48 protein-coding genes are annotated in these 49,211 nt (G+C 29.8%); 10 read left to right on the forward strand and 38 right to left on the reverse strand.

The window, feature by feature from the left end; translation table 11 throughout:
* Positions 1 to 136: 136 nt before the first annotated feature.
* The 3 genes from HMPREF3046_RS00005 to HMPREF3046_RS00015 form a co-directional block, all read right to left on the reverse strand.
* Positions 137 to 1,357, reverse strand: a complete 1,221-nt coding sequence (locus tag HMPREF3046_RS00005) for a sugar efflux transporter (RefSeq protein ID WP_070715382.1) — start codon at positions 1,355 to 1,357, stop codon at positions 137 to 139.
* Between the two features lie 46 nt (positions 1,358 to 1,403).
* Complete coding sequence (locus tag HMPREF3046_RS00010) at positions 1,404 to 2,258, reverse strand: LysR family transcriptional regulator (protein WP_070715384.1); 855 nt, start codon at positions 2,256 to 2,258, stop codon at positions 1,404 to 1,406.
* A gap of 92 nt (positions 2,259 to 2,350) precedes the next feature.
* Positions 2,351 to 2,908 carry a ribonuclease FAU-1 family protein gene (locus HMPREF3046_RS00015; RefSeq protein WP_070715386.1) on the reverse strand — a complete coding sequence of 186 codons (558 nt, stop codon included), beginning with the start codon at positions 2,906 to 2,908 and terminating at the stop codon, positions 2,351 to 2,353.
* 214 nt (positions 2,909 to 3,122) lie between these two features.
* On the opposite strand from HMPREF3046_RS00015, the gene HMPREF3046_RS00020 reads away from it, so the two are divergent.
* On the forward strand, positions 3,123 to 4,226 hold the full coding sequence (locus tag HMPREF3046_RS00020) for a 5-methyltetrahydropteroyltriglutamate--homocysteine S-methyltransferase (RefSeq protein WP_070715389.1): 1,104 nt from the start codon (positions 3,123 to 3,125) through the stop codon (positions 4,224 to 4,226).
* A 104-nt stretch (positions 4,227 to 4,330) separates the two neighbouring features.
* Here the strand turns inward: HMPREF3046_RS00020 and HMPREF3046_RS00025 are convergent, their stop codons facing one another.
* The 5 genes from HMPREF3046_RS00025 to HMPREF3046_RS00045 all read right to left on the reverse strand — a co-directional run bounded on the left by HMPREF3046_RS00025 (position 4,331) and on the right by HMPREF3046_RS00045 (position 9,299).
* Positions 4,331 to 4,822: a cupin domain-containing protein gene (locus tag HMPREF3046_RS00025; protein ID WP_070715391.1), complete on the reverse strand. Its 492-nt coding sequence runs from the start codon at positions 4,820 to 4,822 to the stop codon at positions 4,331 to 4,333.
* A complete protein-coding gene (locus HMPREF3046_RS00030) occupies positions 4,822 to 5,538 on the reverse strand; it encodes a YebC/PmpR family DNA-binding transcriptional regulator (RefSeq protein WP_070715392.1) in 717 nt (238 codons plus the stop codon). Before HMPREF3046_RS00030 ends, HMPREF3046_RS00025 begins: the two co-directional genes overlap by 1 nt.
* Before the next feature lie 142 nt (positions 5,539 to 5,680).
* Positions 5,681 to 6,040 (reverse strand): transcriptional regulator, SarA/Rot family, encoded by a 360-nt coding sequence (locus tag HMPREF3046_RS00035; RefSeq protein WP_070436490.1) that lies wholly within the window; start codon positions 6,038 to 6,040, stop codon positions 5,681 to 5,683.
* Between the two features lie 150 nt (positions 6,041 to 6,190).
* Positions 6,191 to 8,329, reverse strand: coding sequence for a helix-turn-helix transcriptional regulator (locus HMPREF3046_RS00040; RefSeq protein ID WP_070715394.1), 2,139 nt, complete (start codon positions 8,327 to 8,329; stop codon positions 6,191 to 6,193).
* A gap of 301 nt (positions 8,330 to 8,630) precedes the next feature.
* Entirely contained in the window at positions 8,631 to 9,299 is a 669-nt protein-coding gene (locus tag HMPREF3046_RS00045) for a Bax inhibitor-1/YccA family protein (RefSeq protein ID WP_070715396.1), read from the reverse strand.
* 445 nt (positions 9,300 to 9,744) lie between these two features.
* On the opposite strand from HMPREF3046_RS00045, the gene HMPREF3046_RS00050 reads away from it, so the two are divergent.
* Entirely contained in the window at positions 9,745 to 10,539 is a 795-nt protein-coding gene (locus tag HMPREF3046_RS00050; RefSeq protein ID WP_070715398.1) for a CHAP domain-containing protein, read from the forward strand.
* Positions 10,540 to 10,608: 69 nt separating this feature from the next.
* On the opposite strand, the gene HMPREF3046_RS00055 is transcribed toward HMPREF3046_RS00050, so the two are convergent.
* The 7 genes from HMPREF3046_RS00055 to HMPREF3046_RS00085 all read right to left on the reverse strand — a co-directional run bounded on the left by HMPREF3046_RS00055 (position 10,609) and on the right by HMPREF3046_RS00085 (position 18,048).
* Positions 10,609 to 11,613, reverse strand: a complete 1,005-nt coding sequence (locus HMPREF3046_RS00055) for an inorganic phosphate transporter (RefSeq protein WP_002455660.1) — start codon at positions 11,611 to 11,613, stop codon at positions 10,609 to 10,611.
* Between the two features lie 14 nt (positions 11,614 to 11,627).
* Positions 11,628 to 12,245: a DUF47 domain-containing protein gene (locus HMPREF3046_RS00060; protein WP_070715401.1), complete on the reverse strand. Its 618-nt coding sequence runs from the start codon at positions 12,243 to 12,245 to the stop codon at positions 11,628 to 11,630.
* A gap of 262 nt (positions 12,246 to 12,507) precedes the next feature.
* The gene (locus HMPREF3046_RS00065) at positions 12,508 to 14,397 is read right to left on the reverse strand and encodes an FtsX-like permease family protein (RefSeq protein WP_070715403.1); all 1,890 of its coding nucleotides are present in this window, start codon (positions 14,395 to 14,397) and stop codon (positions 12,508 to 12,510) included.
* The gene (locus HMPREF3046_RS00070; RefSeq protein ID WP_070715457.1) at positions 14,387 to 15,148 is read right to left on the reverse strand and encodes an ABC transporter ATP-binding protein; all 762 of its coding nucleotides are present in this window, start codon (positions 15,146 to 15,148) and stop codon (positions 14,387 to 14,389) included. The genes HMPREF3046_RS00065 and HMPREF3046_RS00070 overlap by 11 nt, the downstream gene beginning before the upstream one ends.
* A 254-nt stretch (positions 15,149 to 15,402) precedes the next feature.
* On the reverse strand, positions 15,403 to 16,443 hold the full coding sequence (locus tag HMPREF3046_RS00075) for a sensor histidine kinase (protein ID WP_070715406.1): 1,041 nt from the start codon (positions 16,441 to 16,443) through the stop codon (positions 15,403 to 15,405).
* The gene (graR, locus tag HMPREF3046_RS00080) at positions 16,436 to 17,110 is read right to left on the reverse strand and encodes a response regulator transcription factor GraR/ApsR (protein WP_070715408.1); all 675 of its coding nucleotides are present in this window, start codon (positions 17,108 to 17,110) and stop codon (positions 16,436 to 16,438) included. Before graR ends, HMPREF3046_RS00075 begins: the two co-directional genes overlap by 8 nt.
* 14 nt (positions 17,111 to 17,124) lie before the next feature.
* Positions 17,125 to 18,048 (reverse strand): NAD(P)H-binding protein, encoded by a 924-nt coding sequence (locus HMPREF3046_RS00085; RefSeq protein WP_070715410.1) that lies wholly within the window; start codon positions 18,046 to 18,048, stop codon positions 17,125 to 17,127.
* Between the two features lie 93 nt (positions 18,049 to 18,141).
* Here HMPREF3046_RS00085 and HMPREF3046_RS00090 point away from each other — a divergent pair, with 93 nt between their 5' ends.
* The gene (locus HMPREF3046_RS00090) at positions 18,142 to 18,648 is read left to right on the forward strand and encodes a GNAT family N-acetyltransferase (RefSeq protein ID WP_070715414.1); all 507 of its coding nucleotides are present in this window, start codon (positions 18,142 to 18,144) and stop codon (positions 18,646 to 18,648) included.
* A gap of 134 nt (positions 18,649 to 18,782) precedes the next feature.
* On the opposite strand, the gene HMPREF3046_RS00095 is transcribed toward HMPREF3046_RS00090, so the two are convergent.
* From HMPREF3046_RS00095 to HMPREF3046_RS00150, 12 genes are all read right to left on the reverse strand, one after another.
* Positions 18,783 to 19,850, reverse strand: coding sequence for a YkvI family membrane protein (locus tag HMPREF3046_RS00095; RefSeq protein ID WP_002455666.1), 1,068 nt, complete (start codon positions 19,848 to 19,850; stop codon positions 18,783 to 18,785).
* Positions 19,851 to 20,124: 274 nt separating this feature from the next.
* Positions 20,125 to 20,628 (reverse strand): hypothetical protein, encoded by a 504-nt coding sequence (locus HMPREF3046_RS00100; protein WP_070715416.1) that lies wholly within the window; start codon positions 20,626 to 20,628, stop codon positions 20,125 to 20,127.
* A gap of 116 nt (positions 20,629 to 20,744) precedes the next feature.
* Entirely contained in the window at positions 20,745 to 21,125 is a 381-nt protein-coding gene (gene dhaM / locus HMPREF3046_RS00105; RefSeq protein ID WP_070715417.1) for a dihydroxyacetone kinase phosphoryl donor subunit DhaM, read from the reverse strand.
* Positions 21,126 to 21,347: 222 nt separating this feature from the next.
* On the reverse strand, positions 21,348 to 22,139 hold the full coding sequence (locus HMPREF3046_RS00110; protein WP_070715420.1) for an ABC transporter ATP-binding protein: 792 nt from the start codon (positions 22,137 to 22,139) through the stop codon (positions 21,348 to 21,350).
* Between the two features lie 186 nt (positions 22,140 to 22,325).
* A complete protein-coding gene (locus HMPREF3046_RS00115; protein WP_070715423.1) occupies positions 22,326 to 23,159 on the reverse strand; it encodes a YitT family protein in 834 nt (277 codons plus the stop codon).
* Between the two features lie 502 nt (positions 23,160 to 23,661).
* Positions 23,662 to 24,894, reverse strand: coding sequence for a NupC/NupG family nucleoside CNT transporter (locus tag HMPREF3046_RS00120; RefSeq protein WP_070715425.1), 1,233 nt, complete (start codon positions 24,892 to 24,894; stop codon positions 23,662 to 23,664).
* Between the two features lie 282 nt (positions 24,895 to 25,176).
* Complete coding sequence (locus HMPREF3046_RS00125) at positions 25,177 to 27,348, reverse strand: bifunctional glycosyltransferase/CDP-glycerol:glycerophosphate glycerophosphotransferase (protein WP_083316348.1); 2,172 nt, start codon at positions 27,346 to 27,348, stop codon at positions 25,177 to 25,179.
* Positions 27,349 to 27,501: 153 nt separating this feature from the next.
* Positions 27,502 to 29,229 (reverse strand): ABC transporter ATP-binding protein, encoded by a 1,728-nt coding sequence (locus HMPREF3046_RS00130; protein WP_070715431.1) that lies wholly within the window; start codon positions 29,227 to 29,229, stop codon positions 27,502 to 27,504.
* A 298-nt stretch (positions 29,230 to 29,527) separates the two neighbouring features.
* On the reverse strand, positions 29,528 to 29,926 hold the full coding sequence (tagD, locus tag HMPREF3046_RS00135) for a glycerol-3-phosphate cytidylyltransferase (RefSeq protein ID WP_070715433.1): 399 nt from the start codon (positions 29,924 to 29,926) through the stop codon (positions 29,528 to 29,530).
* Between the two features lie 105 nt (positions 29,927 to 30,031).
* Positions 30,032 to 31,096: a glycosyltransferase family 2 protein gene (locus HMPREF3046_RS00140; RefSeq protein WP_070715435.1), complete on the reverse strand. Its 1,065-nt coding sequence runs from the start codon at positions 31,094 to 31,096 to the stop codon at positions 30,032 to 30,034.
* The gene (gene tarB, locus HMPREF3046_RS00145; protein ID WP_070715436.1) at positions 31,093 to 32,187 is read right to left on the reverse strand and encodes a teichoic acid glycerol-phosphate primase TarB; all 1,095 of its coding nucleotides are present in this window, start codon (positions 32,185 to 32,187) and stop codon (positions 31,093 to 31,095) included. Before tarB ends, HMPREF3046_RS00140 begins: the two co-directional genes overlap by 4 nt.
* 223 nt (positions 32,188 to 32,410) lie before the next feature.
* Complete coding sequence (locus HMPREF3046_RS00150) at positions 32,411 to 33,223, reverse strand: ABC transporter permease (protein ID WP_070715438.1); 813 nt, start codon at positions 33,221 to 33,223, stop codon at positions 32,411 to 32,413.
* Positions 33,224 to 33,537: 314 nt separating this feature from the next.
* On the opposite strand from HMPREF3046_RS00150, the gene tagH reads away from it, so the two are divergent.
* On the forward strand, positions 33,538 to 34,332 hold the full coding sequence (gene tagH / locus HMPREF3046_RS00155) for a teichoic acids export ABC transporter ATP-binding subunit TagH (RefSeq protein WP_070715440.1): 795 nt from the start codon (positions 33,538 to 33,540) through the stop codon (positions 34,330 to 34,332).
* 52 nt (positions 34,333 to 34,384) lie between these two features.
* Here the strand turns inward: tagH and tarA are convergent, their stop codons facing one another.
* The gene (tarA, locus tag HMPREF3046_RS00160; protein ID WP_070715442.1) at positions 34,385 to 35,143 is read right to left on the reverse strand and encodes an N-acetylglucosaminyldiphosphoundecaprenol N-acetyl-beta-D-mannosaminyltransferase TarA; all 759 of its coding nucleotides are present in this window, start codon (positions 35,141 to 35,143) and stop codon (positions 34,385 to 34,387) included.
* Between the two features lie 178 nt (positions 35,144 to 35,321).
* On the opposite strand from tarA, the gene HMPREF3046_RS00165 reads away from it, so the two are divergent.
* Positions 35,322 to 36,065: a M50 family metallopeptidase gene (locus HMPREF3046_RS00165; RefSeq protein WP_070715444.1), complete on the forward strand. Its 744-nt coding sequence runs from the start codon at positions 35,322 to 35,324 to the stop codon at positions 36,063 to 36,065.
* Positions 36,066 to 36,106: 41 nt separating this feature from the next.
* On the opposite strand, the gene HMPREF3046_RS00170 is transcribed toward HMPREF3046_RS00165, so the two are convergent.
* The 10 genes from HMPREF3046_RS00170 to HMPREF3046_RS00215 form a co-directional block, all read right to left on the reverse strand.
* On the reverse strand, positions 36,107 to 36,754 hold the full coding sequence (locus HMPREF3046_RS00170; protein WP_070715446.1) for a metal-dependent transcriptional regulator: 648 nt from the start codon (positions 36,752 to 36,754) through the stop codon (positions 36,107 to 36,109).
* Positions 36,755 to 36,943: 189 nt separating this feature from the next.
* Positions 36,944 to 38,983 (reverse strand): cation:proton antiporter, encoded by a 2,040-nt coding sequence (locus tag HMPREF3046_RS00175; RefSeq protein ID WP_070715448.1) that lies wholly within the window; start codon positions 38,981 to 38,983, stop codon positions 36,944 to 36,946.
* A 193-nt stretch (positions 38,984 to 39,176) separates the two neighbouring features.
* The gene (locus HMPREF3046_RS00180; protein WP_070715450.1) at positions 39,177 to 39,677 is read right to left on the reverse strand and encodes a Na+/H+ antiporter subunit G; all 501 of its coding nucleotides are present in this window, start codon (positions 39,675 to 39,677) and stop codon (positions 39,177 to 39,179) included.
* Complete coding sequence (gene mnhF2 / locus HMPREF3046_RS00185) at positions 39,652 to 39,954, reverse strand: Na+/H+ antiporter Mnh2 subunit F (protein WP_002449139.1); 303 nt, start codon at positions 39,952 to 39,954, stop codon at positions 39,652 to 39,654. Before mnhF2 ends, HMPREF3046_RS00180 begins: the two co-directional genes overlap by 26 nt.
* A complete protein-coding gene (mnhE2, locus tag HMPREF3046_RS00190; protein WP_064207206.1) occupies positions 39,951 to 40,433 on the reverse strand; it encodes a Na+/H+ antiporter Mnh2 subunit E in 483 nt (160 codons plus the stop codon). The genes mnhF2 and mnhE2 overlap by 4 nt, the downstream gene beginning before the upstream one ends.
* Positions 40,430 to 41,929: a Na+/H+ antiporter Mnh2 subunit D gene (mnhD2, locus tag HMPREF3046_RS00195; protein WP_064207214.1), complete on the reverse strand. Its 1,500-nt coding sequence runs from the start codon at positions 41,927 to 41,929 to the stop codon at positions 40,430 to 40,432. Before mnhD2 ends, mnhE2 begins: the two co-directional genes overlap by 4 nt.
* Positions 41,919 to 42,266, reverse strand: a complete 348-nt coding sequence (gene mnhC2 / locus HMPREF3046_RS00200) for a Na+/H+ antiporter Mnh2 subunit C (RefSeq protein WP_002448875.1) — start codon at positions 42,264 to 42,266, stop codon at positions 41,919 to 41,921. Before mnhC2 ends, mnhD2 begins: the two co-directional genes overlap by 11 nt.
* A complete protein-coding gene (gene mnhB2, locus HMPREF3046_RS00205) occupies positions 42,263 to 42,688 on the reverse strand; it encodes a Na+/H+ antiporter Mnh2 subunit B (RefSeq protein WP_064207207.1) in 426 nt (141 codons plus the stop codon). Before mnhB2 ends, mnhC2 begins: the two co-directional genes overlap by 4 nt.
* Positions 42,675 to 45,077: a DUF4040 family protein gene (locus HMPREF3046_RS00210; protein WP_070715452.1), complete on the reverse strand. Its 2,403-nt coding sequence runs from the start codon at positions 45,075 to 45,077 to the stop codon at positions 42,675 to 42,677. Before HMPREF3046_RS00210 ends, mnhB2 begins: the two co-directional genes overlap by 14 nt.
* Positions 45,078 to 45,091: 14 nt before the next feature.
* The gene (locus HMPREF3046_RS00215) at positions 45,092 to 45,649 is read right to left on the reverse strand and encodes a tyrosine-type recombinase/integrase (protein WP_070715454.1); all 558 of its coding nucleotides are present in this window, start codon (positions 45,647 to 45,649) and stop codon (positions 45,092 to 45,094) included.
* A gap of 142 nt (positions 45,650 to 45,791) precedes the next feature.
* On the opposite strand from HMPREF3046_RS00215, the gene HMPREF3046_RS00220 reads away from it, so the two are divergent.
* From HMPREF3046_RS00220 to sarA, 5 genes are all read left to right on the forward strand, one after another.
* Positions 45,792 to 45,998, forward strand: a complete 207-nt coding sequence (locus HMPREF3046_RS00220; protein ID WP_064207210.1) for a sigS mRNA-stabilizing protein SroA — start codon at positions 45,792 to 45,794, stop codon at positions 45,996 to 45,998.
* 33 nt (positions 45,999 to 46,031) lie between these two features.
* Complete coding sequence (locus HMPREF3046_RS00225; RefSeq protein ID WP_064207211.1) at positions 46,032 to 46,253, forward strand: DUF2922 domain-containing protein; 222 nt, start codon at positions 46,032 to 46,034, stop codon at positions 46,251 to 46,253.
* 180 nt (positions 46,254 to 46,433) lie between these two features.
* Positions 46,434 to 47,360 (forward strand): DMT family transporter, encoded by a 927-nt coding sequence (locus HMPREF3046_RS00230; protein ID WP_064207212.1) that lies wholly within the window; start codon positions 46,434 to 46,436, stop codon positions 47,358 to 47,360.
* Between the two features lie 270 nt (positions 47,361 to 47,630).
* Positions 47,631 to 48,446, forward strand: coding sequence for an efflux RND transporter periplasmic adaptor subunit (locus HMPREF3046_RS00235; protein WP_256278202.1), 816 nt, complete (start codon positions 47,631 to 47,633; stop codon positions 48,444 to 48,446).
* A gap of 314 nt (positions 48,447 to 48,760) precedes the next feature.
* Positions 48,761 to 49,135, forward strand: a complete 375-nt coding sequence (sarA, locus tag HMPREF3046_RS00240; protein WP_002448898.1) for a global transcriptional regulator SarA — start codon at positions 48,761 to 48,763, stop codon at positions 49,133 to 49,135.
* Positions 49,136 to 49,211: the final 76 nt, after the last annotated feature.

Below are 49,211 nucleotides of genomic sequence, written 5' to 3' on the forward strand. Positions count from 1 at the left end.
TTAAGTTCCCATTTTAAGGGTTCAGTGCCTAAAAAGACCACTTTTTTATTATTTCAATAGAAGAAGTGGTCTTTTTCATTTGTCGAAGGATTTAATGTCCCAGTCTTTTATTTTCATACATAATCATTTCTATTAATTATTGTATATTCATACTTGAGGATGTAAACGTTTGATCTTTAGTGAACCATATTAAAATCATACCAATAAAAATAGATAAGGCAGAAACATAAAAAACGTTTTCTAATCCGACCCAATGACTCATTGCGCCACCTAATAAGTTTCCACATAATTGTCCTATTACCATTGCATTAGCAAATAAAGTCGACGCATAACCAGGAAATTCAGGTAGTATATCTTGGAAATAACTAATACCCAGTCCTAATAAAATCGCTAAATAAAACGCTAAAAATACTTGTCCTATCATCATCATATATATATTTTCAAATATACCAATACTAAAATAAAATAGACCCCCACTTATGGCTCCTAGTATAAGTAAAGTGCGTGTAGATAATTTAGATGCTAAAATCCCCAATATAACCATAAAAGGAACCTCTAAACCGGCACATAGACTCGCTAAAGTACCTACATAACCTTCTCGTTCTTTCAAATATTCTGTAACGAATAATGGCATATTCATTGTATACATCCACTGACCAATATGTAGAAGTATAAAAGCAATAAATGGAATAAATAAAGTTTTATCTTTTAACATATTAGGTGCAGTTATTTCAATACTCGAAGTATCTTTAACTTGTTCGTTTATAGTCAGATTTAAATCCTTATAAAAGAATATTTGTAACAACAGTGTAAATAATAAAATGATAACCGTGCCACCAAATAGCCCTGCATAGCCCATAAATTGAATGAGGTATGCACCAATGAGTGGACCAAATAAAAAGCCAAAAGAGAACATTGATCTTAATACAGTATTAGCAAATTTCGCATTATTTCTTGATGAAGACGCATTAATAGATTCTCTAGCAGATGCATAGAGTTGGGGCATTGCAGGTGCGAATAATCCTTGAAATATCGCATATACTATAATAAATAGCCATATATGATGTATGTAAAAATATATTGAAAAACTAAGTGCTCCCATAAATAGTGCACAAATAATAAGTATTTTTCGATTAAGATGATGTGTATCTGAAAATCTAGCGACAATCGCATTCACAGTAAATTGACTTACTGCAGCCAAAGCCAAAAGCACACCAAATTGATTTGTCGACATTCCTAGTTCTTTTGTTGCGAATAAAACAAAATATGGCACTGTAATCGCAATACCCATTCCTAAGAGCATCATATTAATAAGAAATAATTTATAGTTTTTAATATGCAATAGTGCTGAAAACATATACTATACCTCTATTCTTCTTGTAAATTGCAATATTGATTAACTATTATTTAGTAAAATTAAGCATTAAAGAAACAAAAGCATCAACTTGTGGTAGTTGCAATATACTACTATCATAACTCATATACGTTGAGCGGATTAACGGAAGACCATCAATGTTTACTTTTTCAAATTCAAATAAGTGATGATCAATATTCTTCATCATTATTTCTGGAAGAATGGTTACTCCTACACCACTTACTAGCATTTCTTTACATGTTGCCACTTGATCTACTGTGATGGTAGCATGATAATCTTGTCCAAATTTTTCACTATACCAATGATTAATTTGATTTATATATATTGGATCTGCTTGAAATTCAATAAATGGTAATTTTGAAACATCTTCATGACGTTCTTTTGGATAAATAAAATAATGTTCATCATCAAATAAATGGATATTTTTTAAATTCATTACTTTATTCCCTCTAGTAATTAAAAGGTGATAATCCCTATGATTAGACCTAATTTGCTCTGTTGAACCCACTTGAACCTGTATTTCTACATTAGGAAATTGTGTATTATACAAACTCAATACACGGGGCAATATCGTTTGTCCAATTAAAGATGAACATCCTATGGATATGGTTCCATTTACTTCCCCTATATGTGCTTGTATTTTATCGAAAAACATTTTTTCTCGAGTCAACATATCACGCGCATGTTCGATGATCATTGCACCTTCTGTAGTAGTAATCAATTGTTTTTTAGTACGAATAAAGATTTCTACTCCAAACGCATGTTCAATTGTTTTTAAACGTTGCGTGACTGCTGGTTGTGATATATATAAAATTTCAGCAGCTTTTCTTAACGTTTTCGTTTCATCTAATGTAATTAATAATTGATAATCTTCAATTTTCATAGCTTCCCCCTTATGTTTATCCATGAATACGGCTATGATGGTAAATAAAATTGACACTATTTCATTATTGTTTTAGTACTAAAGAAATATAATTATGTTTTCTTATGTTTATTTAATTTACCTATCATCTTTTTATAACAATGCATAATTTGATGATGTATCTCTGCAAAATTGTCATCAATCTCAATCATCAATTGATGAGCGATAACATAGGCTTCATGGTATTGTTTCTTCGTAATTTGTCCATTTTTCAAAGCTAGTTCTAAATCATGTTCATCTACTAACTCATATTCACCAGTGGATGGTAAAACCAACACATCTAAAAATAAATCTAATGTTCTCGCATTTCCTTTTTGAGTAATATTTTTAATGTTAATATCAAAATAGTATTCTAATGGATTCCCCTTATCATCAAACATTGCAGTAATACTATAGCGTTTTTTTTCCGGCAAAATTTGTAACCATTTATAGTTATTATCTACTACAACTACATTTTGATCGACCACCGTCACCTCTAAAGGCTCACGTACCTTTTTCATCGTGACCAAGCCAATAATACCTTTAAACCTATTATTATTTACCTTAACTTCTATGTAATCACGTTCAATTAGGCGACGCCAGTGACGTTTATCTATGTATTTAATTTTCACAAAGCCACCAACTCCTTGTCATTATTATATTAAACTAAGTAAACCATGTCATCTTATGGCATGCTTTATTACTTTTAACATATAAATTTATTAAATTTTCAATTTCATTTTACTACAACTATTAAAATTTTAGGTAAAATTGACAAAAACACTAAGTTTTGATAGTTTTATTTTATATTATCTGAAAATTCTAAATAAAAGGAGTATTTTATATATGACAGTTAGACCTTTTCGAGCAGATCACGTGGGAAGTTTATTACGTCCTAAACGTCTAAAAGAAGCGAGATTTAAATTTAATAATAACGAATTATCTTTAGATGAATTAACACGTATTGAAGATGAAGAAATCGAACGTATTATTGAAAAACAAATTGAAATTGGTTTACATAGCATTACAGATGGAGAATTTCGTAGAAGTTGGTGGCACTTTGATTTTCTAGAGAATATTAATGGCGTAGAAGGCTATACTCCTGATCATGGATTAGAATTTGAAGGTGTAGAAACACATGCCCATAATGTGAGAATTGTAGACAAAGTATCATTTAATCCAAATCATCCACACTTTGAACACTTTAAGTTTTTATATAAAAAAGTGGCCGGTCGCGCAACTGCTAAAGTATCAATACCTAGTCCAAATCAATTATTCCACCCTAATATTTTAAACGAAACGATTTATCCTAATATAGAAGATTTTGCAAATGATATTGCAAAAGTTTATCATGAGACGCTACAAGCATTTTATGACTTAGGAGCGCGCTATATTCAATTAGATGACGTATACTGGGCTGGTTTAACTGACGGTACTCAAAAAGTGAGAGGTCGTCAACGCTCTAAAGATGAAAAACTAAAAGCACGTGATTTAGCCTATAAAGTGATTAATAAAGCTATCGAAGGACTACCAAATGATTTAATTCTGACTACTCATATTTGTCGTGGTAACTATAAATCAACTTGGGCAATTTCTGGAAGATATGAAGCCATCGCCCCTTACCTATTTAAAGAAAATTTAAATGGTTTCTTCTTAGAGTATGATGATGAACGTTCAGGTGATTTCGAACCGCTTCGTTTCTTTAATGACAATGCTTATGCAGTTCTAGGACTTATCACCTCTAAAACAGGTGAATTGGAAAATAAAGAAACAATTAAAAAAAGAATTAAAGAAGCAGAACAATATATAAATATTGATCATATCTGTATTAGTCCGCAATGTGGTTTTGCTTCTACAGAAGAAGGCAACACTCTAACTGAACAAGAGCAATGGAACAAATTAGCCTATGTTGTAGAATTAGCTAATGAACTTTTTGACACTGCTGAATAGAAAAATGTCAGCAATATTGTCCCCCATCTCTTTTTAAAATAAATCTTTTAAAAAAAGACACTTCATTAATTTATACTTAACTAGATTAATGAAGTGTCTAATTATTAATACTCAATGTTTTTCACTGCATATTTTTGAATCATTCGACGATATTGTGGATATACTTCTGTCAACTCATCTTGTGTGAATAATTCAAAATACTTAAATTCAAATGCAGGTTGACACATACAGCCTACTAAACTATAACCTTCCGAATGAGGTACACTTGAAGCAAAAATGGTTCCTTTGGGAACAACATATTGTAGTACTTCTCCATGGTCTATATTTGGCCCTAACAAGACACTACGATACTGCCCATCTTCAGTTAACATATGTATCTCTAGTGATACACCAGCATGATAATACCATACTTCATCAGCATCTATACGATGAAAATGCGAGATATCACCTGCTTTTAATAAGAAAAGTATACTACTAAAAGATGCCCTGTCATCTTTCTTTATACTCTCCGGTCGAATCGTTTCTTTATAATATCCACCTTCCGGATGAGATTCCAAGTCTAACGATTGTATCCAAAACGAAGCCGTGTGTTTCACTATTTTAAGTCCACATTATGGAAAACATTTTGAACATCTTCTAAATCTTCAAGTGCATCAATAAGTTTTTCAAGTGTTGCTTGATCATCTGCTGAAAGTTCAATGTCAGTCTGAGGTAACATTTCAAACTCTGCAATTTTAAAGTCTTCTACACCTGATTGACGTAATGCATCTTGTACTTGTGCAAATTGATCAGGTTCTGCATACACAATCGTCAAGCCATCTTCTTCAATAACATCTCTTACATCTACATCTTGTTCCATCAATGTTTCTAGGACGTCATCAGCAGATTTTCCTTCGACACCAAACGTTGCAGTATGATCAAACATATAAGCCACTGAACCAGATACACCCATATTACCACCATTTTTGCCAAATGCTGCTCTAACATCCGATGCTGTACGATTCACGTTATTAGTTAAGGCATCTACAATAAGCATGGAGCCACTTGGACCAAATCCTTCATAACGTAGATGGTCATAATTTTCATCTCCAGCGCCTTTAGCTTTATCAATGGCTCTATCTATAATATGATTTGGAACAGAATATGTTTTTGCTCTTTCTAGCACAAGTCTTAATGCTTGATTTGATTCAGGATCTGGCTCGCCTGATTTAGCTGCTACATAAATTTCTTTACCAAATTTTGCATATATTCTACTAGTATTTTTATCTTTTTGGGCTTTTTTTTCTTTAATATTATTCCATTTACGTCCCATATTGTCATCTCGCTTTCTTACTCAATACTACTTATTATATAGTAATAATAATTCATTGTCTAAATTGAAAAAACGTTTCTTCTTTAAAAAAATAAAATACTGACAAAGCATCCCCCTGTCAGTACTCTCCCAATTCATTTAGTTAATTACTTAAAAACCTTTCTACATCATTAAATAAAGCATTAAATTGATCAATATTAGATTTGTTCATATAGATAAAAATTTTACGTTCATCTTCTGTTGATCGAACCTTACTTAATTTCTCTTTTTCTATTAGTCTGCGTATAGAAACAAGTAATTTTGTTCTACTTAATTCTAATTCTTCAATTGCAACTTTTAAGAATGTTTGCATTAAAATTTGATCGTCTGCTGTATATTCATAAGCTAATTTTAATAAAGCTAAATCATTTAAGGTTAGTTTGTATTCTTTGTCTATATATTCAGACAACGCTTTATATTGTTTATAGATTTTCAGCAAGCGATTTAATTCATCGTTACTCAAGCATTTGCACCTCCAATAAAAGCGAACAATTCAACATATATTATCCTTTAATTTTGGAGTTCTGTCTTTTGCATTTGTTTTGAATTTTTTGTTAAATTTACCAACAAACTCAAATATTGTTGTGCAAAACTTTTTTTGAGATAGAATTTATTATTTATATATCTCAATTATATAAAGCCCGTTATAATCAAGTTTAATTTGTAATGCCTCTTTATTAAAGTTATGTTCTCTAATTTTAAAAGAAGGATGTAATAAACGATTTACTTTCTTCAAGAATTTTTTAGACCATTGATAACGATTACGTATGTCTTCAGTAATAATGTGATTAATATTGCCGTTATAATCATCAATCTTTTGAATTTTTATAAGATGATTTTTATTTGTCTTATGTTTAAAATCTACATATATATCAGTTTTTTCATAATTAGCATTTCGTGATTCACTTTCTAGAACACGCCAATCGTATATATATAGTATGAATTTATTTTCTTTTTCAATCACTATATAATGATCTTTAATGTATTTTGGTTCCTGACTAAGCGTCATGATATATGGCATCATTGTCCCTAATATTGTTTTAAAACCTTTTTCATCAAAAAGATGTAAAGCATTAAATTGATGACTATCCTGTCTAAAATTGAAACCAATACCGTCAAAGTGTTGAGCCGATTTAATATTTGTTTCTATAATTAATGGGGCACTACTATTTAAATCATTATATTCACTATTTAAAAACACATGATTTTCAACGTTCAAAAATATTATTCTTTGATTTTCTAAATCAATGTGATTTAAAATTTCACGTATATTTTGATAACGTAAGATATTCTTTACTAATAAACGATTATTATCTTCTATTAAATATGGTTGATTTAGTTTTGAATTATCAATAAACAAAAATTGGAAATTCACTCTTTTAATTTGCGATTCTAAAGTTTTAAATAAAACTGGATTATTTAGCAAGTTGCTAATTTCTAATCCAAAAGAAAACCGATTTGTTTTATGTTGTATTTTTAATATCATACGATAAATGGCTTTTAAATCAATCTCTTCTAAATCAAAAACAATACCTAATTCGTGATGTACATTTACTTCAACTTGGTGTATTTCAAGATAATCTAATACATTTTCATATGTCATTTCAAGGAAGTCAATTAGATTTAAATCCTCAAGTTTAAAACTTATATTTAGATTTTTTCTAATAATAGATTCAAATATTCGCTGAAGTTCTTTAACAGTGAAGTGTTCTTTTATTTCTTTCATATCCACTCTTACATAAATCATTAATGATGGACTCTCGTCAAGATAATCGATATATTTCTCTAAAAATAACAGTTTTATTTCTTCAATCGTATTGATTTGTACTACACACTGATAAGGTTTAATAAACGTATCTAATTTTGAATCGATATATATTTTATGTTCTGTTTTCTTTTGATAATAATATTGTTGTGACAGAATCATATCTCTTATATTTTGTAGACTATCATCAATATGAGTTTCATAATCCATAAAAATCATTTTTTCATATTTATTACACGATCTATATTCATTTGGTGTCATTCCCATATAACTTTTGAACGTTTTAGAATAACTTGATGCATTACTAAACCCTACTTTTTCACTAATTAAACTAATTGTATCGTCTGTTTTCAATAATAATTCAAATGAATTTGCAATCTTCAAAGTGTCTACATAAGTTTTAAAACTAATATTCAACAACTGTGTAAATTGTGATGATAAATTAGATTTAGATGTAAATAGATTAGATGAAACGTCTTTTAATGTTAATTTCTTTTCAATATTTTCGTTAATATAGTCTAATACTTCACTTAACTCCCCATAATAAGCATAATTATATTGATCATTAGCAATATCTATTTCAACACTACCTTGTTTTCCAATAATTTGAACAATGTCAACTATGTATTTGTTATCTTCTGAAACAGATTTATGATTAATATGATTCATTGTTATCTGTAATAATGCTTTTTTTATTGCATTAATAGATTTAACTAAATTAATTGAATATTTATAATCAAAGAAACTAAATCCTTCTTCTTTAAACCAATCACTTGCAATATAAATCATTAATGTTTTTTCATTATTATTAATTGAAAAAATATCTTTATTGTTTATGACGTAGATATCATTATTAATCGTCACTTTTTTGGCAAAATGTTGAATTTCTAATGAATCTTCTATTGGGAACAGCAATATAATACCATCTTGACAACGTGTCATTTGGTATTCATGCTTAGTAAGTACGTGAAAATACCCATTAGACATATACTAACCTCTTTCTAATCTTGGTAGTCCTTCTTTTAATGTGTTTATATAAAAATGTTAATTTATAAGTGTTTAAATGTAAATCTATCACAACATTAATACTAAATCAAAAATAGGTATAAAATTAAATTAAGTTTAATTTTATATTAAATATATTTCATAATTATTAAAAAAGATGCTCCATGATTGCCTTCTTACTTTAATAAAATAAGCAGCTTTAGACTACTCTTTATTTAAAATGTTTTGAAAACAACGTGAGAACATCTTTTCTAAATATTCAACTTATTATAAATATGAATGTCTAGTTTTTAAAGCGATTTGCTAAATTCAATATATCTTTAATGATATTTAATAAATTAAGAAATAAATTAAACCCCATTTCTCTTGGCGTAAATCTACCATGTTTCATGCGATTAAAGTCAAATAATGTGTATAGTAAAAACAAAACTAAACTAACCATTGTAATAACGATATGGAATATTGAATTATGAATAAATAATCCAACTAGACTAGCAATAATAAGGGCAATTAACGTTACAAATAAATATTTACCTAAGCTAGAAGCATCGTGAATAACAAAATAACCCAATATTCCAAATACAATGAACGCTATAATAGCTAACAATATATTTTTATAAAAAACCTCTGCTCCTAAATTTTGCATATACATTGAAAATGTTGCATACGATAATAAACCAATAATAATAGCATAGATATGCGAAATAATAAGACCATATTTACGTGCTCTTTTGATAAATAACGTCGCTAATACAATGACAAATAATGTAATTGATAAAGGACGTCGCCATTCTATAGGCAAATATTGACCTAAATAACAGCCAATCCCAAAAATAAGCCAATAATATGTAAAAAATAGCCAAACTTTACGATATGCATGGTCTTGTTGAGCACTATCTTTTGAACCTGCATTCTGATGTTGCTGATTTACTAAATTTGAAGAACTTGACATCTTATACTCCTCTTTTAAATAGTGTCTTACAATAATTGTACAATATTTGTTGAAAATAAAAAAATAGTATAATTTATTTACTTTTAAATAGGCATCTTATCAAGAAAATATAAAAATTGTTACAAATTTAAATCATTAAAAACAATTCAACTTTTCTCTTACATGATACGTACTTGCTTCAATTTTACTATAAGAAATATTACAAATGTCTTTTTAAAGAAATTTAATTTTATCTAAATAAAACTGTTAAAGACTACTGTATCAAGGCTTCTTATCTATTTACAAAAAATAGTATTACTTTTAATAATATTACAAAATAATAACAACCCACATATTCTTATATTTTTTTGATAGTATATGTATGTGATATAAAAAGGTAATTTATACAAATTTAACAATATTAAATTCTAAAAATAAATTTTAAAATTCAAGGAGGATACGTAGTTTGAAAAAGTTAGCTTTTACGTTGTCTATTGCGTCAGGCGCTGTAGCATTTTTCTCTCATCATGCTGAAGCATCAACACAATATACTGTTCAACCTGGAGATTCCTTATGGAGTATTGCAAATAAATACAATACATCTGTTGATGAGCTTAAACGAAATAATCAATTAAATGGTCATTTAATTTTTCCAGGACAAGTACTAACTGTTAATGGATCATCAACTACAACATCTACTATTACACCAAGTAAGTCTTCTACTACTTATACTGTTCAATCTGGTGATTCACTTTCTCGTATTGCTAATAAATATGGAACTTCAGTTGCTAACTTAATGAATGCAAATAATTTTTCAAATTATTTAATTTATCCTGGTCAAGTATTAAAAATTCCAAGTAGTTCGAGTACTACAAATTCACCATCTACTACCGCTGCTCAAAGCACTGGTTATACTTCACCAACCTTTAACCATCAAAATTTATACACTGCTGGTCAATGTACGTGGTATGTGTTTAATCGTCGCGCTCAAGCTGGATCACCCATTAGTACATATTGGTCTGATGCTAAGTATTGGACTTATAATGCTACTTCGGATGGCTATCTTGTTAATCATACCCCTACTGTTGGAGCAATTATGCAATCAACTGCTGGGTATTATGGCCATGTAGCATATGTGGAGCGGGTGAATCCAGATGGTAGTATTCTAATTTCAGAAATGAATTATACGTATGGACCTTATAACACAAATACCCGTGTGATTCCTGCTTCATTAGTGTCTAGCTATAACTATATTCATTAATCTAATTCAAACCACAAAATAAGCTTGAGGCATACACATGTCTCAAGCTTATTTTGTGGTTAATTTATCTTAAAGAAAAACATTTAAAATCCAAAATATAATTGCTGCTAAAATAGCAGAAATTGGCAATGTAATAATCCATGTAATAATCATACGTTGAGCCGTATTCCACTTTACACCTTTTGCACGATTTGACGCACCTACACCTAAAATTGATGACGATACAACATGTGTAGTAGATAATGGGAAGTGTAATGATGAAGCAACGAAAATCGTTAATGCTGAAGATAAATCAGCAGCTGCCCCATTAGCAGGTCGTATTTTCATTATATTTCCGCCTACTGTTTTAATAATTTTCCAACCACCAATTGCAGTTCCTAGACCCATTGCTGTGGCACAAGCAATTTTAACCCATAATGCTGGTTCCACATTCGTTGGATCTTGTAAATTCGCTACAATCAAGGCAAGAGTAATAATACCCATTGATTTTTGAGCATCATTTGTACCATGTGAAAACGATTGAAGCGCTGCAGTAAACATTTGGAAAAAGCGGAAATTACGATTTGCTCTAGTAAGATTCGCATTTTTAAAAACAATTTTAACAATTGTATACATGATAAAACCAACACAAAATGCGATAATTGGTGAAATAATTAATACAATGATAATCTTAGTAAAACCTTGGTAATGTAATACTGTAAACCCCTGTGCAGCTATTGCAGCTCCAGCAATAGCGCCGATTAAGGCATGCGATGAAGAGCTTGGTATACCATATAACCAAGTAACCAAATTCCAAACAATAGCAGCAATAATAGCCGCTAATACTACTACTAGACCATTTTGTAACTTAAATGGATCTACAATATCTTTAGTAATTGTTCCAGCTACCCCTGTAAAAGTAAGTGCACCTATAAAGTTCATAACTGCAGCTAGAAAAATAGCTGTTCTTGGTGTCAATGCACGTGTAGAAACCGCAGTAGCAATTGCATTTGCTGTATCATGAAAGCCATTGATAAAGTCAAAGACTAGAGAAAATACAACGATAGCTATAGTGATGACTAATACATATTCCATAATTTAAAACTCCCTTAGCTATTTTTCATGATAATTGTTTCAAAGTTGTTAGCAACAGCTTGACATTTATCAGCGATATTTTCTAAGCTTTCGTAAATATCTTTAATTTTAATTAAAGTGATTGGATCTGTTTCACTATTAAATATATGTTTAATTGATTGTCTTAATATACCATCACAATTTGTTTCAAATTCTTTAATATTAATTGAATGAATTCTCATGTGAGATAATTTTTTATCAACAAGTAAACTCACTGCTAATTTCATTTCAGCGACAGCTTTTTGAATATTGTCAACAAATTCAGCCATATATTCATCAGTATATTCAATTGAATACATTTCAAACATTCCAGATGTTTCTTCCATTGCATCAAGTACATCATCGATTGCATTACACAATGATAGAATGTCTTCTCGTTCAATAGGAGTGATAAATGTTTGATTTAAGTCGCTAATGACTTTGTGCATAAGTTCGTCACCATGTGACTCGTACGTTTTAATGTTATCAGAATAAGCTTTTAAATCTAAATGGGTATTAAAATCCATTTTTCCGAATTCTACAGCTGCACGGTCCAGATTAAATACCATTTCTTCTAATTGAACCATAAACTTATCCTTTTTCTTAGTGAACATTATAATGCCTCCATTTTAGCGATTGCTATCAATCACACGTTTATTATTTAATTTTAAGACAATTTAAAAACGAGCTACATTTACAATAGCTTACTTTAAAACATTATTTAGAAAGCTTTTGTAAAATTTATGTAAATATAATGTTATACCAGTTACGATACACTTCTACTTAACACCTAATTTGTCTCTAATTGAAAATATCATAAATTTTTCATCTCTACAATAAATTTACAAATTCTTTACAAACTCGAAATATTCTCTCTTAAATTGAGTGATTGATCGTTCGCTTAGAATGATTGTAAGCAATAAATGCAAACATACTATATACTATTGTATAAATAATCATAACAGTAAAAATAGGTGTTTGATTTGTAAATCCTATAAATTTCATAAATACAAGTGCTGCAAAATATGCATGCAGCAAAGCAATAGCTAAAGGTAGGCCAAAGTTAAAGGCCACTTTCAATTTTAGACCTCTAGCCATGTCTTTTTGAGTAAAACCTAATTTACGCAATATTGAATAATTTTCTAATTCATCTTCAGTTTCATCAATTTGTTTAATATAGATAATACATCCAGTTGCTATAAGAAATGCAATACCTAAAAAAGAACTTATAAATAATAAAATTCCTGTTAAACTTGAAATTTCGCTTGCTATCTGACTTCTAGTTTTTAAATTCTGATTCATGTGATGTATAGTCTTTTCTAATCTAGGTATATCTTTTGTATATTTTAAATCAAAGCCATGTTGAGAAATGATGTTCTTATTTTTAACATGTTGTTTTATAAATTGATAATTCTCGTTATTAAGCACGAGTGTCGGTCCACCTAAATCTATACTCTCTTTGAAATAAACTTTATGAATCACTTTTTGAAGTTGAACTTTAGTATGATGTCGTTTTGTGCCAATCATTGTTATCCCGTGTGGTCGATGTTTAGTTAATTCAGGAATAACATCTTCTGGGATAATTAAATCTGCTTGTCCTTTTTTTAAAGAAATATTTGAAAAGTAATCTTCACTTGTTACAGTCACTGAATAAGGTCTAGCTGCATTTACATCAAATAGATGATCTTTATATAAATGCGTGTACACTACTTGCTTATAATTATAGTTATATGCAATATGCTGTTGCTCTAATTGATATTTTAACTTTTCGGACAAGTTGTCGTTGTTCGTTGTTACGTCATAAGGTGATTCTAATGAAATTTCTTTACTTAAAGATCCTCGACTAATTGCTGCAAAACATAGGACAGATACAGTAATAGCAGAAATAATAGAAATGATTGTTAAAGAGAAAGCATTCTTTCTAATCCTAAACATTAATGAAGAAGTGAAAATAACATCATTTACAGTTACATTTCCACTTTTAAATGATTTAATTATTTTTAATATTAGAGACACTGAACTTCTGAAAAAGAAGTAGGCTCCTATAACAGTTAAAAATAAAATAATAAAAGATAATACGATATCATCTAATAATTCAACAAATCGTGTGGATAAATAATATCCTACCAAAATGAAAGCAATACCTAAAATTCCTAGAATAATTTCTCCAAATGTAATATGTTTACCTGTTTCATCTATATATTCTTCAGGCTCCATTAATTGTGTAACAGAATATTTATTTAAGAAAATGATAGCTTGAAGGATAATTAAAATATATGCAATGATTAAAATAAATAAGGTTTGAATGATAGCGTCTGCACTAAAAGTAAGTGATACCGAGGTATGTATACCTAATAGTTTCAATATAATCATAAGTAGAATTTTAGACCCAACAATCCCTATTATCATGCCTAAAACTGCAGTGATTAAAAAAATAAACAATTGTTCTAACATAAACATGTAAATAATACTTACCTTATTTAACCCCATAATCTGTAATAGTCCTAATTCGTAACGTCGTCTTTTAATAAAAAGAATATTGGTATACATAATAAAGACCACGATGATTATAAATAGAAAATAGCTTCCTATTTTAGAACCCTCTTTAATAATAGATAAAGATTCATGTATATGGAGATGATGAACGTATTTAATCGTAATAAAACTAAAATATAAAACGGTACTAATGACTAATGAAAACATATAAATAGCATAGTGCTTAATATTTCCCAAGAAATTTCTCCAAATAATATAGCTAAAACTCATAAATCTTGCCACCTAATATACTTTGGGCTCTTAATATTTCTTCATAAAATAATTGTTTATTATCTTGTCCTTGATAAATTTCAGTAAATACTAAGCCATCTTTCAACATTACAACACGATTAGAAAAACTTGCTGCAAGTGGATCGTGTGTAACCATAATAATAGTTACATTATAGATTTTATTTATTTTTTCAAAACGTGTGAGTAAATCCCTAGTGTTCTTAGAGTCTAAAGCTCCTGTTGGTTCATCCGCAAAAATAATTTTAGGATATGTAATAAATGCACGCGCTGCAGATGTTCGTTGACGTTGTCCTCCTGAGATTTCAGACGGGTATTTATCACTAATATCATATATATTAAGCGCTTCAGTAATTTGTCTATAACGTTTATTCATTTCTTCTTTATTCAGTTTAAGTACTGATAAAGGTAACATAATATTTTCTTTTACAGTAAGTGTGTGTAATAAATTATATTCTTGAAAAATAAATCCAATATCTTTTTTCCTAATTTCTGATAGTTCCCTATTTGATAACTTTTCCAATTGTTTTCCATTTAGTATTACAGATCCTTGTGATAAATAATCAATTGAACTCAAAACATTAAGTAATGTTGTTTTACCAGATCCAGAAGGTCCCATAATTGAAACAAACGCTCCTGTTTCAATGTTTAAATCAATGCCTCTTAACACTTCTTGTATCGTTTGTTTTGTCCCATATGTTTTAACAATTTGCTTTGCTTGTAATATTGTCAATTTAGAATGTCCCTCACTATCATATATTTTAATTATTGAATGATATAGATGAACCTGAGACGTCATTATAAAGTCTCAGGTTTTACTCAATGTTCTACTTCCTTATTACATTAAAATGATATTTCCATAAGTTTAATTTATGTATTTACTTTAAATATTATATAAGCTTTAGTTCAATCTTTTTTATAGTAACATCCAATATCTCTTTGCGATAAATCGAAAAATTACACTTATATATTATTTTAACAACACCATTATGATAGACTTAATTTCTCTTTTGACATTCTTTCTATGACTTCGTTTTGCATAGGGAACGTTAAAATAAATGTTGTTCCTTCTCCCACCGTCGACTCGACCTCTACTTCAATACCTAATGGATGTTTTACACTTTCTACTAAGTATAAACCAATTCCAGAAGAAGTTGTTTCATTACGATTTGCGGTTGAAGTATAGCCTCTTTCAAAAATACGTGGTAAATCTTTAGCACTAATCCCACGCCCATAATCAGTAATTTCTAAAGCGATATGGTTTTTTTTAGCAAACGACCGGATAACAATATCTTTTCCTTGAGAATATTTCAAAGAATTAGATAAAATCTGTCTAATCATCATGCGACACCATTTTACATCTGTAAACACTTCTGGATTCATGTTGAATTCTAATTCATAGCCAATACCTTTAACTTGACTGATATGACGAGTAAGTTGAATTTCTTCAATCACTAAACGTTTTAAAGGTACTTTTTCAAAATACATGTCTTTATTTTTAGATTCAAGACGTGTTAAATAAAGTTGCTTATCTAATAATTCATTCACTCTTGACCATTCATAAAGTAAGGCTTTCTTACGTTCCATATCTTCAGCTTGATCAATTAATAATTTCATTGCTGTAACAGGTGTTTTAATATCGTGAACAAATTCAGTTAACGATTGTTCAGACGCTTGTATATGAATTTGTTGTTCAGTAGCTCTTTCTTTGTGAAACAATAATTTACGATATAAATAGTCTACCATTTCCTGTTGAAATGGATTCTCAGCTAATTCTTTATGTTTAATTTCTTCGATTTCCTTATTATTATAAAAATGTTGATATAGTTTTACTTCTCTTAAAAAAGTGAAAACAAGAAATATACAAGTTAAACCTATATTTAATAAGACGATGTATGCTACACTTTCAATTGCCATATCATAGTCTATATATGCCATTCCTAAAAACACAAACTGTAAAAATATAATCCAAAATATCCAATTACTTCGTGTTTTAAGAAATAGCCAAAACCATTTCACATTACTCATGTGCCATATATCCTTTACCTACTTTTGTTTCAATTTCTGTTTCCATATCGATTTCAGATAATTTTTTTCGTAATCGATTTACATTGACTGTTAATGTGTTATCACTTACAAACGCTTCATCATCCCATAACGCTGTAATTAATGTATCTCTAGTCACAATTTGATTTTGTTTTTGAATTAACATTTCTAAAATAATCATTTCAGTTTTAGATAAATAAATGATTTTATCGCCTTTTTGAATACTATCTTTTGACAAATCTACTAGTGCATCTTGCCAATTTAATGTACGTCTTTCTTCTGCGCCAAATTGATATACGCGTCGATAAATTGCTTGTAACTTTGCAATTAGTACATTGGTATGAAAAGGTTTTTGCATATAATCATCTGCACCTAATTCCATACTCATCACTTGATCCATAGGATTATCACGTGCCGATAAAAATAAAATAGGCACATTAGATACTTGTCTAATTTGACGACACCAATAGAATCCATCATATTTAGGTAATTGGACATCCATTATAACGATTTCTGGCTGAACATTATGATATGTTTCCATTACGTTACTAAAATCGTTGACACCATAAACAAAAAAATCCCAATTTTCTAATTCTTTCTTTAGTTGTTGAAAAAGCGTCTGATCATCTTCTACTAATAATATTTGCATGTGTTTTCATCCTATCACTTTGTATATTTCATTTTTTCTCCTGATTGCACACGTCCATTGAAATGCCTAATGCGACAATCAATTTCAAATCCTCTCATAATTAAACCTTGTACGGGGGCTTGAAAAAAATAATAGAGTGGCCATAATAATCTAGGAATATAATCATATAGTTGAACAATTACTAAACGCGTTCCTTTAATTTGACGAAATTCCAATTTCCCTTGTTTTTTAGAACGTTTTTTTATCATTGAACCATCTACTAAATTAAATGTAATTAAATCATTATCATTTATTTCTTTCTTCATTACTAATAGAGGCTTAAACTCATTACGAGCATATATGATATATCGATTTTTTATACGTTTCGTGTGTAAAAATGTACCACGTGTATCGTTCAGCCATTTAAAAAAATAAGCGACTAATTGTTCTAAAGACCATTTCCTAGGTAATATCATTCTTAATGCTGTCCGTATATCATTGTATTTAGATGCTTGTAACTCAACATTAATATGAGAGCGCTTGATATAGGTCTCAGTCGTTTCAACAGGAACACCATAGTTTTTTAAACATTGTATTGTCTCACTATCAAAGCGATTACCCCTTACGTACAAAATTTTATTTATTCCTTGTTGTGCTGCTGCCCTTGCAAAATTATCGGCTGCAATGAGATTTAAATCACGTGCAGTTGCTTGAGTAAGCTTGGCAGAATTTTTATTAGGATCTAAATAAAATACTGCAATATTCATACCTGACATTGCTGATTTAACATCTTCATAATTATAAATATCTTTTTTTAACCATGTTATATTACGATTAACCTCTTTTTTTGTATTTGGATATTTAGATAAAGCAAACAAATTTGCATCATTTTCTATCGCACTGCTAATATTCTTACCTATATAACCACTACCACCCGCTAATAATACATTAGGTTTCATTATTCTGTTACTCCTTTTTAAAATTCTAAATATGTATATTTTTTAAATAATTGGTATAATATATGTTATATTACTATCTCAGGAGGAAGCCGAATGGCTCATATTATTCGTGAAATTAGTATAAAAGACACTGAAGCTTTGACAACATTATTAGCTAAAATATATGATGAATCTGACTATACACTTTATAATCCTGGAGAATTTAACCCTAGTGTTTCTTCTATTAGTAACCTTCTAGAGCGTATCATCACTTCTCCGAGAAACACCATATATGTAGCTGAAGAAGATGATCAACTCGTTGGATATATATTCGTCACTACTGAAAAATACGAACGTACACAACATGAAGCAGTTATTACACTTGGCGTTACTAAATTTTATCAAAAAAAAGGTATTGGACTTGCTTTAATTAATGCTGTTGAAGCTTGGGATCTTAACCATAATATTAAACGTCTTCAAGCTTCAGTCGTTCCTGAAAATACACACGCAATCATGCTACTTAAAGGCGCTGGATTTAATATTGAAGGCGAACTTAAAAACAAGTTACTGATCAACAATCAATATTTTAATAAATATATTATGGCTAAATTACTACTTTAATTACAATATGTATTATACGCTACGTTCAAAATGCAAAAAAGCAATTCGTGTTAATTACACGAATTGCTTCAGACTGTCTATGAGTTATTTAACTTTGTAGACAGTTTTTTTATGGATGATTTATTTTATCAATTTTAAGCAATGTGGTCTTTATTATCACTTTTACGTAAATAGTATTTAATAAGCACTGCTACCACAATAAATAATCCAACTACGCCCATAATGTTATATAAGAAGTTGATTAAGTCTGCAAAACCAACGAAACTTAAAATAAAGGCTGCAATCATCATAATGATAATAAATATATGATATTTTTTACTGTATGGCTCAGTGAAACGTGCAGCAAACGAATAAGTCAATCCTAAAATAGTATTATACATTACTGCTAGCATAATCACTGTTAAAACTAATCCAAGCCATGGATGAATTTCATTCGCTAATTTTAAAGTTGGAATTTGTTCATTTTTAATTTGTGGATATTCTGATTGTAGTGCAAAGTTAATAAGTGCAAGTAAAACAGTATACACTACACCGCCAAATAAAGCACCGGCACCAGATACTTGACGTTTAGATGCATCTCCACCAATCGCCACAACCGTACTAAATCCTACAGCAAAAGCTAATCCACCGTACATTAATCCTCTAATAATACCTAAGAATAAACTTGGATGATCTACTGTACTATTAACTTTACTGATAGAGATACTTCCAGCGAATAGATAATATATAGCAATAAGAACTACCATGACAATCAAGAACGGTGTAACAAAACCTAACGCTCTTACGATCTTATTAAAGTCTAATAATAATGTTAAATAAATAATGACTGTCATAATTAACGCGCCAAGCCATGTAGGTATACCAAAGCTTTCTTCGAACGTTGCGCCTGAACCTGCAATCATTGTTACAGCAATCCCAAATAAGAAAAAGACTAGAATATAATCAAAAATTTTACTAAATTTTTCACCAAATAAATATTGTAATGTTGATTCATGGTTTGTTGCTTCAAAAGCCGTTCCAATTTTAGCGACTTGTCGTCCTATAAATCCTAAAATTAATCCTGATATTAACACGCCAATATATGACCATAAACCATAAGGCGTGAAGAATTGCATTACCTCTTGCCCAGTAGAGAATCCTGCGCCTACTACAATTCCCACATAAGCAAAACCTATTTTTATAGATTCTTTATTCAACCCCATGTATTGATTAACCTCCTTATTTTTGACACATTGAAAATTATAACGTACTAATAATAATATGCAACAGTGCATAAACGTTGGGAGACAATACTTATCGCTTCTAAGTACTAGTGTTAATACCCTTACAAACAATTTAAAAATTTTAATATTTTTAATAATTTGTCACAAAAAATTATATTTGAGTTACTAAGTAAAGCATTATTAAAAAAAGAGTTAGATAAACTGAATAACCATGGCTATTCATTATCTAACTCTCTTATTTCACTATATAATTTTATTTTGAACTTCCAAATTTCTTTAATTCATCAAAATTTACTATAACATTATCCATCCGTTTAGCTGAATCTTTTAACACATTTCTTGCTACATGATTATTAGAATCTAATTTTAAAATTTGTTTAGCTACTTTAAACGCTTCAGAATCTGAAATAATTGGATCGGGTATAGCATATAATAATAGCATTTGAAGCAAACTTTTTATTTCTTTACCATTTGTTAACTGAATAGAAGCATCTGCATGATAATATGCCGCTTCTAAAGCACCTTCCACTTCACTCAAAGGATAGACTAATAATAAAAATGCTAAATCATGTAATTCTGCTGTTTCATTATCTTTCATCATATCTAATATACAAGTATAAAACATAATGTTTTCTTGTTCATGAGCACATGATATATATACTTCTTCGAATTCCATAAAATCAATATTGGACATTATATTTTTAATTTCTTCAAATTTGCCGTTCAGAACGTAAAATTTAATATCTTCCTGTAGCATAATGTCCACCTACTTTCATCATCAATATCATGCTACTTATTTTACCATATTCATTTTGGATAATCATTTTATAACCTTTTTTTTTTATAAAAAAAAACATCAAAATTCATCATTACTTATTTAAATGCTGTAGACTTAAATGACGATCTATTCACTTCTTGGATCGCTTCATTAGCAGTTTTACCAACACTTAAAGACATTGCTGCTGTAAAACTTCCTTCTACAATGGGTGCATTTACTTTGTAAATATGATACTTACCTTTATACATATCAATTGCTAAATCGATATTCATTTCTGATGATCCTAAATCATAAAAACATAATGCATCATCATCTAACTGATTAATCAATTGTTCAATCTCATCATATGAAGTTCCAATTTCACCGTTTACTCCACCATAGGCAATCACATTTATGTCATTTGTCATTTTATTTAATAAATCTTTAGTTCCCTTAGCTATATCTTCACTATGACTAATAATAACTATAGTTGTCATCATTTCAACTCCAGTCAATCAATTAAATAACGACATTGATTTTTTATTAAAGTGAACCTTAATCAACGTTTATTTTCATTATAAAATAACTTATCTGAAAGCGCGAATATTTGTGTATTAGACAAAACATTAGTCATTGACTGCCTATATTTTAAAATTGACTGAGATAGGGTATCCAAAATCATAATAATTGTAACTATGTTGCTGAAGTTATAATGAATCTCACTTTTTTTTAAGTAAATTGTAAGTGACTAAAAGTGGTTTCCCCGTTCTAGGATCTTTTCCTAATACTGCATCTATATTAAACACACTTTCTAATATCTCTTTAGATAATACTTGGTCAGTTGGTCCATTATCTATAATTTGTCCTTCTTTCATGATTAATAAATAATCCGAAAATCGAATTGCCTGATTAATATCGTGTAAGACCATAACGATCGTACACCCTAATTCTTTATTCAAATGTTGCACCAATTCTAAAATTTCTAACTGATGTGAAATATCTAAGTACGTTGTAGGTTCATCAAGAAAAATAATATCTGTTTTTTGTGCTAAAGCCATTGCTATCCATACACGTTGTCTTTGTCCTCCACTTAAATCATTAATCGATTGATGACGAAATTGTGTAATGCCTGTTACGTTTAATGACCATTCAATTTCATCTTTATCTTTTTTAGATAATCGTCCAAATCCTTTTTGATGGGGAAAACGTCCATATGAAACGAGTTCTTCAACGGTTATACTGTCAGTCACTATTGGAGTTTGAGGTAAAATTGCAATTTTTTTGGCTACTTCTTTTGTGGGTTGATGTTGAATATTTTGATTATCAAGTAATACTTCTCCCTTTTTCACTTCAATCAGTCTTGAGAGTGCTTTTAATAAAGTAGATTTCCCACAACCGTTTGGTCCAATAATTGATGTGACTTTACCATCAGGTATTTGAACATCTAATTCTTTTATAATTGTCGTATTTCTATATCCTATATCTACTTGAGATGCATTTAAACGATTCATATATAGGCCCTACCTTTGTACAAAAAATAATTTACGACATCTATTGATAATCGTTCTCAATTAATTATTACCAGTATACCATTTATTCACATTTTTGACTATTCTTTTTACTACAGGATGATTATAAAAATAACCCTAAAAATTTGAGATATACATAACAATATCTCAAATTTTTAGGGTCTTTTTTTATTCATCGATTAAAAAACCATTCCCATAAACATCACGCACGTCATGAATAACCAAGAAAGCATTCTTATCTATTTTTTTTATAATTCGTTTGGCACGAGTTACTTGAGTTTTAGCCACAACGACATACAAAACATCTTTTTCTTCTCTACTGTAATAACCATGTCCATTCAATATAGTAAGACCTCTACCAACTTGTTCATCAATGGCCTTAGCTACCTCTTCAGGTTTGCTAGAAATAATTGTCATTGCTTTTTTTGTATTAAGTCCCTCAATAACATAATCCATTACTTTCGTGCCTATATAAAGTGAAATCACAGTTACCAATGCTTTACTTAATGGTAACACTGTTAAAGAAATAGCAACTACGATTAAATCAAAAAATAATAATGCGTATGCTGTACTAACATCTAAATATTTATTAGCTATTCTTGCTAATATTGTTGTTCCAGCTGTAGTGCCACCAGCTAAAACGATTATTCCAATACCTAGTCCAACACATGTGCCGCCAAATATTGCATTGATTATGATATTACCTGTTTCTACGTGCCATGATTCTGTGAGACTTAAAAAAATAGAGATAAGTACTGTAGCAATAATTGTTAATATCGTACTTTTTTTACTTAAAAATTTATACCCAATAATAATCAATATCGCATTAGCAACGAAGTTAGTGAGCGCTGGTGAAATATGAAAAGCGTAATATAATACAATAGCAATACCTGTGACGCCACCTTCACCTAAATTACCTGATATAACAAATGCATTGACCCCTGCTGAAAAGATAAAAGAGCCTAGTATAACTAAAAGTATATTTTTTATATTTTTGTTCAAAAACACCCACTCCTTTTACGACTATAACGATTAAAATGTTAGCACAGTCTCATCATTCTCTACAATATACTTTTTAAAAATAAATGTATTAATAAATTTTAAATATCTTAAAATATAAAGATTTAATTTAAATATGATACATATTCACTTTTAAATCTAATGTGCTAATAAAAAATACGTGGGAATTTTCTGAATTTTTCGTTTACTTATAAATATTAGTTTGCTATACTATGTATAACTTCTTAATTACAAGAAGTTATCTCCTTTGTGTTGTTTATAGTAACAAAACAAATTTTGCTCGAAGTACTGTGACCGTACCTAGTCCTTACCGTTACAAGTACATTAATATTCATTTCCCATAAAAACCAAGTATATAAAGTGTCTCCTCACTTTGCATGCTTGGTTTTTATCATGTAATAAAAATAGGAGTGACATAGAATTCTTTTCGGATTCAATGTTCACTCCTAATGGTTGACTATAAAACGATTTAAATTTTAATACCTTACCATGCAAATAAACCAACAAATGCTGCAGTAAGTAGTGAAACTAAAATACCTGATAATAACATCATTGGTACATATTTTGAAACAAAATCTGATGTTTTCTTATCAACTATACCCTTTAATGTACCAACAATCATCCCAATTGTAGAGAAGTTTGCAAATGAAACTAAGAATGTTGATATCACTGCACGACGATGTGCGCTATATGTGTCAATTACTTTTGTAATTTCACCCATAACTACAAATTCGTTTGTAACAATTTTTTTGGACATCTGTTGTGCTACTATCCATGCCTCACCCCATGGTAAGCCAAGCAATAAAGCAAATGGATACATAAAGACGCCTAAGATTTGGTTTAAACCAAAACTACCTTTCAGACCTATCCAACTGCCTACTAATCCAGTAATCAAATTAATAAAACGATCTAAAAAATCAGCCAACGCTACAAAACTAATAACAAAAGCAATAATAATTAATACTAATTTACCCGCATTTAATACTGAATCTCCTAAAAATGAGAAGAAAGGTTGACGTTCAATTTTTTCATCATTATTAATACTATAGATAATATCTTCTTTTTCTTCAACAGTGACAGGATTTAAAATAGAAGCCACAATAATTGCATTAATAATATTTAAAGGAATCGCCGTTAGCACTAATTCACCAGGAATCATTTGAACATAGGCACCTACAATAGCTCCAGAAATAGAACTCATTGACATCATTGCAACGGTTAATACACGCATTTCATTCATACGTTTAAGTTGTTCGTTAGAGACTGCAAGCGCCTCTGTATTTCCTAAAAACATCATTTCGATACCAAAGAATGATTCAAATTTAGGTTGACGTGTAATTTTCGCAAGTACATAACCAATTCCTCCGATAATTTTAGGAAGAATATTAAAATACATAAGAATATCAAATAGTGGAACAACTAATAAAATTGGAAATAGTGCACTCACTGCCATATCCATTTGTTTACCACTTGTAAAACTACTGAATGCAAAGCCTGTTCCAGTATGAGCTGATTGAATAATCCAAGCAATGGCAGCTGCTAAACCTTCAACAATCGCTCTTCCAATTTGGAAATATACAAAGAACCATGCTAAGAAAACATTTAAAAGAACTAAGATTAATATAGATTTCCATTGAATATGTTTGCGATCTCTAGAAAATAAAACTGCTACTCCTAAAAATACAAGTAATCCAATGATATTTATTAGTAAAAACATAAGACACCTACCTACATTTTAAAATTAATATGTATCGCATTACCCTTAAATAGAACCGTACTATTTTCATAAAATAACAACCAACGTTCTGTAAAAAGTACATTTAACATTATACCATTATAAAATGTTCGTTAAAATAACATATTTAATAAAATAGTTGTCTATTTTTCTTTTTTGTTGTTATTTACCATAAACTCCATTTAAACTTAATACGGTTATATAGAAAAAGAATGGGAAAACGAATTTAAAGTAACGATTTCCCATTCTTTATATCATTTAATTTTATGATTCATTTTCATGAATATCATTATTAATATAGTCTGCTATAAATTTAGAAGATTGACCTTTTTCAATTGAACAAAAATCATTATAGAACGCTTCAATTTTATCTTTATATTTTTCTTTATGTGTATCTAAATGTTTTAATTCTTCAGCAAGTTTAAATTCATCTGTAATAATTTCTCCTGGTAAATCTTCCATATAATTCATATAGAAGCCACGAAGACCTTTATCGTATTTTTCAATATCATAAGCAAAGAAAAATTGAGGACGTTTCAAAATACCATAATCAAACATCACTGACGAATAGTCCGTAATAAGCGCATCAGATATTAAATATAATTCTGAAATATCATTATAATTTGAAACATCAATAGCAAAGTCATCGTATCCAGTTAGATCTAATGCATTTGCAATAAGATAATGCATTCTTAGTAAAATGACATAGTCATCTCCAATTTGCTCTTTTAAATTAGCTAAATTTATTTTCAAATCAAATAAATATTGACCTTTTTTAACGAATTCATCATCTCTCCAAGTTGGCGCATACATAATAACTTTTTTATCTTTCGGTAAATTTAAATCGTTTTTAATTTGTTCTATATACTCAGTATCATTTTGTCTTGTAACTAATACATCATTTCTTGGATAGCCAATTTCCCAAATTCTTTCTTCATCCATCCAAAAAGCAGACTTAAAGATATCCGTAGAATAACGGTTGGGAGATACTAAATAATTCCAACGAGATGCTTCTGTATAAAAATTCTTTTTATAATTTGCTGTTGTTGTTCCCGGCATTCTTACCACTTTCATATCATTTGCTAAACGTTTTAACGGTGTGCCATGCCAAGTTTGAATATACATTTGATTCTCTTTTTTATTTAAATACAATGGTAATCGAGCATTTGAAATCCAGTATTTCGCTTTAGCATAGGCTTCATAATATTCTTTGGATCCTTTTTTCACTTTAGTTGCATTTCCAGGAATAATATTATTATCAGGCTTAGAAAAGACCCAAATATAATTATATTGTGGATAGTGTTGTTGCATATATTCATATATATACTTTGGACTATCACTGTAATTTTTGCCACCAAATGACTCAAATACAATCGTATGTGAATCTACCATATTTTCATTATCTGTAAGTTGATATTTAGCACGTTCTTTCATCTTACTGTTTGTAAGAATACTTTTAAATAAACGTGTTTTTTTACGTAATTCATTCACATATCTTGCATTCTCAATGTCATCCATAGATAAAAACATGATTTCAAGATTATATAACAACTTACCGTCTTTAATGATATTCCATTTTAGTGCTTTTACTACTTTAACTAGAGTGTGCTCTAAAGCAATATATCTTGCTTTAATATCTCTAAGCGAAGGATCAAAACCTTTTTTAATTTCATTTTTCATTCTTTGAACTAAAAATTTCTTAACTTCTTTATTTGTAGTTCTTTGCATAGCATCAAAGAAACTATTTGTATAGTCTTCAAATTTATCAATAAAATCTTGATCACTTAGTGTATTACCATTAAATGGATCATATACTTCACCACGATAATAAAACGGAAAATTAACAATTCTAACAAAATGTTCAGCATATTTTAGATACTCTAATACAAATGAATTATCAGTAAAAATACTTAAATCTTCATTAAATTTAATGTCATGTGCTTTAATAATTGCATTTCTAAATAAAATATTACATGCAGTTTCTTTTCTTAAAATTGAATTAGGATATGAATGATGTGAGCGATACTGCAAACGTATCTTATCTTTGTCTACATATTGAGGACGTTGCATTGTAAATTTATGTATCGGCGCAATTAATGTATCTAAACCATTAATATGATTTAAATAATATTCAATAGCATATGAGGCTAATTGATCATCCGCATCTAAAAACATTACGTATTGACCTTCTGCTGAGTCTAAAGCAATATTTCTAGCATGTGCATGACCAGTATTTGTTTCAAGTTGAATAAACGTCACATCTTTATCATAAGATGCTAATGTTTTATTTAAGATTTGTGTTGAATGATCCGTAGAACCATCATCTACAATAATAATCTCAAAATCTTGATTCCTTTGATTTTTTAAGCTATTAATACAATCTTCAATATATTCTTCACTATTAAAATATGTAATAATTATTGATAGTTTATTCAATATCATTCTCTCCAATTTATTTATGTTTATTCAATTAATTTTTAAGCAATGTGTTTGTATACTAACTATATCTTATCAGCCTAAGATTTTTTCATCTACACTGTAAAATTATATATAATTTTATCATCGTGATATTTGGATGTTCAATATTCATTATTTATTTAAATTTTGTGTAGTCACAAATTGATGATACTTCTCATGATATTTCATTAATTCGTCATGTGTACCTTCACCCGTCACACGTCCTTGATCAATAAAAATAATTTGACCTGCTTTTTTAATCGTAGAGAGACGGTGTGCAATCACTATCGTTGTTCTACCTTTCATCAATACTTCTAAAGCTTCTTGAATTTTTTGTTCACTTTCACTATCAAGATTTGCAGTAGCTTCATCAAGTAACAGTATATCTGGATTTTTCACAAAACTTCTAGCGATATCAATACGTTGTCGTTGTCCCCCAGACAGTTTTAATCCACGTTCGCCCACTAATGTATCGTATCCTTCATCAAATTGCATAATAAAGTCATGACAATTCGCTAGTTTTGCATATTTAATTAGTTCTTCATCAGAGACGGTACGGTTAATACCATATAAGATATTATCTCGAATTGTTCCTGTCATCATAGAGTTTGACTGCATGACATATCCAATTTTGTTACGCCAATTTGTAATTGGAATATCATAAATACTTTCATTGCCATATGTAATATCACCGTTATCGATATCATACATACGTTCAATTAAATTAAAAATAGTACTTTTCCCAGAACCTGAAGGGCCAACAAAAGCACTAATATCGCCTTGAGGTATACGAAATGATACATGATCAAGAATCGTTTTTACATCATATTTAAATTCTACGTTATTAAATTCAAGCGCTCCATTCTCAATGTTGATATTAGCAATGGGTCTTAAGTGTTCCATCGGTTCAACGGGTTCTTGCATAATTTCATAAATACGTTGACTTGCGCCTACAGCTTTTTTGTAATCAGTAACTAGTGTAGATAAGTTCATAAGTGGCATAGATAACTGCATCACATAAAAAATCATAGCTATTAAAGCACCTGCTGTAATAGCACCAGTAGCAATTCTAATTGCTCCAAATCCTAAAATGACGGCTATCATTAATAACATAATCACACTTGAAATAGGTTGAATAATCGCTACTATTTTCGCTTGTCTTAAACCTAATTTATATATTTCATTTAAGTTATAATGTGCATTATTTAATTCTTTTTGTTCAGTATTAGAAATTTTTACTAAACGCATTTCTGTCAATACACGACCTAATAATCCGCTAAAATTGGCAATTTCTGCTTGGGTATGTTTTGAAATTTTTTGCATACGTCTTCCAAGTGGAATCATAATACTCATAAATATTGGAATAGCTATGAAAGTCAGTAAAGTCATTTGCCAGTCCATAATAAACAGCATAATAATAGAACCAATCAATGTGATAATAGCTGGTAGTAATTGTGGTAATTTTTGAGAGATAAAATCGTTAATGACCTTAGTATCATCAGTTAAACGACTCATCAACTGACCACTTTCATTTTTGTCAAAAAACGGCATTTTCAGTTTAATCATATGCTCCCATAATAATGAACGAATGCCATAAATCATTTTTTCTCCAATTTTACTTAAGAGATAAATACCTAAACCGCTAAGTAATGCATTAATGATAAATATACTTGCAAATAGAACGACAATATTCCAATTCATATTATTAGTAGAAAATTTATCTACTAAGCGACCTGTAAACAGTGGAATCAATAATCCGCTAAGACTTCCTAACGAAGAAATGACAACAGCAGTTATGATTAAACCATAGGGCCAAGACAATCGTTTAAATAGAAAAAATAATGGATTGTGTTGTTTCATAAATAAACCTCTTTAATCATCAATTTGTATTTGTAGTTTTGATATTATATTTAGTGTTTATCCTAATTTAAATGTATTTTAACTAGTAATGAGATGGGTTGTTCTTAGTATAGCATTTTATTTAAAATGTTTTATTACATAAAAATAGGAGTGCCCTAGAATTCGTTTTGAATTCACTGTTCACTCCCAAAAGGATGAGTCAAATCAAAAAATTATTGTTATCTACTTGATTTAATCAATGATTGAGAAATAGCTAAACTTCTAAGGCGTCTATATGTGCCTTTAATAAATTATTATTTTATTTTGCATCTTTTCCGTATAGCTCTTGTTTGATTTTAGTTGTTGAAATACCCTCAGTACGTTTTAGATATACAACTTCACATTTGTCTTTTAGGAAGTCAAATTTACCTTCCCAGTCATGCCCCATAACAAAAACATCAACATCATAACGATAAACGTCTGTTTCTTTTTGACCCCATCCATCTTCTGGAATCACTAAATCAACGTAACGAATAGATTCTAACATCATTTTACGTTGTTCAAAATCATAATAAGATTTTTTATTTTTAATTTGGTTAAATTCATCTGTTGATAAAGCTACAATTAAATAATCGCCCATTTCACGAGCTCTTCTTAGTAATTCTATATGACCGTAATGTAATAAATCATATGTACCATATGTAATGACTCTTCTCATATTTTCTTTCTCCTTTACAAATTTTTAACATTAATTAATAATCTTAATTTAGCATAAATATATTTAACATACCATTCATTTTATATTGATATGACCCTTAATCATTTATTTATTCATCATGCGTTTCAATGATTGCTTTCCACTAAATAATAATTTTTTAGGCATGACTTGTGCTTGAAAACGTAAAAAACCAGGTCGCCCAATGCCTACCTCAATAAGTGTATGTCTCCATAACTCATAAGTCTCACGTGTCCAATGAGTCGCACTTTGCTCTACAGCTTGGACTATTCTAAACAACGCTTCTCCAGAATAATTTGTATGTTGCATATCTCTGATATATTGAGTGATTTTTTCTATAATTTGAAGTGTCACTTTACTGTATTTTATTAAATATGCTTGAATGAGATAGCTGACAATTAAGTCATCCATTCGATAACTATAATATGCTTTTTCGTTAACAAGTAATAACATATCCATGACTTCACGTCGAACTTTTCTAGCATCTTCTAAGTAAGATATAAACGTATCTGCACGTTGATCTGTAATAGAACCTTCTCGCTCATTGTATCCATATACTATAAAAGGAACTAGCTGGATATCCCTTGCCATTAAATAAGCACGAGTGACAAATGTATGTTCTTCACAAAATACTACATCTTCATCAAATCTTAATGTATTAAATTTAGCTTTGAATAACTTGCCACCTGGTCCAATAGATTGAAGTATTTCTGGCGCTTCTGCTAATGAAACCATTGCTTCACGATGCATGTCTTCGTGTGTTGGAATGATTTTCCAGTCGCCATTCATTCCTCTACCGATTTGACCAATCACAATATCTAGATAATCATTTTTCTCATAATATTGAATCATTTGATCCATTTTTCCAGGTAAAAATTGATCATCTGCATCTAAGAACATAAAAGCATCGATATCATCTGACATTGCAGAAAGACCCATATTTCTACTTTTTGCTGCTCCTTGATTGTCTTGATGATAAACAATGAGATGTTTAACTTCTTTTTGCAATTCAGTTAACACTTGTTTTGTACGATCTGTTGATCCATCGTTAATACAAATAATTTCTACATCATGTGTTGTATCAATCGATTTAACTGCTTTTCGAATTGTATTTTCAGCATTGTATACTGGAATAATAACCGCTACTTTCATTCTTTCACCAACTTTTCAATAAATTTCAATACGTTTTCTAAGCTTTTTTCACTATTATATTTATGCCAATGTTTAAATAATGGTTTTATTTCTTTTTCATTATATTTAATCTTAGTCACTACTTCATCTATATGTTTCACTTTATAAAATGTTGGAATATCGCGATAAAATTGATTCAATCCACGCACCTCTTCATACTCATTTTCGTCAAACACATAAAATAATGTAGGCTTATTGAGTAAGCTAGCTTCTATTGGTAGGGAGCTATAATCACTAATAATAATATCCGCCATCATCATTAGTTCTGATGTTGTCGCAAAATGCTCACTATTAGGAATTGATGGATGAAGTTGATTAATGAGCGTATAGTTGGGTAATTGCCTTTCAAAATATACTTTATCAATTTGACGATTATCCATTTGATTTTCACGATAAGTAGGCACATATAATGCTAATTTATTAGGGATATTATAATATTTTTTTAATTTCTTTTGCTCCGTCTTAAGGTCTAATTTAAAATATTTGGTTAATCGAGGTAGACCCAATTCAAGCATTTGAGTGCTTTTAGCATCAAAAGCACTTTCAAAACATTTGCTCATTTCTTCTCCACCCACTAAATAATAATCAGTAGCATTATAAACGTTTTTATATTGTTGAACCATTTTTTTATTATGTAAGTCTACTTGATAATCCGTTAAACCAAAATTTTTTAAAGCACCGGAGGCATGCCATGTTTGGATAATTGTCTGTCCATTTTTCTTATGGTACCCCCCGAGCATAAGATAATATGTATCAATCACAATCACTTTTGCTGTACTTATCGCCTTGAGATGTTTCACTATATGACTATTTCCAGCTGGAACAAAAGATACATTTTTAAATTGCTTTAGCTTAGCCCATTCTTTTTCTTTAGCAATAACTGTTAGTTCATAACCTTTCTGGTTTAATTGCTCAATTATTGGCATAACGTCTTCGGGAAATGTCATTAAAATCGCAATATGATTCGATTTTAATCGTTTAAATCTAAAAATTTGGTTTACAATAGTAATAAGTGTCATATAAATATTTTTTATCACTACTCTTCTCATCATATAATCCCCCTACTCGTTAATAAAATAATTTTTAATATTTATAAAGAAAGAGTAGGACAGAAATACAAGATTTTGTCTCTACTCCTTATCATTTTCACATACATCTCTATCAACATCGTCTATATTTATTTATGATATATATGCTAAAGAGCTTGAAATGCAATCTAATACATTTCAGGCTCTCTACTAATAAATGTAAGTATTGATTTATCTAGCACGCATTTTATAAGAAATCTGCAAAATGATCTCGATATCTACGATGTAATATAGACCCTAATACAAAGAATACTAAAATAATAATAATATTATAAAGAAGTAATCTCCAATGTTCAATAAAGTACCATTGATGGAATAAAATTGCTGCACGGTAAGATTCAGCTAAAAAGTATACAGGGTTAAATTTCATAATGTCATTAATTACGCTACTAATTCCAGTATCTTTTGGTATCCATAAAATAGGGGACATATAAAATAAAATTCTTAGTAATGCTTGCATAATCATCTGTGTGTCACGAACTATGATTCCAAGTGTTGACGTAAAAAGTGCTACAGAAGCCACAAAGAAAAATGTTAGTGGCACGTAAATTAATAATTGTACAATATGGATAGAAGGCATAATGCCATTTCCCATACAAATTGCAATAATAAGTGCTAATAAGCCAATATGGCCGTAAAATTTACTTGTTACGATATAAGTTGGAATAATTGATAAAGGGAAATTCATTTTCGCTACTTGGTTAAACTTCGTAGATACTGATTTCGTCCCTTCAAGAATACCTTGGTTAACAAAGAACCACATGCTAATTCCTACTAGTAACCATAAAATAAATGAAACGCCGTGTATCGGTTGATTGCTACGAATCCCCATACCAAAGACAAACCAATATACCATAATTTGAAGTGCTGGGTTAAGTAATTCCCAAGCCATACCTAAGTAATTATTTGTATTTGTTATTTTGATTTGAAATTGTGCAAGTCGTTGCACTAAATAAAAGTTTTTTATATGCTCTTTAAAAACAGTTCCTACTGCCGACATTGAAATAAACCACACTTTCAATTGTAGATTCATAATGGCTTTTAATTTCTTTAACTACTGATTAAAAACATTTTATTATAAAATTTCTAAATCAACGTTTAAAATGCTTCATATGAATCCATTATATATTTACACAACTCATTAGTCGAAAATTTGATTAAGATAGACTTAATACGGAAAAGAAAGTAAAATTAATATATTATTTATAAAAAAGATACAAAATCTCATATACACTTTACACTAGGTTAATAAATTTAACAACTATTGAGTGATGTATTATAATCTATATAATAAATTATAAGAAAGGAAAAATCATGAACGTATCTGTTAACATAAATCATGTGACAAAAGAATATCGAATATATCGCAATAATAAAGAACGTATCAAAGATGCGTTAATTCCTAAAAATAAAAACAAAACCTTCTTTGCTTTAGATGATGTGTCTATTACTGCTTATGAAGGTGATGTGATTGGTTTAGTAGGTATAAATGGTTCGGGAAAATCCACATTAAGCAATATGATTGGTGGCTCATTATCTCCAAGTTCTGGAAATATAGATCGTCATGGTGAAGTCAGTGTCATCGCCATTAATGCCGGTTTAAATGGGAGACTGACGGGCATTGAAAATATTGAGTTCAAGATGCTTTGTATGGGGTTTAAAAAGAAAGAAATTAAAAGACTTATGCCTCAAGTTATTGAATTTAGTGAGCTTGGCGAATTCATTTATCAACCTGTTAAAAACTATTCAAGTGGTATGCGTGCGAAACTCGGTTTCTCTATCAATGTAACTATTAATCCTGACATTTTAGTTATCGATGAAGCTCTATCTGTTGGCGATCAAACATTTACTCAAAAATGTTTAGATAAAATTTATGAGTTTAAAGAAGCAAATAAAACGATTTTCTTTGTAAGTCATAATATCAGACAAGTGCGTGAATTCTGTACTAAAATCGCTTGGATTGAAGGTGGAAAGCTAAAAGAATTTGGTGAATTAGATACAGTGTTACCTAAATATGAGCAATTTTTAAAAGACTTTAAGAAAAAATCTAAAAAAGAACAAAAAGCATTTAGACAACAACTTGATGAAAAACGTTTTGTTGTAAAGTAAAAGAAAAGAGGTAGAGACCTAAGCTATTCACATGCTTAAGTCTCAGCCTCTTTTATTTTTTCTTCTTATTCTGCAATTTCCAAACTTTAAACATAAATTTAGGAATACTCTTTATACGACCAATTCGCTTCCAGTCAATAAGTAATCGGTAGACCCATTCAATATTTAAATTTCTAAAAAGTCGAGGCGCTCTTTTTTTAGTACCACTAAACACTTCTAACGATCCACCTATGCCCATCATTACTGTATGCTTAAAATTACTTTCATTTTTTTGAATCCATTCTTCTTGTTTTGGGAAACCCATTCCAACAAATAAATAGTCAGGATTGAAGCGTTGGATTCTTTTCACTACAGTTTCATCTGATAGATCAATATACCCATGGTGATACTCAAAAGTAACATTAGGATATTTCTGTTGTAAATTGTGTTGTGCTTGCGCAACAATTTCATTTTTTGAACCTAATAAATATACCTTTTGACTTTGCTCGTGTGCAAATTTAATACATTCTTCCATAAGTTCAATGCCTGGTACACGTCGCTTTAATGGTTGTTTTAATCTATTAGAAGCTTTAACTACACCTGTACCATCTGCAATGATATAACTTGCACTATTTATAAGCTTTCGATAGGTTACATGTTCAGAAGCATACACTACGATTTCAGGATTAGCAGTTACAATAAACAAATTATCATTTGTATTGTTTTTCAAAAAAAGTTTAACATTTTCAACCATATCCAACATTGTCACATTATCGAATTGCACGCCTAATATATCTACTTTATCGTTTTTTATCTTTTTTGGACTATACATTTACGTTAACTCCCTGCTTTCTTACCCTCTTTATATGTTGTAATGAATTTATAATCACCTCAACTTATTCATCGTATATTATTTTTACCATTGTATTCAAAAATACGTCTAAAGTCTAAACGACCAGTTTATTTTAATGATTTATAATAGAAGTTATACTATTAGCGTGAGGTTGATTATGGATTATTTGCAACAATTTTTAACTACGAATATTCTCTTAAACATTTATTTAGTCATTATTATAGCAATATCTTATATGATTATTCATCAAAATCGACATCGTTTGTTTAATCAATATTTAGACGTTTATTTAAATTATATTCCAGTACTGACTCATGAAATGGGTCATATTCTATTTAATAAGTTAAGTGGGGGCCATGCTAAAGATCTTGTCATTGTTGTACGCCCTAGTGAACGTAAAGAAACATTACAACAAGGCTATGCAATTACACAATCTAAATCAGTTACTGGACAATGTGTGACGACATTAGGTGGGTATGCCATGCCACCAATCATGTTAATGATAGGTTTTTGGACCATTCATTTTAACTATCCAAGCTTATTTTTAATCCTATATAGTTTGATATTTATGTATTACCTTATTTTAACGTCTCGAAAACTGTCTCCCGTTATTGTTTTAATTATTTTAATTTCGCTATTATACTTTTTATTGCAAGGCAATAATCAATTTATGATTTTTTATATCGTAGTCCTCCTATGCCATCTTATCTTAGGTGTCCTGTTAGGAGAAGTTTTGCAATCTAGTTGGACAATTATATTATTGACTTTCCAAAAAGTGAAAACACATTGGGATGGTAATACTTTAGCTGAATTGACACATTTACCCACATTATTTTATAGTCTATTTTGGATTATGATTAACAGTTTCTCTTTATATTTAATATACAAATTTATGATTTAAAAACGGCTCATCATATTCAAAATGAATAGATGACCGTTTGTTTAATTTTTCTCTACAAATATATTCATTGCATTATCATAACTTAGAATCGTCATAGTTGTATCATTGTTTATAATAATGACTTTATTGGTTTTATCTTTGGATACTATTTCAATGTTATCTCCAATTGACATATGCTTACTGGATAGATAAACAAGTAAATCCGTTCTATCGCGAACACGTTTAATGTTTACTATGTCTCCTTCATCATATTCAAGTAATGAGTCATTATACTTTTCTTTATAAATATGATTTCTTGGAATAACTCCTCCATGCGGACAAGTTTCAGGATAATTTAACAGTTTATCTATCCTTTCTAAAAATAAGTCAGAAATTTTATGCTCTAAAATTTCCGCTTCTTGATGCACTTCTTCCCAATTATAATTTAACACTTCAATTAAAAATTGTTCTAATAAACGATGTCTTTTTATAATATCGAGTGTATGAGAGAGACCTTCTTCAGAGAGTTTTACCCCTTTGTAATGTTTAGTTTCAACAAATCCAGCTTTTTCTAAACGACTTACCATTTCACTTACAGAAGGTGGTTTTATATCTAAATATTGAGATAGTATTTTATTTGAAACAAAAGAGCTATCACCACCATTAGTTAGAATTGCTTTGAGATAATCCTCTTTTTCTTCAGTTAACATGATTTCACCTCATAAACAGTTTCATCTTATTGTATCACGAATGATTGAGTAATGTGATTGTCTTCTATTATCTTACAATAAGGGGGATACACCTTAAATTTCAATTTTAAATTTTTCATTTATACTCAAAAAACCTAAGACACAGCGAGTTGTCTCAGGTTTTGTATTATTCATTATTGAATGATTAAATTAATCAGTTAAACTATCTACAATAACCATTTCATCATAGTTAATTGCCTCACGCAATTTTAAGGCTGTTGCTTCTGTAATTTCTTCATCACTAATAAGTTCAGTTAAAATACGACGTTGCTCTCTTAAAGCATTCAACTTAATTTTAGTAATTGAATCTTCAGAATGTGTGTTAAAGAAGTTAGATGGTGATAAGTTGTCTATTCTCATTAAATATCCATCGCATATCATACCCACTTCTAATTTATTGTCCTCATTTGCCTCCTCAACCAGTCGGCTTACTACATTATAATGGACTCTTTTATTGATTTTAGAAAGTTCCATTAAGTTTTCAGTAACACTTAATGAGGAAGCTGCATTTGTACGTGTGCGAATATGACGTTTCAAAAGTAATCCTCTCATTCCAACAATAATACGACGAATGAGTGAAGCTTGTCTATAAACTTGCGTACGTTCAGCAAAGCGCATATAGTTTTCTAACATACTTTCAGTAATGTCGCCTTCATCTGCTAATTTTTCAAGCGTTTTTGTTTCTACATTAAAAGCAATCCGTTGTAAACGTTCAAGTTCTTTTGAGTTCTCGTCATCTTTTTCTACTGATTTTAGGAAAGTCAATTTATCATGATACTCTTTAATGACATTTCCATAACGATAACTTGTCTCATAAGATGAACGTTTATTTAAGTAATCAATCACATGTTCTAAAATGTAAATCCTTGCCTCTTTAAAATTCATACTTCCTATTTTAGGTTGAGGTGCATTTTTCGTAACAAAAGGCAAAACAATTTGCGCAATTACTAAGCTTAAGATAACCATTCCTGAGGAAATAAAAAGTAAATCATTACGATACTTAAAAGCTTCATGATTTTCTAAATAGTAAGGTAACGTTAATGCAATTGCGAGTGAAATCGTTCCATGAACACCACAAAATGTCATAATTAACGCATACATACTTCGCTTAGGTGGCTTCTCTTTCGTACTTGTACTATCATCATTCATTAATTTTTGGAATGGACTGACTGATAGATAAAATAAAGGATATAGTACATAAACCCATATAAATCTAAATACATATACAGCCAATGCTACTAATAAAGTAATTCCTATTAAGAAAAGTAAGTTATGTGGTTCACTTTTAATAATTTTTACAATAACTTCCGGCACTAAGAAGCCAAGTATTGAGAATACGAAACCATTAAGTGCATAACCTAAAATATTCCACGTGTGGTTATAACTTAGTTGAAGGCGTGTACGTGTTTGAGAAATACGGTCACGTTCAAAACCATGAACAAGTCCAGCAACTACAGCAGCAATGATACCTGAAGCATGGAATAATTCTGCCACAAGATAGGTTACAAATGGTGTTAATAATTGAAGAAATACAAACATATTAATATTTTCAATACCACGTCGTGTTAACGTTAGACGGAATCGAACAAGTAATATACCGATTAACAATCCTACAATGGCCCCTCCTATTGAAGCAATTAAGAATTGTTGAATCGCTTCAAATAATGAGAAAGCGCCTGTAACGAGTATCCCTACTGCTATTTTAAATGAAATGATACCTGCAGCATCATTTAATAAAGACTCACCTTCTAAAATCGTCATTGCACCTTTTGGTAATACTTTACCTTGAGTAATAGCTTGCACTGCCGGAGCATCGGTAGGACAGAGAATTGCGGCAATCGCAAACGCTGCACCAATTGGTAAATCTGGCCATACTAAGTGAATAAATAACCCTACACCTATGACGGTAGTAATTACTAAACCTAATGCCATTAACATGACAGGTTTAATATATCGTCGTAAATGTACCCTAGATACATTAACACCTTCAACAAATAATAAAGGTGCAATGGTAGCTAGCATAAAGAGTTCAGAATCAAAATTGAATTCAACTGGTACAGGCAATATAAAGAGGATCATTCCTAATATGATTTGAATAAATGCAAGAGGTACTTTAGGAATAAAAGTATGAACAAAGGAGCTAACAATAACAACAGCTAGAAATATGAGAATCGTTTCAAATATTTCCAAACTTTCACCCCATTATTTCATATTTAATTTGAGATATAAGATACATTGTTATCTTATTTATTCTAAACGTATGTAGTTATTATCTACCATTCTTATGCTCTCAATTTAATATCAATTTTATCATTAAAATATATTCAGAGTAACTAACTTGCACTTTCAAAATAATTCACTTAAAAATTATTAAGATATACAATTATTCTTCTAAATCTTCAATATTTTTGTCACCTTGTTGTTTTCTTTCTTCAGATCTATGGTTTTTAATATCATAATACAGTTTTTCTCGTTGTTCTTCTCTTTTTTTAGCACGACTTTTTAACTCCTCACTTGTATTAAATTCTTTTGAACTTAATAAAATAGAAGATTGTCTTGGGGCATCATCTTTTCTATACATGTATGCTCCAGTTCGATAAGCTGCTCTAGCAACAAGGTGCATACCAACAGCAGATGTTAAATTAATAAAGACAATGGATAATAATAAACGAACACTAAAGAAACCTTGCACCGTCGTAAAGTATATTAATACCCCGATTAAAGTAAGTAATACAGAAAGCGTTGAGCTTTTCGTAGAAGCATGACTACGTAAAAAAACATCTTGAAATTTTACAATGCCTATTGCACTAATCACTGCAATAATACTTCCTAGAAAAATAAGGATAGACGCAATCAACTCAGTGACGCTTTTTATGAGTTCCATTGAATACCCGACCTCCTCCAATAAATCTAGAAATAGATACAGAGCTTACAAATGAAATGATCGCAATTAACATAATTGAATCTAAATACGCATCAGTACCATAAATCACGCTAACCACCCCAACAATGCACATAATTACAGCACTGGCTGCATCAAATGCTACGACTCTGTCTGCTGTGGTAGGACCTTTAATCAAACGAAACAATCCAATAATAAATGCAATACCAAATAATATTAAAGCTCCTGTACTAAAAAAGTTAGTCATCGCTTGGATCATCGTGACACCTCCATAATTAAACGTTCATATTGTTTAATACTTTTTAACAAATTAGCTTTTTCATTTTCAGAAATATCTATACTATGAATAAAAAATTTATTGGTTAATTTTGAAATTCTAATCACTGTCGATCCAGGCGTAATAATAATTAAAATGGTTAAAAATGTAATGCCCCAATCACTTTTTAACTCTGTTTCATATGTGAGAAGACCAGGATTCATATCTTTTGTTTTAAATAAAATATATTTAATGATACTAAGACTTGAAGTAATTAACTGATACAAATATATGGCTAAAAACTTAATAGCTACCCATATTTTTACTAAATAAAATTCTTGACCAAAGAATCGATGAAGTATATAAATGATAATTAATCCTATAAGATAGCCAGATACAAAGGTAGAGAATAAAAAAGAACCTTGGTCTTGAAAGAGTACCCATAGAAAAGCAATTAAGATATTCAATACAATTTGTCTCATTTATTCTCCTCCTTTAAATGTGGATTAACTAAGTGATGGAAGTAAGCATCATTTGTATTTAACTCTGTTGCATTTTTAGTAACATTCATAACAATTGGTGCCGCAAGACCCATCACTAGTACAACTACAGTTAGTATGCCAATCATACCTTTTCGATGAACAGGCAATGGGTTGTAATCAACTTGCTCGCCATCTGCATCTCCAAAGTACATAATAAATAGTATTCTAAATAGACTATACATTGCTAAAAGACTTGTTAAAATCATGAGCGCTAATCCAATATAATTACCATTTTGAACCGCACCTTGGAAAATAAGCACTTTACCAGGGAACCCACTAAATGGAGGAACTCCGCCAATCGCGAAAATCATAACGATAAATGCTACGCCAAAGAAAGGCTCTCTCTTTGCCAAACCATATAAATACTTATATTCTCTATAACCAGACATATAAACTAAACTACCAATAATAAAGAATAATAATGTCTTTACTACAATATCATTTGTTAGATAAAAAATAGCACCATGAATTCCAGCAAATGTATTTGATCCTAAGCCTAAAATAATAAAACCAATTGATAAAATAACTTGATATGCTGCAATTTTCTTTATGTCTTTAAATGCAATGACTCCAAAAGCACCGATAATCATCGTAATACAAGACATAAATACAAGTATGGGGTGTGTAATATTTGGATGTTGATCAAATAATAAAGTAAAGAAACGAATTAAAGCATATGCTCCCACTTTCGTCATTAAAGCTGCAAATAAAGCTGCGAGCTCAGTATTTAATACTGCATAAGCTTTAGGTAACCACATAAATAAAACTAACGATGCTTTTGAGCCAAATGCAATCATAAATACAATTGCAATGACCACTACCATTTCATTATTGTGAATATCATCTAAGCGTAATGCAACTTGAGAAAAGTTTAATGTCCCTACTAATTTGTAAAGTAAGCCAATACCTAATAAAAATAACCAAGAACCAATAATATTTAAAACAACATAGACAATGGCTGCTCTTAATTGTTCTATTGATTGTCCTAATGTTACAAGCACAAATGATGCAAGCAACATAATTTCGAACATCACATAGAGGTTAAATAAATCAGAAGTTAAAAAAGCACCAATCACACCGGTAGTTAAAAATAAAATAAATGTTGGTAAATAATAGCGATTCACACGTTCTTCAGCAGGTCCAAATCCATACGCCATAATTAAAGTCACTACAAAAGAAGCGACTGTTACCATGAGTAAACTTAAAGTATCACCTAAAAATTGAATACCAAAAGGTGCTTTCCAACCACCAAAATCTAAAGTGATTGGTTTATGATTCATCACATAAATCAATAAAGCTAGCGAAATAAGCGTATTAACCGTCATTGTTCCAATATATAAAATCTTCGAAACTCTATTTTTATTCTTCGTAAATACAAGTAATAATGCACAAAGAAGTGGTAAGAGAATCGGAAGGATTAATAAGTTACTGTTCATCATCTTCATCCTCCCTAAGCACATCAATTTCTGATTCTTTTGTAACACGATATGTTCGATAAACTAATACAAGTAAGAAAGCTGTCATACCAAATCCAATAACAATTGCAGTTAAAACAAGTGCTTGCAATAATGGATCGACATAGTTGGTATTTGAACCACGAATAAGCGGTTCTGTTACGTGGTCACTATAATGACCCATACTCATAATAATCAAATTACCAGCATGCGTATAAATCGAAATCCCTACAATAATACGAATTAAATTTAAAGATAATATCATGTATGTCGCTAAGAATACGAGAAATCCTATGATAAGTAATAAAATAAGATTCATGATTTACCCCCACTCAATGCCAACATAATTGTGACAATCACACCTACTACTGAAAGTACTATGCCTAATTCGAAAATCGTCACTGTAGTCATATGCATTTCATTAAATATTGGTAAATGAAGTGTAAATTCACTTTGATATAAAAATGATTTGCCAAAAAAGGTAGGCGCAATTGCTGTGATTAAAGAAATAAGTGCTCCAATAATCATTAATTTTCTAAAGTCGATAGGTAAACTATCCAATACTTTTTTTACATCGAAAGCTAAAAACATCAAGATAAAAGCTGAGCTAAAGACGAGACCACCAATAAATCCTCCTCCTGGATTATTATGACCTGCTAAATAAATGTAAAAACCAAAAGTAAGTAAAATGAATACAACAATTTTAGTTACTGTTTTTAAGACTACGTCATTTTCTTTCATCTTGACCCCTCCGATCTTTGTAATTTAATAATGTATAAATACCTAAACCAGCAATAATTAATACTAAACCTTCAAACATAGTATCAAGTGCTCTAAAATCACCTAAAATGGCATTCACAATATTTTTACCACCTGTGAGTTCTTTTGCATTCATATAATATTTAGAAATTGTTTCTAAACCATCACCTTGTTGTGCCATAAACACAAGTGTTACCACTGCGCCTGCAAAAATGAATGCTACAACAATTTTCATAATTTCTTTTTTCTTATCTGCTTTCTTACGTGAAATATTGGGTAAGCGTGAAAAACTAACAATGAATAATATTGTAGTCATCGTCTCTACTACAAGTTGTGTTAAAGCTAAATCAGGTGCTCTCATGATTAAATAAAATAATGCAACTGAATAGCCAATAATTCCATTTAATATTACCATCGTTAAGCGTTGTCTTATAAAGACAAGTGCTATACCAACAACACTGATTGAAATAGCAAGCAGTACTTCTAAAGGTCCAAAGTCAGTAACATACATTAGATGTAGTTTCGGAAATCCTACTCTTAAAAAACCATACGCTACAAATAGTGAAAACACTAAAAGCGTAATCACATTGTAGTAATTTAATCGGTTCGTCATTACGCCACGAATACTACAGGCAGCATAATGTTCAAATACACTATAAGCTTTACGATAGAAATTTGTAATAGATGCTGTTTTGATTAAGCGATGTGTTAAAACTTTCCAATTTACTTTTGTTGCTAAAATAATTCCTAAAATAATAACAATGATACTAAAAATAAGCGGTAAATTAATGCCGTGCCACTGGGATACATGTGGTGCCATCTTATCAACTTGGATACCTAAGTTTGTGACATTTCTTAATGCAGGTAAAACAATAGGATGTGTAAAGGTATTTGGGATAAAGAAGATAACAGGTAGCATCACAGCAAAAATCATTGCTGGTAAACTAAACAACCATGGCTCATGAATATGCTTTTTAGGAACCTCTTTTTCATTAAATTCTCCCCAATATGTTTCTTTTAGCATGTAAACTGCATAGACAAACGTGAATATACTTGAAATCACGCCTAATGCCACAATTATGATTGTTAAAATTAAACTAAATTGCTCTAATTCAATAGATTTAACTAAAGAATCAAAAAACATTTCTTTACTTAAAAAACCATTTAAAAATGGTACGCCCGCCATTGATAATGCTGCAAGCGTCATACTCACGTGCATTTTAGGAAAGAACTTTCTCATACCATTTAATTTTCTAATATCTCTTGTGCCCGCTTCATGATCAATAATACCTACGCCCATAAATAACGTACATTTAAATAATGCGTGATTCATGACATGGAACAGTCCTGCAAATAAAATTAATGTGTAAATTTTAGCCATTGGTCCACTTGGATGCTGCGCAATACCACCACCTAAACCAACCATTGTCATAATCATCCCAAGTTGACTAACTGTAGAATAGGCAAGAATTCCTTTTAAATCATATTGTCTTAAAGCTGTAAGAGATCCAAACATCATTGTGATTAATCCTACAAAAGTAACAATATAAATATAACTATTACTTAAGCCTAATACAGGTGTGAATCTAAAAAGTAAAAATATACCTGCTTTAACCATTGTTGCTGAATGTAGATAGGCGCTTACAGGGGTTGGCGCAGCCATAGCTTTAGGTAACCAAATATGAAATGGAAATTGAGCTGATTTTGTAAAAGCTCCAATAAGCATCATAATAATCATTGGAATAAATAAAGGATGCTCACTAATATGATGACCTTGCGATAAAATGTCAGTAATTGTATTCGTACCTGTCATTATGTACAACATAATAAAACCTGTTAATAATGCTAAGCCGCCAAATACTGTAATCATAAACGACTGTATTGCACCTAGCTGACTATTTGCATTACTATACCAATACGAAATAAGTAAGAAAGAAGAAACACTTGTGAGTTCCCAAAAGATATACATAAGGATGGTATTATTAGATATGACTATACCTAACATACTAAACATAAATAAAAGTAAGTAAATGAAAAATCTAGGTAAGTTGTCACCATTAGGCGTTAAATATTGAGTAGCGTAAAAGAAAACAGCTATCCCTATAATAGAAATAATTAAAGCAAACATTAATCCAAGTCCATCTAGTCTTAAATCTAAATTCAAATCAATGGCTGGCATCCAAGCTAGTTTAAAAGAAATAACTTTCTGATGAAGTACATTAGGAATTTGAGATAAGAAGTAAACAGAAGCAATCACTGGAGCGAATAGGGAAATATATCCTGCATAGCGTCTTAGAGGTCTAATAAATAAAGTGATTAGAACAATACCTATGATTAGTAAAAGTGCCCCTAGTAAATAAATTAAACTCATCAAAACCCTCCTTTTTATAAATTCAAAGCAATAATTGTATGATGATCTTCTTTAGGTGACAAACCAATAAATTTCAAAGTTTCATGCGTAGTCTGGTGTCCTAAATACTTTTGAATAATAGCTATAGATACACCTGATTTATAGGCATGATATGCAAAAGTTTTCCGAAGAGTAGTCAACCCAATATGTAAAAGGCCTAATTCTTCGGCTGCGTGGTGAATAATTCGATAAGCTTGCTGACGTGAAAGTTCTTTATGTGTACGAAGAGACTGAAATAAAAGATGATGATCTTTCAACTGATTTTCATAGATATATGTATCAATTTCATTTCTTAAATCAGAAGGAATCATAATTTTGATAAATGGGGCACCTTGTTGAATCCAAGCTGTCTTTATTTCTTTATTTTCCTTATTCTTTACATCTTCAACTTTAAGATGTAATAAGTCAGTAAGTCGCATACCTGTATGTATAGCCAATTTAAATAAAAGATAATCTCTGTCTGATTTCATTTGTAACACGTGATACATCTTCTTAATATCATTCTTTTTCTTAATAGGTTCTACATAATTCATTTATCCACCTCAATAAAGTTTCTTATTCAATGATATATCATATTTTAGTAACATTAAAATATTTCGCTCAATTATTTTCGGTTTCAAGTTACTTTTTTAAAAAATATTTTCGATATATAAAGTGTAAGGAGGTGAAAATAAGATGAACGAAATTACTCAGTTATCAGTTATTTGTACTCACGTTACACATGATACAAATGGAAAAGCCAAAGAAATTAAACGTCGATTTAATAACATTAATACACGTGCTTCTGAAGCAGACATCAAATCATTTGTAACAACAATTTCAAATTTAATTGAAGAATCTTTCGATAAAGTTGAAATTGTAAAAACTCAAGGTTTAGTTTAATGAATGGTTTTATTAAAAAAGGAGGTATGAACAATGTCAAAAACTTTAGAACTTATATTTAAGACAAATCTAAACAAAACAGCTAAGTTACAATTACCACAAATTTCGGCAACAATAACAGAATCTAATGTACAATCGGCAATGGAAAATATCATTAAGTTAGATGTTTTAAGATTTACTAGTGGCGCTCCAAGTAAAGTCGCTTCAGCGCAGATTGTAGATAAAACAACAACAGTTTTATTTGAATTAAATTAATTGACGTAGTAGACGTATGTTACAATGTCAAAATTTACTTAACGTCTTCTAAACAGTAGATTGAGAATGGATGAAGAGTTCTAAAAGAATTCTATCCGTTCTCTTTTTTAGTATAGAATTTTTTTAGAAATTTACGTATAATAATCGTATTTGATAGTAAAGACATGGGAGGAATTAAGTTTGCTTTTTCTATTTGTACTTGGAATTATTGCTGGTATGATGGTTCCTATTCAAACATCGATTAATTCTAGATTAGGTCGATTTACAGAATCATCTTTTTATGCCTCTACGATTTCTTTTTTTGTTGGAACTCTATTTTTATTAATACTCAATATCACTTTTAATATCCAAATGTTCTCAAGCTCATTTTATGCTGGTCACTCTATTGATTATCATTGGTGGGTTGGTGGCTTGCTTGGTGTATGTTTCTTAACGGGTAACTTATTACTCCTTCCAAGATTAGGTGCAGCACTTACGGTTGTGATGACAGTTGCTGGTCAAATCATAATGGGTGTTATGATTGATACATTGGGGTTACTTGGGGCCAATCAAACATCTTTTACTTTTTTAAAAGGTGTGGGGATTATTGTTTTATTATTCGGAATTCTTCTTATGAACCATATACCTAAAAATAAACTTAAAGATAAAAGAAATATCTCACTTTATATTTGGTTGTTAATTGGCTTTATTTTCGGATTTGCGCCTCCGCTACAAACTACAATCAATAGCGGGCTTTCAAAGCAAATGCATTCTTCTTTATTCGCTGCACTAGTTTCTTTTACTGTTGGAACTATTGCCTTATTTATTCTAACAATAATATTTAATAGAAGTTTAAAAATTAAACTATCACAGCAACATCTCGGTCGTATTAAACCGCTTTATTTTATTGGTGGAATTTTAGGCGTCATCTTCGTTACATCTAATATTATATTAATGCCCTATTTAGGTGCTGCTCTTACAACTATTGTCGCAATGCTTGGCCAAATGATAATGGGTGTCATTATTGATCACTTTGGCATCGGTGTACCTAAAAATGAAATGACTTTCCGTAAATTTATAGGATTAATCGCTATAGCAATTGGTATTGTTTTATTACGTTTATTTTAATTGCTACTAAAATCAAATCTTTATCTAAATTTTCGTCTTCTTAATGAAATAATTGAGAAGACTTTTTTGATGTCATCATTTAATTATGTTGTATTTAGCTCCAAACTTGTATAATAAATACATATTAATGTTTAGAGGTGATTATATTTGAAAAAGTTTTTATCCCCCTTACCAATAATGGTAACCCTCCTTCTCCTTCTTATTATTTCGTTTGGATTTTATATTTATTCTAAGATTCCCAAAACGACTCATTTAAACAAAATAGAAACGATGACTGTAAAACCACATTATTCTCTTTCTTTTCAAGGCGTTCAGCAAGCTAAACAAAGTTATACACTTTATTATGAGCCCTCATTAGGTATTAGTTCAGATATTCTAGTAAAAAATAACGAAACTATATCTAAAGATACACCAATATTTAAATATTATAGTCCACACATTGAAAAATATATTCTTGCAAAAAAAAATCTTTTATCTTCAATACAACATTCAAATAAAATATCCTCCGATAACTTCAACCAACAAGTTCAACTATCTAATGATATACTCAATTTACAGCAACAACTTCAAACACACATTTATGCTCCTATTAAAGGTCGAGTCACTCTACTTCATCCTTTTCCTTCAAAATCTCATACCGAAATTATGCAAATTAATAGTGATGAACGAATCATTCGTGCTAAAATCAATGAATCTCAACTTAAACAACTTAAACATAATCAACTTGTTCAAGTTTCTATTAAAAATACTAGGCAATTTGAAGGAAAAATTTTATCTATTTCTTCTATTCCTTATAAAACTGAGCCATCTTCCTCTTTTTATTATGTAAATATTTCTACAGATCCTTCCTACCCTATTGGATACCATTTTGATCTTCATTTAGGAACAACAGAATATGAATTACCCAATAAAGTCATTTACAATAAAAATTATGTTCTAGTTATACATAATAAAAAAATTATAAAAAGAAATATTAAATATATTAAAAGTAAAAAAAGTGGGTATATTACGGTATCCAATGGATTAAGTATTGGAGATAAAGTTATTACACATCCTTCTGCATCTTTATTAGAAAGTACCGAATAATCTTTCACTTTAGTATATTAAACTTTAATTTTATAATATGGAGCATCATAATAATTGTTCTTAATTAAATCTTTTATAAAATTTGCTTATTTTTATAAACAAAGTATTAATTAATCAAAACATTGTTTTATTAAGTGCATTTTCGTTTACTTTCTAATTTTATTTAGTTATAATTAACTAAATAATATAGAATTAAATTAATTTATTTATTCTTAATTATTAATAGCTTTTTAAACTAATAGATGACGTTATATATAGATAAATTTAACGGATGCATAAAAAATAGAGAGAATATTAGTTGGGGAGGTCTTAAAATGGCTATTTCAAAAATCAATGACTGCTTTGAATTATTAGCAATGATTACTTATGCAGATAAATTAAAAAGCATTATAAAAAAAGAGTTTTCAATCAGCTTTGAAGAATTTGCTGTTTTAACTTATATTAGTCAGAGTAAAGAAGAAGAATATTATTTAAAAGATATTATTAATCACTTAAACTACAAGCAACCTCAAGTAGTAAAAGCAGTGAAAAATTTATCTCAAGAAGATTACTTCGATAAAAAACGTAATGAGCATGATGAAAGAACAGTATTGATTCTTGTAAATGCAACGCAACGTACAAAAATTGATGAGCTACTTAATAGAGTTAACAAACGAATCGAAGAAGCTAATAAAGAAACAGAATTATAATAGTAAACTATAAAGAGACTAGGACTTAAAAAACCTAGAATAATAGAGTCCGGGACATAAAGTATCTGGATAAGTG

This window comes from Staphylococcus sp. HMSC070D05, from assembly GCF_001815595.1.
In the GTDB taxonomy this organism is placed as follows: Bacteria; Bacillota; Bacilli; order Staphylococcales; family Staphylococcaceae; genus Staphylococcus; species Staphylococcus hominis.

Coding starts and splice junctions, on each gene's coding strand:
- HMPREF3046_RS00005 (WP_070715382.1), bottom strand. CDS start 1,357: ATGTTTTCAGCACTATTGCATATTAAAAACTATAAATTATTTCTTATT.
- HMPREF3046_RS00010 (WP_070715384.1), bottom strand. CDS start 2,258: ATGAAAATTGAAGATTATCAATTATTAATTACATTAGATGAAACGAAA.
- HMPREF3046_RS00020 (WP_070715389.1), top strand. CDS start 3,123: ATGACAGTTAGACCTTTTCGAGCAGATCACGTGGGAAGTTTATTACGT.
- HMPREF3046_RS00030 (WP_070715392.1), bottom strand. CDS start 5,538: ATGGGACGTAAATGGAATAATATTAAAGAAAAAAAAGCCCAAAAAGAT.
- HMPREF3046_RS00040 (WP_070715394.1), bottom strand. CDS start 8,329: ATGTCTAATGGGTATTTTCACGTACTTACTAAGCATGAATACCAAATG.
- HMPREF3046_RS00045 (WP_070715396.1), bottom strand. CDS start 9,299: ATGTCAAGTTCTTCAAATTTAGTAAATCAGCAACATCAGAATGCAGGT.
- HMPREF3046_RS00055 (WP_002455660.1), bottom strand. CDS start 11,613: ATGGAATATGTATTAGTCATCACTATAGCTATCGTTGTATTTTCTCTA.
- HMPREF3046_RS00060 (WP_070715401.1), bottom strand. CDS start 12,245: ATGTTCACTAAGAAAAAGGATAAGTTTATGGTTCAATTAGAAGAAATG.
- HMPREF3046_RS00065 (WP_070715403.1), bottom strand. CDS start 14,397: ATGAGTTTTAGCTATATTATTTGGAGAAATTTCTTGGGAAATATTAAG.
- HMPREF3046_RS00075 (WP_070715406.1), bottom strand. CDS start 16,443: ATGAGTAATGTGAAATGGTTTTGGCTATTTCTTAAAACACGAAGTAAT.
- graR (WP_070715408.1), bottom strand. CDS start 17,110: ATGCAAATATTATTAGTAGAAGATGATCAGACGCTTTTTCAACAACTA.
- HMPREF3046_RS00085 (WP_070715410.1), bottom strand. CDS start 18,048: ATGAAACCTAATGTATTATTAGCGGGTGGTAGTGGTTATATAGGTAAG.
- HMPREF3046_RS00090 (WP_070715414.1), top strand. CDS start 18,142: ATGGCTCATATTATTCGTGAAATTAGTATAAAAGACACTGAAGCTTTG.
- HMPREF3046_RS00095 (WP_002455666.1), bottom strand. CDS start 19,850: ATGGGGTTGAATAAAGAATCTATAAAAATAGGTTTTGCTTATGTGGGA.
- HMPREF3046_RS00100 (WP_070715416.1), bottom strand. CDS start 20,628: ATGCTACAGGAAGATATTAAATTTTACGTTCTGAACGGCAAATTTGAA.
- dhaM (WP_070715417.1), bottom strand. CDS start 21,125: ATGACAACTATAGTTATTATTAGTCATAGTGAAGATATAGCTAAGGGA.
- HMPREF3046_RS00110 (WP_070715420.1), bottom strand. CDS start 22,139: ATGAATCGTTTAAATGCATCTCAAGTAGATATAGGATATAGAAATACG.
- HMPREF3046_RS00120 (WP_070715425.1), bottom strand. CDS start 24,894: ATGTTTTTACTAATAAATATCATTGGATTACTTGTATTTTTAGGAGTA.
- HMPREF3046_RS00130 (WP_070715431.1), bottom strand. CDS start 29,229: ATGAAACAACACAATCCATTATTTTTTCTATTTAAACGATTGTCTTGG.
- tagD (WP_070715433.1), bottom strand. CDS start 29,926: ATGAGAAGAGTCATTACATATGGTACATATGATTTATTACATTACGGT.
- HMPREF3046_RS00140 (WP_070715435.1), bottom strand. CDS start 31,096: ATGAAAGTAGCGGTTATTATTCCAGTATACAATGCTGAAAATACAATT.
- tarB (WP_070715436.1), bottom strand. CDS start 32,187: ATGATGAGAAGAGTAGTGATAAAAAATATTTATATGACACTTATTACT.
- HMPREF3046_RS00150 (WP_070715438.1), bottom strand. CDS start 33,223: ATGTCGGCAGTAGGAACTGTTTTTAAAGAGCATATAAAAAACTTTTAT.
- tagH (WP_070715440.1), top strand. CDS start 33,538: ATGAACGTATCTGTTAACATAAATCATGTGACAAAAGAATATCGAATA.
- tarA (WP_070715442.1), bottom strand. CDS start 35,143: ATGTATAGTCCAAAAAAGATAAAAAACGATAAAGTAGATATATTAGGC.
- HMPREF3046_RS00165 (WP_070715444.1), top strand. CDS start 35,322: ATGGATTATTTGCAACAATTTTTAACTACGAATATTCTCTTAAACATT.
- HMPREF3046_RS00170 (WP_070715446.1), bottom strand. CDS start 36,754: ATGTTAACTGAAGAAAAAGAGGATTATCTCAAAGCAATTCTAACTAAT.
- HMPREF3046_RS00180 (WP_070715450.1), bottom strand. CDS start 39,677: ATGGAACTCATAAAAAGCGTCACTGAGTTGATTGCGTCTATCCTTATT.
- mnhF2 (WP_002449139.1), bottom strand. CDS start 39,954: ATGATCCAAGCGATGACTAACTTTTTTAGTACAGGAGCTTTAATATTA.
- mnhE2 (WP_064207206.1), bottom strand. CDS start 40,433: ATGAGACAAATTGTATTGAATATCTTAATTGCTTTTCTATGGGTACTC.
- mnhD2 (WP_064207214.1), bottom strand. CDS start 41,929: ATGAACAGTAACTTATTAATCCTTCCGATTCTCTTACCACTTCTTTGT.
- mnhC2 (WP_002448875.1), bottom strand. CDS start 42,266: ATGAATCTTATTTTATTACTTATCATAGGATTTCTCGTATTCTTAGCG.
- mnhB2 (WP_064207207.1), bottom strand. CDS start 42,688: ATGAAAGAAAATGACGTAGTCTTAAAAACAGTAACTAAAATTGTTGTA.
- HMPREF3046_RS00210 (WP_070715452.1), bottom strand. CDS start 45,077: ATGAGTTTAATTTATTTACTAGGGGCACTTTTACTAATCATAGGTATT.
- HMPREF3046_RS00215 (WP_070715454.1), bottom strand. CDS start 45,649: ATGAATTATGTAGAACCTATTAAGAAAAAGAATGATATTAAGAAGATG.
- HMPREF3046_RS00220 (WP_064207210.1), top strand. CDS start 45,792: ATGAACGAAATTACTCAGTTATCAGTTATTTGTACTCACGTTACACAT.
- HMPREF3046_RS00225 (WP_064207211.1), top strand. CDS start 46,032: ATGTCAAAAACTTTAGAACTTATATTTAAGACAAATCTAAACAAAACA.
- HMPREF3046_RS00235 (WP_256278202.1), top strand. CDS start 47,631: ATGACTGTAAAACCACATTATTCTCTTTCTTTTCAAGGCGTTCAGCAA.
- sarA (WP_002448898.1), top strand. CDS start 48,761: ATGGCTATTTCAAAAATCAATGACTGCTTTGAATTATTAGCAATGATT.